This is a genomic window from Streptomyces sp. NPDC091371 (genome assembly GCF_040684275.1).
In the GTDB taxonomy this organism is placed as follows: domain Bacteria; phylum Actinomycetota; class Actinomycetes; order Streptomycetales; family Streptomycetaceae; genus Streptomyces.
The window spans coordinates 1-57,163 of sequence record NZ_JBFBFP010000020.1 but is presented as its reverse complement, the minus strand read 5'-3'; the positions used below and the strand labels follow the sequence as shown (position 1 = coordinate 57,163).

General features: G+C 70.9%; 47 protein-coding genes, 3 tRNA genes and 2 pseudogenes (1 of these 52 cut by a window edge). 22 read left to right on the top strand and 30 right to left on the bottom strand.

The features are described 5' to 3' along the window. Positions 1 to 1,350, top strand: partial view of a carboxyl transferase domain-containing protein gene (locus AB0O21_RS22190; RefSeq protein ID WP_365172963.1) — the 3' portion only. Its footprint begins 3 nt before the window's first position; 1,350 of the gene's 1,353 nt are visible here — the last part of the coding sequence; its start codon lies beyond the left edge, outside the window; its stop codon occupies positions 1,348 to 1,350. Here the strand turns inward: AB0O21_RS22190 and AB0O21_RS22185 are convergent. Together AB0O21_RS22185 and AB0O21_RS22180 are read right to left on the bottom strand one after the other, a co-directional pair. Then, positions 1,347 to 2,405 carry an esterase-like activity of phytase family protein gene (locus AB0O21_RS22185; protein WP_365172962.1) on the bottom strand — a complete coding sequence of 353 codons (1,059 nt, stop codon included), beginning with the start codon at positions 2,403 to 2,405 and terminating at the stop codon, positions 1,347 to 1,349. The genes AB0O21_RS22190 and AB0O21_RS22185 overlap by 4 nt on opposite strands. Positions 2,406 to 2,518: 113 nt before the next feature. After that, complete coding sequence (locus tag AB0O21_RS22180; protein ID WP_365172961.1) at positions 2,519 to 3,331, bottom strand: AraC family transcriptional regulator; 813 nt, start codon at positions 3,329 to 3,331, stop codon at positions 2,519 to 2,521. 49 nt (positions 3,332 to 3,380) lie between these two features. Between AB0O21_RS22180 and AB0O21_RS22175 the strand changes: the two genes are divergently transcribed. After that, a complete protein-coding gene (locus tag AB0O21_RS22175) occupies positions 3,381 to 3,743 on the top strand; it encodes a cupin domain-containing protein (protein WP_365172959.1) in 363 nt (120 codons plus the stop codon). 358 nt (positions 3,744 to 4,101) lie between these two features. Here the strand turns inward: AB0O21_RS22175 and AB0O21_RS22170 are convergent, their stop codons facing one another. Beyond that, on the bottom strand, positions 4,102 to 5,364 hold the full coding sequence (locus tag AB0O21_RS22170) for an MFS transporter (protein WP_365172958.1): 1,263 nt from the start codon (positions 5,362 to 5,364) through the stop codon (positions 4,102 to 4,104). A 212-nt stretch (positions 5,365 to 5,576) separates the two neighbouring features. On the opposite strand from AB0O21_RS22170, the gene AB0O21_RS22165 reads away from it, so the two are divergent. From AB0O21_RS22165 to AB0O21_RS22155, 3 genes are all read left to right on the top strand, one after another. Next, a complete protein-coding gene (locus AB0O21_RS22165; RefSeq protein ID WP_365172956.1) occupies positions 5,577 to 6,734 on the top strand; it encodes a glutamate--cysteine ligase in 1,158 nt (385 codons plus the stop codon). 183 nt (positions 6,735 to 6,917) lie between these two features. Next, on the top strand, positions 6,918 to 8,537 hold the full coding sequence (locus AB0O21_RS22160; protein ID WP_365172954.1) for an MFS transporter: 1,620 nt from the start codon (positions 6,918 to 6,920) through the stop codon (positions 8,535 to 8,537). Positions 8,538 to 8,587: 50 nt separating this feature from the next. After that, positions 8,588 to 9,556: a hypothetical protein gene (locus tag AB0O21_RS22155; protein WP_365172953.1), complete on the top strand. Its 969-nt coding sequence runs from the start codon at positions 8,588 to 8,590 to the stop codon at positions 9,554 to 9,556. A gap of 11 nt (positions 9,557 to 9,567) precedes the next feature. Here AB0O21_RS22155 and AB0O21_RS22150 read toward each other — a convergent pair whose 3' ends face one another. From AB0O21_RS22150 to AB0O21_RS22135, 4 genes are all read right to left on the bottom strand, one after another. After that, the gene (locus tag AB0O21_RS22150; RefSeq protein WP_365172951.1) at positions 9,568 to 10,257 is read right to left on the bottom strand and encodes a GAP family protein; all 690 of its coding nucleotides are present in this window, start codon (positions 10,255 to 10,257) and stop codon (positions 9,568 to 9,570) included. 57 nt (positions 10,258 to 10,314) lie between these two features. Next, positions 10,315 to 10,728: an SHOCT domain-containing protein gene (locus AB0O21_RS22145; protein ID WP_365172949.1), complete on the bottom strand. Its 414-nt coding sequence runs from the start codon at positions 10,726 to 10,728 to the stop codon at positions 10,315 to 10,317. Between the two features lie 46 nt (positions 10,729 to 10,774). Next, positions 10,775 to 11,611, bottom strand: a complete 837-nt coding sequence (locus AB0O21_RS22140; protein ID WP_365172948.1) for a class II glutamine amidotransferase — start codon at positions 11,609 to 11,611, stop codon at positions 10,775 to 10,777. A 710-nt stretch (positions 11,612 to 12,321) separates the two neighbouring features. Further along, positions 12,322 to 13,374, bottom strand: a complete 1,053-nt coding sequence (locus AB0O21_RS22135) for an aspartate-semialdehyde dehydrogenase (RefSeq protein ID WP_365172947.1) — start codon at positions 13,372 to 13,374, stop codon at positions 12,322 to 12,324. Between the two features lie 263 nt (positions 13,375 to 13,637). On the opposite strand from AB0O21_RS22135, the pseudogene AB0O21_RS22130 reads away from it, so the two are divergent. Then, positions 13,638 to 13,796: pseudogene (locus tag AB0O21_RS22130) on the top strand (IS110 family transposase); the annotation flags it as partial. A 61-nt stretch (positions 13,797 to 13,857) separates the two neighbouring features. On the opposite strand, the gene AB0O21_RS22125 reads toward AB0O21_RS22130, so the two are convergent. From AB0O21_RS22125 to AB0O21_RS22075, 11 genes are all read right to left on the bottom strand, one after another. Further along, positions 13,858 to 15,048 (bottom strand): ATP-grasp domain-containing protein, encoded by a 1,191-nt coding sequence (locus AB0O21_RS22125; protein ID WP_365172946.1) that lies wholly within the window; start codon positions 15,046 to 15,048, stop codon positions 13,858 to 13,860. Further along, positions 15,045 to 15,602 (bottom strand): flavin reductase family protein, encoded by a 558-nt coding sequence (locus AB0O21_RS22120; RefSeq protein ID WP_365172945.1) that lies wholly within the window; start codon positions 15,600 to 15,602, stop codon positions 15,045 to 15,047. The genes AB0O21_RS22125 and AB0O21_RS22120 overlap by 4 nt, the downstream gene beginning before the upstream one ends. Then, positions 15,553 to 16,815: a methylaspartate mutase gene (locus tag AB0O21_RS22115; protein ID WP_365172944.1), complete on the bottom strand. Its 1,263-nt coding sequence runs from the start codon at positions 16,813 to 16,815 to the stop codon at positions 15,553 to 15,555. Before AB0O21_RS22115 ends, AB0O21_RS22120 begins: the two co-directional genes overlap by 50 nt. Positions 16,816 to 16,828: 13 nt before the next feature. Then, positions 16,829 to 17,329, bottom strand: a complete 501-nt coding sequence (locus tag AB0O21_RS22110; protein WP_361752631.1) for a cobalamin-dependent protein — start codon at positions 17,327 to 17,329, stop codon at positions 16,829 to 16,831. Between the two features lie 64 nt (positions 17,330 to 17,393). After that, complete coding sequence (locus AB0O21_RS22105) at positions 17,394 to 18,644, bottom strand: MFS transporter (RefSeq protein WP_365172942.1); 1,251 nt, start codon at positions 18,642 to 18,644, stop codon at positions 17,394 to 17,396. An 11-nt stretch (positions 18,645 to 18,655) separates the two neighbouring features. Further along, on the bottom strand, positions 18,656 to 19,897 hold the full coding sequence (locus tag AB0O21_RS22100; RefSeq protein ID WP_365172941.1) for an ATP-grasp domain-containing protein: 1,242 nt from the start codon (positions 19,895 to 19,897) through the stop codon (positions 18,656 to 18,658). A 48-nt stretch (positions 19,898 to 19,945) separates the two neighbouring features. Next, the gene (locus tag AB0O21_RS22095; protein WP_365172939.1) at positions 19,946 to 21,016 is read right to left on the bottom strand and encodes an LLM class flavin-dependent oxidoreductase; all 1,071 of its coding nucleotides are present in this window, start codon (positions 21,014 to 21,016) and stop codon (positions 19,946 to 19,948) included. Between the two features lie 25 nt (positions 21,017 to 21,041). Beyond that, positions 21,042 to 22,202, bottom strand: a complete 1,161-nt coding sequence (locus AB0O21_RS22090) for a hypothetical protein (protein WP_365172938.1) — start codon at positions 22,200 to 22,202, stop codon at positions 21,042 to 21,044. Beyond that, a complete protein-coding gene (locus tag AB0O21_RS22085; protein ID WP_365172937.1) occupies positions 22,192 to 23,412 on the bottom strand; it encodes a hypothetical protein in 1,221 nt (406 codons plus the stop codon). Before AB0O21_RS22085 ends, AB0O21_RS22090 begins: the two co-directional genes overlap by 11 nt. Beyond that, positions 23,409 to 24,812 carry a diaminobutyrate--2-oxoglutarate transaminase family protein gene (locus tag AB0O21_RS22080; protein ID WP_365172935.1) on the bottom strand — a complete coding sequence of 468 codons (1,404 nt, stop codon included), beginning with the start codon at positions 24,810 to 24,812 and terminating at the stop codon, positions 23,409 to 23,411. Before AB0O21_RS22080 ends, AB0O21_RS22085 begins: the two co-directional genes overlap by 4 nt. Before the next feature lie 130 nt (positions 24,813 to 24,942). Next, a complete protein-coding gene (locus AB0O21_RS22075; RefSeq protein WP_365172934.1) occupies positions 24,943 to 26,103 on the bottom strand; it encodes an ATP-grasp domain-containing protein in 1,161 nt (386 codons plus the stop codon). A 749-nt stretch (positions 26,104 to 26,852) separates the two neighbouring features. Between AB0O21_RS22075 and AB0O21_RS22070 the strand changes: the two genes are divergently transcribed. Next, entirely contained in the window at positions 26,853 to 29,786 is a 2,934-nt protein-coding gene (locus AB0O21_RS22070) for a BTAD domain-containing putative transcriptional regulator (protein WP_365172933.1), read from the top strand. A gap of 17 nt (positions 29,787 to 29,803) precedes the next feature. On the opposite strand, the gene AB0O21_RS22065 is transcribed toward AB0O21_RS22070, so the two are convergent. From AB0O21_RS22065 to AB0O21_RS22050, 4 genes are all read right to left on the bottom strand, one after another. Further along, positions 29,804 to 29,956, bottom strand: coding sequence for a hypothetical protein (locus AB0O21_RS22065; RefSeq protein WP_361752619.1), 153 nt, complete (start codon positions 29,954 to 29,956; stop codon positions 29,804 to 29,806). A gap of 717 nt (positions 29,957 to 30,673) precedes the next feature. Continuing rightward, a tRNA-Ile gene (locus AB0O21_RS22060) sits at positions 30,674 to 30,750 on the bottom strand. 188 nt (positions 30,751 to 30,938) lie between these two features. Continuing rightward, positions 30,939 to 31,011 (bottom strand) — tRNA-Asn (locus AB0O21_RS22055). Between the two features lie 5 nt (positions 31,012 to 31,016). Further along, positions 31,017 to 31,089 (bottom strand) — tRNA-Asn (locus AB0O21_RS22050). Positions 31,090 to 31,234: 145 nt separating this feature from the next. Between AB0O21_RS22050 and AB0O21_RS22045 the strand changes: the two genes are divergently transcribed. The 4 genes from AB0O21_RS22045 to AB0O21_RS22030 all read left to right on the top strand — a co-directional run bounded on the left by AB0O21_RS22045 (position 31,235) and on the right by AB0O21_RS22030 (position 36,867). Next, positions 31,235 to 31,540, top strand: a complete 306-nt coding sequence (locus tag AB0O21_RS22045; protein ID WP_365172931.1) for a YtxH domain-containing protein — start codon at positions 31,235 to 31,237, stop codon at positions 31,538 to 31,540. Between the two features lie 96 nt (positions 31,541 to 31,636). After that, positions 31,637 to 33,085 carry an FGGY family carbohydrate kinase gene (locus AB0O21_RS22040; RefSeq protein ID WP_365172930.1) on the top strand — a complete coding sequence of 483 codons (1,449 nt, stop codon included), beginning with the start codon at positions 31,637 to 31,639 and terminating at the stop codon, positions 33,083 to 33,085. A 129-nt stretch (positions 33,086 to 33,214) separates the two neighbouring features. Next, entirely contained in the window at positions 33,215 to 34,948 is a 1,734-nt protein-coding gene (locus AB0O21_RS22035) for an ABC transporter ATP-binding protein (RefSeq protein ID WP_365172929.1), read from the top strand. After that, positions 34,945 to 36,867 (top strand): ABC transporter ATP-binding protein, encoded by a 1,923-nt coding sequence (locus tag AB0O21_RS22030; protein ID WP_365172928.1) that lies wholly within the window; start codon positions 34,945 to 34,947, stop codon positions 36,865 to 36,867. The genes AB0O21_RS22035 and AB0O21_RS22030 overlap by 4 nt, the downstream gene beginning before the upstream one ends. Before the next feature lie 48 nt (positions 36,868 to 36,915). On the opposite strand, the gene AB0O21_RS22025 is transcribed toward AB0O21_RS22030, so the two are convergent. Continuing rightward, positions 36,916 to 38,061: an RNA polymerase sigma factor gene (locus AB0O21_RS22025; protein WP_365172926.1), complete on the bottom strand. Its 1,146-nt coding sequence runs from the start codon at positions 38,059 to 38,061 to the stop codon at positions 36,916 to 36,918. A 113-nt stretch (positions 38,062 to 38,174) separates the two neighbouring features. On the opposite strand from AB0O21_RS22025, the gene AB0O21_RS22020 reads away from it, so the two are divergent. Beyond that, complete coding sequence (locus AB0O21_RS22020) at positions 38,175 to 38,759, top strand: hypothetical protein (RefSeq protein WP_365172924.1); 585 nt, start codon at positions 38,175 to 38,177, stop codon at positions 38,757 to 38,759. Beyond that, entirely contained in the window at positions 38,756 to 39,730 is a 975-nt protein-coding gene (locus AB0O21_RS22015; protein ID WP_365172923.1) for a nucleotidyl transferase AbiEii/AbiGii toxin family protein, read from the top strand. The genes AB0O21_RS22020 and AB0O21_RS22015 overlap by 4 nt, the downstream gene beginning before the upstream one ends. A 2-nt stretch (positions 39,731 to 39,732) precedes the next feature. On the opposite strand, the gene AB0O21_RS22010 is transcribed toward AB0O21_RS22015, so the two are convergent. The 3 genes from AB0O21_RS22010 to AB0O21_RS22000 form a co-directional block, all read right to left on the bottom strand. Next, a complete protein-coding gene (locus AB0O21_RS22010) occupies positions 39,733 to 41,808 on the bottom strand; it encodes a molybdopterin oxidoreductase family protein (protein WP_365172922.1) in 2,076 nt (691 codons plus the stop codon). Positions 41,809 to 42,100: 292 nt separating this feature from the next. Then, positions 42,101 to 42,922, bottom strand: a complete 822-nt coding sequence (locus AB0O21_RS22005) for a glucose 1-dehydrogenase (protein ID WP_365172921.1) — start codon at positions 42,920 to 42,922, stop codon at positions 42,101 to 42,103. A gap of 14 nt (positions 42,923 to 42,936) precedes the next feature. Further along, positions 42,937 to 43,551 (bottom strand): ElyC/SanA/YdcF family protein, encoded by a 615-nt coding sequence (locus AB0O21_RS22000; RefSeq protein WP_365173060.1) that lies wholly within the window; start codon positions 43,549 to 43,551, stop codon positions 42,937 to 42,939. A gap of 304 nt (positions 43,552 to 43,855) precedes the next feature. On the opposite strand from AB0O21_RS22000, the pseudogene AB0O21_RS21995 reads away from it, so the two are divergent. The 4 genes and pseudogenes from AB0O21_RS21995 to dnaG all read left to right on the top strand — a co-directional run bounded on the left by AB0O21_RS21995 (position 43,856) and on the right by dnaG (position 49,416). Then, a pseudogene (locus AB0O21_RS21995) lies at positions 43,856 to 44,727 on the top strand (sirohydrochlorin chelatase). Positions 44,728 to 44,763: 36 nt separating this feature from the next. Further along, on the top strand, positions 44,764 to 46,089 hold the full coding sequence (locus AB0O21_RS21990; protein WP_365172920.1) for a deoxyguanosinetriphosphate triphosphohydrolase: 1,326 nt from the start codon (positions 44,764 to 44,766) through the stop codon (positions 46,087 to 46,089). A 93-nt stretch (positions 46,090 to 46,182) separates the two neighbouring features. Further along, on the top strand, positions 46,183 to 47,448 hold the full coding sequence (locus tag AB0O21_RS21985) for an FAD-dependent oxidoreductase (protein ID WP_365172918.1): 1,266 nt from the start codon (positions 46,183 to 46,185) through the stop codon (positions 47,446 to 47,448). Between the two features lie 54 nt (positions 47,449 to 47,502). Further along, a complete protein-coding gene (dnaG, locus tag AB0O21_RS21980) occupies positions 47,503 to 49,416 on the top strand; it encodes a DNA primase (RefSeq protein ID WP_365172916.1) in 1,914 nt (637 codons plus the stop codon). Between the two features lie 337 nt (positions 49,417 to 49,753). Here dnaG and AB0O21_RS21975 read toward each other — a convergent pair whose 3' ends face one another. Then, a complete protein-coding gene (locus tag AB0O21_RS21975; RefSeq protein ID WP_365172914.1) occupies positions 49,754 to 50,176 on the bottom strand; it encodes a gamma-glutamylcyclotransferase family protein in 423 nt (140 codons plus the stop codon). A gap of 155 nt (positions 50,177 to 50,331) precedes the next feature. Between AB0O21_RS21975 and AB0O21_RS21970 the strand changes: the two genes are divergently transcribed. From AB0O21_RS21970 to AB0O21_RS21955, 4 genes are all read left to right on the top strand, one after another. Next, the gene (locus tag AB0O21_RS21970; RefSeq protein WP_365172913.1) at positions 50,332 to 51,006 is read left to right on the top strand and encodes a hypothetical protein; all 675 of its coding nucleotides are present in this window, start codon (positions 50,332 to 50,334) and stop codon (positions 51,004 to 51,006) included. Continuing rightward, positions 51,003 to 52,277 carry a HAMP domain-containing sensor histidine kinase gene (locus AB0O21_RS21965; RefSeq protein ID WP_365172911.1) on the top strand — a complete coding sequence of 425 codons (1,275 nt, stop codon included), beginning with the start codon at positions 51,003 to 51,005 and terminating at the stop codon, positions 52,275 to 52,277. The genes AB0O21_RS21970 and AB0O21_RS21965 overlap by 4 nt, the downstream gene beginning before the upstream one ends. Before the next feature lie 264 nt (positions 52,278 to 52,541). Continuing rightward, positions 52,542 to 53,084 (top strand): hypothetical protein, encoded by a 543-nt coding sequence (locus AB0O21_RS21960; RefSeq protein WP_365172910.1) that lies wholly within the window; start codon positions 52,542 to 52,544, stop codon positions 53,082 to 53,084. A gap of 130 nt (positions 53,085 to 53,214) precedes the next feature. Further along, positions 53,215 to 53,844, top strand: coding sequence for a class F sortase (locus tag AB0O21_RS21955; protein ID WP_365172909.1), 630 nt, complete (start codon positions 53,215 to 53,217; stop codon positions 53,842 to 53,844). A gap of 10 nt (positions 53,845 to 53,854) precedes the next feature. On the opposite strand, the gene AB0O21_RS21950 is transcribed toward AB0O21_RS21955, so the two are convergent. From AB0O21_RS21950 to AB0O21_RS21940, 3 genes are read right to left on the bottom strand one after another with little or no spacing between them, the layout of a single operon-like run. Beyond that, positions 53,855 to 54,631, bottom strand: coding sequence for a TSUP family transporter (locus tag AB0O21_RS21950; RefSeq protein WP_365172908.1), 777 nt, complete (start codon positions 54,629 to 54,631; stop codon positions 53,855 to 53,857). Between the two features lie 36 nt (positions 54,632 to 54,667). Beyond that, positions 54,668 to 54,916, bottom strand: coding sequence for a hypothetical protein (locus AB0O21_RS21945; RefSeq protein ID WP_365172906.1), 249 nt, complete (start codon positions 54,914 to 54,916; stop codon positions 54,668 to 54,670). A gap of 14 nt (positions 54,917 to 54,930) precedes the next feature. Then, on the bottom strand, positions 54,931 to 56,226 hold the full coding sequence (locus AB0O21_RS21940) for a ferredoxin reductase family protein (RefSeq protein WP_365172905.1): 1,296 nt from the start codon (positions 56,224 to 56,226) through the stop codon (positions 54,931 to 54,933). 157 nt (positions 56,227 to 56,383) lie between these two features. Here AB0O21_RS21940 and AB0O21_RS21935 point away from each other — a divergent pair. Continuing rightward, positions 56,384 to 57,163, top strand: a 780-nt coding sequence (locus AB0O21_RS21935) for an FAD-dependent oxidoreductase (RefSeq protein WP_365172903.1), incomplete at its 3' end; no start/stop codon positions are given.

Here is a 57,163-nt window from a genome sequence, read left to right as displayed (position 1 = left end):
ACGACGACCCGCCTCTCGGCCCGCGCGGCCATCGCCTCCGTGACCGACCCCGGCAGCTTCGCCGAACTCCCCGCGCCCCGGCGGGAGTCGCCGCCCGACGGCCCCCTCGGCTGGGACGGCTACGACGACTCCCGCGCCCGCGCCGCCGAGCGGACCGGCGAGCAGGAGTCCGTCGTCACCGGCACCGCCCGCATCGGCGGGCACGAAGCGGCCCTGATCTCCTTCGAGTTCGGCTTCCTCGGCGGGTCCCTCGGGCAGCGCACGGGAGACCGGCTCGAAGCCGCGTACGCGTACGCCCGCGAGCACCGCCTCCCCCTCGTCTCCCTCATCGCCACCGGCGGCTCCCGCATGCAGGAGGGCATGCTCGCGCTGACCCAGCTCCAGCGCGTGGCCCGCCAGTGCGTGCTGACCCGGGCCGCCGGGCTCCCCCAGCTCGCCGTCCTGCGCGACCCCACCACCGGCGGCGGCTGGGCCACCCTCGGGGCGGGGGCCGACGTGGTCCTCGCGCTCCCGGGGGCGCAGGTCGGCTTCGCGGGCTCCCGGGTGCGCCCGGCCGACGCCGATCCGGCGGCCTACACCGCCGAGGGGCAGTACGCCGCGGGCCACGTCGACGCCGTCGTGCCCGCCCCCGAGCTGCCCGCCGCCCTCGCCGACTGGCTCGGCGTGCTGACCGCGCCCCGCCCGGCCGGGCCCGTCGAGCCCCCGGCCGCGCTGGCCGGCGTAGAGCCGCCGCCCACCGGCTGGGAGGCCGTCCGGCAGGCCCGGCACCCCGACCGGCCGCGCGCCGAGGCGTACCTGGACGCGTACTTCACCCTCCGCCTGCCCCTCTCCGGGGACCGCGCCGGCGGCACCGACCCGGGGATGCTGTGCGGGTTCGGGCTGCGCGGGGGACGGGCCGTCGCGTACGCCGCCCAGTGCGGGACCGCGACCCGCCCGGCGGGCTACCGTACGGCCGCCCGCATCATCCGCCTCGCCGACCGGCTCGGCATCCCGGTGCTCACGCTGGTCGACACCCCCGGCGCGGCCAACGACGCCGCCGCCGAACACGCGGGCGCAGGCGCGGCCATCGCGGACACCTTCGCGGCGCTGGCCGGGGCCACCGTCCCCGTCACCACCCTCCTCATCGGCGAGGGCGGCTCGGGCGGCGCGCTCGCCCTGGCGGCGCCGGGCAACACCTGGGTCACCCCGGACAGCTACTTCTCGGTGATCGCCCCGGAACTGGCGGCGGCCATCCTCAAGCGCCCCCCGTCCGCCGCCCCCGCCACCGCCGACCAGCTCCGCATCCGCCCCCAGGACCTGGTGGCCCTGGGGGTGGCCCGGGGCGTGGTCGCCCCCGCATCACGCGCCTAGAAACGGCGCGGCAGCTTCACGTCCATCCGGTACAGCCGCGTGATCTGCTGCGCGAACTCGTTGTCGTCGCTGGCCAGCAGCAGCCGGACCCGGCCGAGGCCGTCGTAGTCGGTGACGACCATGGCCTCGACGTTGTCGACGAGGGGGTGGTTCTGCGGCAGCTTCGACGGGGCACCGAGCGTCGGGCAGTCGTTGAAGTCCCCGATGGGCGTCTTGCGGGCGAGCCGCAGCCCGGGGCCCTCGGTCAGCGCCTCCACCTTCGAGGTGTCGCTCGCGAACAGCGGGTCGGCGACGTACAGCCGCACCGTGATCGCGAACTCCCGCGTGAACCCGCGCTCCAGCACGATCAGCCGCCCGTCGCGGGTCGGCGCGAGCTCGACGAGGCCGTGCCCGGCGTCGACCGGGTAGGCGTACTGGCGGCCCAGCACGAACTCCCCGCCGCGCCGCTCCCAGGTCTGGATCCGCTGGAGGGTCCGGCCCTGCGCGTCCTTGCCGTCGCCGGCCAGTCCGCCCTCGACCCCCGCGACCAGCGTGTGCCCGCCGGGCAGCAGGGTCAGCGACTCGAAGGTCGTGTTGAAGGCGGCCCGGCCCTGCGGCGCGAGGCGGAAGGAGTCCGGGATCGGCAGGCTGCCCAGCACCTGCCCGTCCCGGCCGTACCGCCTGATGGCGGGCGCGGTCTCGTCCGTGATCAGGTACGACCCGTCCCGGTCGACGACGATCCCCTCGGAGTCGACCGCCTTCCCGGCGCCGTCCGTCAGCGGCAGCCGCGCGGTGGCCCGGGCCGTCGGGGTGTCCCCCTGCTCCACCTTCAGCGCGTACAGCGCCGACTTGTCGGAGACGGCGGCGACCGTGCCGTCCTTGTCGACGGCGAGCCCGGAGATCCCGCCGACGAGCTTCCCGTCGAGGGTGCTCTTGTCCAGCGCGTCGGAGAATCCGCGGACGGAGAGGCTCGGCGAGCACGCACCCTCGTCCGGGGCCGCGAGGGCCGGCGGCGCGAGCGTGGCGCAGAACGCGGCGGTGGCCGCCACGGCGGTGGCGAGCGTACGAAGGCGCATGAGGCCTTCCTCCTGATTCGACGACGACTCGGAACTTCCGAACTGTCATATGTCGAATCGAAAGAAACCGGAAGACCTGGCAACACGACGGCAACGAACCGGCCAACTCGCCTTCACAACAGACCGGATCGGGCGAACCGTGCCGGACTGATCCCCACGTGCCGCCCGAAGTGCCGGGTCAGGTGCGCCTGATCGTAGAACCCCGCCGCCGCGGCCGCCTCGGCCGGCCGCATCCCCGCCAGCAGCAGCCCCCGCGCCACCGCCACCCGCCGCCCCGTCAGGTACGCGTGCGGCGGCAGCCCGTACGCCGCCTTGAAGCTGCGGATCAGGTGCGTGGGATGGACCTCCCCCAGCTCCGCCGCGGCCTCCTCCAGGCCGACCCCCTCGACCACCCGGGCGTCGAGCAGCTCCCGCAGCCGCCCTGCGAGCCCCGCACCCTGCTCCCCGTCCTCCCGCACCTCGCGCCCGGCCAGCCACCGGTGCAGCCGCTCCCGTACGAAGGCCAGCCGCGACTGGGCCTCGAAGGGATCGGGGTCCGCGAGCGCCAGGTGCAGCCCGTGCACGCGCTCGCGCAGCGCCGGATCCGCCAGCAGCGGGGCGTCCACGGCGGCTCCGGTCAGCCGCTCCGGCAGCACCGAGGCGTCCAGGTACAGCACCCGCTTGCGGAAGCCCGCCTCGGTGACGGTCCGCCCGTCGTGCACCACCCCGGGCGGCAGCAGGATCACCTGGTCCGAGACCCCGACACCGTGCCGCTCCCGGTCGAGGGCGAAGTCGACGCGCCCGCCGTCCAGGATCATCAGCGTCCAGGTGTCGTGCACATGGGCGGGGTACGCGTGCTCGGTGAACCGGGCGTGGAAGACCTCGGCGATGCCGTTCACCGGCGGCTGCCATGCTGAAACGGTGCTGCGCGGACGCAAGGCGGTCATGTCAGGAACGTACAAGACCCCCGCCGCCCGGCCCCGGCAATCTGCGGACATGACCACAACGAAGATCGACATCGCCGAGAAGCTGGCCGGTTTCACCGAGCACTGGTCCCCGCGCCGCATCGCCCGGGTCAACGACTACGAGGTCAAGATCGCCAAGGTGCGGGGTGAGTTCGTCTGGCACTCCCACGAGGACACCGACGAACTCTTCCTCGTCGTCAGCGGCACCCTGACGCTCCGCCTCCGCGACGGGGACGTGGTCCTCGGCCCGGGCGAGATGCACGTCGTCCCGCGCGGGGTGGAGCACTGCCCGGCCGCCGACGAGGAGACCGCGATCCTCCTGTTCGAGCCGACCGGCACCACCAACACCGGCACGGCGGCCGGCCCCCGCACCCGCGAGCCGATCGACGCGTAGCCGCTCCGCCGGGGTCGGGTGTGCGGTGGGGCGTCCCCGCAGGGCTCCGAACTGGGCCACCCTCGGCCCACCGACCCCTGGAAACGTTCGGAGCCCGAGGAGACGCCCCGCCGCGCGCCCGGGCCCCTCCGGCCCGGGTGGGGCGGGCCGCTGCGGGGCCTTCCCCGGCCCCGCCCCTTCCCGGCGTACCGAATATGCGGCTCCGCCGCGTGGGGGGGGCTCCGCCCCAGACCTCAAACGCCGGACAGGCTGGGACATCCAGCCCCGCCGGCGTTTGAGGCGCGGGGGTCCGGGGGCGGAGCCCCCGCAGCGGCGCCGGGGCCGCCACCACGAAGCCCCGGCCCAGCGGTCCCAGCGACTACGCCTGCGGGGTCCGCGCGTCGTAGCGGGCGAAGCCGCGCCACCGCAGTGCGAGCAGCCCCAGCACCAGGACGCAGGCGAGCCCCCCGCCGGTGACCGCGACGGCGGGGGAGGTCAGGTCGGCGACGGACCCGGCGAGGAAGTCCCCGAGCCGGGGCCCGCCCGCGACGACCACGATGAACACGCCCTGGAGGCGGCCGCGCATCTCGTCCGGGGTCGCGGCCTGCATCATCGTGCTGCGGAACACCATCGAGATGGTGTCGGCGCAGCCGGCCAGGGCCAGGAAGAACAGCCCGAGCCACAGGTTCCGGGTCAGCCCGAAGACGGCGACGGCCAGCCCCCATCCGGCGACGGAGAGCAGGATCGCCAGCCCGTGCCGGCGTACGCTCCCCTGCCAGCCGGAGAACAGCCCGCCCAGCAGCGCCCCCACGGCGGGCGCGGCCACCAGCAGGCCGACCGTCTTGGCGTCGCCGCCGTACCAGAGCCCGGCGACGGCCGGGAACAGCGCCCGGGGGTGCGCCAGCACCATGGCGGCCATGTCGGAGAAGAAGGTCATCCGGATGTTGGGCCGGGTCCCGAGGAAGCGCAGGCCGTCGAGGACGGAGGCCCTGCCCCGCGCGCCCTCGGCACGGTCGGGCTTCATCGAGGGCAGCCGCCACATCGCGTAGAGCGCGGCGGTGAAGGTGACGGCGTCGATCAGGTACGCGGCCTGGTAGCCCCACCAGCCGACGATCAGCCCGCCCAGCATCGGGCCGATCATCGTCCCCGAGGTCATGGTCACGGAGTTCAGCGCGTTGGCGGCGGGCAGCTGGTCGGCCGGCAGCAGCCGCGGGATCATGGCGGACCGGGCCGGTCCCGCGAGCGCCCCGCACACCGCCTGGAGCGCGACGACGGCGTACAGGAACCAGACCCGGTGGTAGTCGAGCAGCGCGGCCGCGGCGAGCGCGACGGACAGCCCGGCGGAGCCGAGGGAGCTGTACAGGCCGAGCTTGCGCCGGTCCAGGGTGTCGGCGATGGCGCCGCCGTAGAGGCCGAAGGCGACGAGCGGGACGAGCGCGAAGAGGCCGACGAGCCCGACCGCGAAGTTGGAGCGCGTGATCTCGTAGACCTGGAGCGAGATCGCGAGGGCGGTCATCGCCTGCCCGAGCCACGAGATGGTTCCGCCGACCCACAGCCGCCGGTAGTGCACGGAGGTGCGGAGCGGGGTCAGGTCGGCGAGTATTCGCCGCCGGGGGCGGGTGGGCACGGTGGTATGGGGCACAGCGGATGATAACCACCGCCCGCCCGGCGCCCCCGGGGCCGTCCACCGCGCACACTCCGGCAACAGTCGCCCCACCCTCCTCCCGGGTCCCGGCGCGGGCGGAATCTTGCCGGTAACTCGCCACTATCACCGGACATTTGACCGAATCGCCGTGCGCTACTCACCTCGCGTTCAGCTCATGATGAAAAGACTCGTATGTCCAGGGAGGCGTAGTGATCGAACCTGGCAACAGCACCACGAGCACCGGCACCGCGCAGAACGCGGTGCGCACCACAGTCCCCCTCACCGTCGGGGTCGAGGAGGAGTTCCTCCTCGTCGACGCCCGTACCTTCCGGGTGGTCCCCGCCGCCCCGCTCGTCCTCGCCACCGCCGGCGGCCTGCCCGGCGAACTGCACGCGGAGGGCACCCGCTACCAGGTGGAGATCTCCACCCCGGTCGCCCGTTCGGCGGATGGGCTGCGCGCGGAACTCGCCGCGCTGCGGCGCACCCTCGGCCGTGCGGCCCGGGCCCACGGCTGCCGGCTGCTGGCCGCACCCTCGCCGGTCGTGGCCGTGGAGGGGCCGCTGCACCTGACCGACGACGAGCCGCGCCAGCGCGAGCAGGCCCGCCGCTTCGGCGCGCTCACCGACACCCTGGTCAGCTGCGGACGCCACATCCACATCGGCACCCTCGACGTGGACACGGCCGTCGCGGTGTCCAACCGGGTCAGACCCTGGCTGCCGACGCTGATCGCGCTGGCCGCCAACTCGCCGTTCTGGGGCGGCCGCGACACGGGGCACGCCAGCTGGCGGGCGATGGCCTGGTCGGGCTGGCCCTCGGCGGGACTGCCCCCGCACTTCACGTCCACGGCCCACTTCCGGCGCTCGGTGCAGACCCTGCTCGGCTCGGGGGCGGCCCTGGACACGAAGATGGTCTATTGGGACCTCCGCCCCTCGGGGAACTGGCCGACGCTCGAATTCCGGGCGCCCGACATGTCCCCGGACATCGACGGAGCCGTCCTGCAGGCCGAGCTGGCCCGCGCGCTGGTGGCGACGGCCCTGCGGGAGGTCGCCGAGCAGCGTCCCGATCCACCCGTACGGGACGACGTACTGCGCCTCGCGCGCTGGCGGGCGGCCCACGACGGCCTGGAGGGCTTCGGCCTGGACCCGTACACCGGCGCGGAGGTCCCGGCGGCCGACCTGGCGGAGGCCCTGCTCGACCTGGTCGCCCCGGAACTGGCCGCCGCCGGCGACCTGGACCACGCGGCCAAGACCCTGGCGTCCCTGCTGCGCGACGGCTCGGGCGCCCACCGCCAGCGCGCGGCATTCGCCCGCCGCCAGGATCTGGGCGACGTACTGCGCCATCTCACGGACGAAACGGAGAATTTCTAGCCAGGCGGCCACATCCCCGGAACACCGAAGCCGCAGGTGCGATGCCTTCCGCACCTGCGGCCCGCAGTGGGGCGGGGGGCGACCGCCACCCCGGAACAGTGCCGGCCCCGGCCCCGCGCCCATCCGGTCGACTGCGCGGCGGGTCTGCCCTCCGGGCCCGTGGGCCGCTGGGAGCATGCGTCCATGGCATCCCGGGCAGACACGGCCGAGAGTTCGGCGAAGGCGCGAGTCGTCCTGTTGACGCTCGCGTCCGGTCAGTTCCTGATGGCTCTCGACAGCTCCGTCATGAACGTCTCCATCGCCACGGTGGCCGAGGACGTGGGCACGACCGTCACGGGCATCCAGGGTGCGATCACCGCCTACACCCTCGTGATGGCGATGTTCATGATTCCCGGCGGCAAGGTCGGGGCACTGATCGGCCGCAAACGCTCGTTCATGATCGGCTGCTGCATCTACGGGGCCGGCTCCCTCACCACGGCGCTCGCACCGAACCTGACCGTGCTGCTGCTGGGCTGGTCGCTCCTGGAGGGAATCGGGGCGTCGCTCATCCTGCCCGCGATCGTGGCGCTGGTCGCCGGCAACTTCGCGGTCGAGCGCCGTCCCGCCGCCTACGGACTCGTCGTGGCGGCAGGGGCCGTGGCCATCGCGGTCGGGCCGCTCATCGGCGGTGTCGCGACGACGTACTTCTCCTGGCGCTGGGTCTTCGCCGGAGAGGTGCTCGTGGTGCTCGGCATCCTCGTGCTCGCGCGCCGCATCGCGGACGCCCCGCCCGGTGAACGCCGGAGCATCGACTACGTGGGCGCCGTCCTCTCCGCGCTCGGCCTCGGGGTCTTCGTCTACGGCGTTCTCCGGTCCGACGAGTGGGGGTGGTTCCTGCCGAAGCCCGACGCCCCGGCGTGGATCGGGGTCGCCCTGACGACCTGGCTGATGCTGGCGGGCCTGCTCCTCATGTGGTTCTTCCTCCGCTGGGAAGCCAGGGTCGTCGGGAGGGGCGGGGACCCCCTCGTCGATCCCTCCATGCTGCAGAACAAGCAGCTCTCCGGCGGCCTGACGATGTTCTTCTTCCAGTTCCTCGTGCAGATGGGCGTGTTCTTCGTCGTTCCGCTCTATCTGTCCGTCGCCCTGGGCCTGTCGGCGCTGCAGACCGGTGCCCGCCTCCTGCCGCTTTCGGTGAGCCTGCTGCTGGCCGCGACCCTGATCCCGCGACTCCTCCCGGACACCTCGCCGCGGCGCGTGGTGCGGTTCGGGATCTTCGCCCTGCTCGCGGGAGCGGTGGTCCTGCTGGCCGCGCTCGACCTGGACGCCGGGGCGGAGGTCGTCACCGTCCCGCTCCTGCTGATCGGGCTCGGCATGGGCGCGCTGGCATCCCAGCTCGGGTCGGTCACCGTGTCCGCGGTGCCGCAGGCGCAGAGCGCGGAAGTCGGCGGCGTACAGAACGCCGTCACCAACCTCGGCGCCTCCATCGGTACGGCCCTCGCCGGATCCATCATGATCGCCGCCCTCACCGCTTCCTTCCTGACGAACATCGCGGCGAATCCGGCGGTCCCGGACAGCGTGACGAGCCAGGCGACCGTCCAGCTCCAGAGCGGCGCACCGTTCCTGTCCGACGCCCAGCTCAGTACCGCCCTCGACGAAGCCGGCGTGAGCGCGGAGGTGTCCGAGGCGGCACTGGAGGCGAACGCCGACGCCAGGCTCGACGGCCTGCGCGCGGCACTGGCCATCCTGGCCTTCGCCGCGCTCGTCGCCCTCTTCTTCACCCAGCGGATTCCGTCGACCCAGCCACGCTCGACGCCGGATCCGTAACCGCTTCCCGCGCACATGCGGGGGCCGGTCCGGGCGCGCAGCATGGAGGCATGGCTGTCATCCTGCCATCCCGGACCCGCTCCGCGGCTGTCGCAGCCCTCCTGGCCGCTGCCCTGAGCACCGTGCCGGGCGGTCCCGCCCATGCCTTCACCGGCGCCAACCACGAGGACATCACCCGGGCCGCACTGCCCTGGGAGCCCGTCACCCTGACCGCGATGGCCGACGCCCATGACGGGGCGGTCAATGCCAACGACCACCGCCCCTACTTCGACGTCGGCCCCCTGCACTGCGACAACGCCGACTACCTCGGCCCCCGCCACGCCGCCGACTACCCGCGCACCCGGGACGAGGCCACGACCGAGCTCCTCGCCTGCATCCGTACCTCCGTCGCCCGGTTCCGCAACGCGGTCCAGGCCGCCGACGGCCTCGTCGACGCCGACGGCACGGTGCGCGCCGACCAGAGCGACCTTTCATCCCCCTGCACGTGGGACGAGCAGAAGGCCGGGCGGGCCAAATGCGCCGTCCTCGAACAGCTCGGCCGCGGCTGGCACCAGATCGAGGACTTCTACTCGCACTCGAACTGGGCCGACCGGGCCGCCCCCGGCCGTATCGGCCTCGACAACCCGCCCGGGCTGGAGCGTGCGGCACCCGCACCGTTCCTGGACATCCGCCGCTACAGCACCATGAAGGACGCCGACTGGACCCGGGAGGCGCGGGAGCGCATCCCGGCGGACCTCACCACCGGCTGCTACCCCGACTTCGATTCCACCGGCGTCAAACCGGACGACTGCGAGGGCCGCGTCCCGCACAACCGCGTCCTGAACAAGGACACCCCCGCATCCGAACGCTCAAGGACCGGCGACAACTTCCGCCGCGCGGCGGACGGGGCCACCACCGAGGTCACCCGCCAGTGGAACGACTTCAAGGCCGAGCTGCTCGCGGCGTACCCCGATCACCGGCGCGGCGCCCAGATGGTCTGCGCGCTCGTCCACGACGACCCGGCCGCCGCCTGCCCCTGACCGCCGGGGAGTCAGGCGGTGAGCTGGTAGAGGCTCCTGGCCACGGTCCACAGGCCGAGGATGAGGCACGTGACGACGATCGCCTGCTCCTTGTGACGGTCCAGCCATCCACGCAGGTCCGCCAGTGCCTGCTGGGCCCGCTGCGGCGCGAACACCATGCACAGCTCCATGGTCAGCAGGCTGGAAGTGGCCAGGACGCAGAAGGCCAGGAGCGCCAGGAACGACGCACCGTGGGAGAGGTCGGCCGACACCACCGTGGTGGCGGCGATGCCGACCATGCCCCAGGGCTGGAGGAGCACGGCGAGCCAGGCCGAAGACCACACCGTGACCTTGTCCATCCTGGAACTCTTCGGGCTCTTGGCCGCCACCGGCTCCTCATCCGCCGCATCCGCCGCGCCGCTGCGGGCACCGGCCGTACGCCGTCGGCGCCGCTTGCGCGCGCTGTACACGATGAGTCCGAGCCCGAGGGCCAGCTTGACCACGAGTACGGCGGTGGAGGGAGGGGAGCGCGGCGGGGGCGGCTGCCCGTCGGTGAGGAGCAGCACGGCAGCGATCACGGCCACCAGGCAGGCGAGCCAGGCGAGGATGAACGCCAGCCCGTTCCGTACTCCGCGGGCGGCCGACACGACCACGCCGAACGCCGCGATCGGCAACGGGTAGATCGTGATGACCAAGCCGATGAACAGCAGGTCAAGCACCATGGCAAGGCACCTTCAACCCCGTGCGACGGTTCCCGCTGCCACGCGTCCTCGCTCCGGCTATGCCGCGAGGACCTTGGCCTTGGCCTGCTCGAACTCGGCGGCCGTGAGGTCGCCGCGGTTCTTGAGCTCGGCGAGGCGGGCGAGCTCATCCGCCTGACCGGCGCCTGCGGCGGTCTCCTGTACGTAGGAGCGGAACTGCTGCTCGTTGCGCTGCATCTGTGCCAGCTCGCGTTCACCCATCCCGCGCCCGCGGGCGATCAGGTACACGAACACGCCGAGGAAGGGCAGGATGATGACGAAGACGGTCCACCCTGCCTTGCCCCAGCCGCCCAGGTCATCGTCGCGGAAGATGTCGCCGATGATCCGGAAGAGCAGCATGAACCAGAGCACCCACAGGAAGATCATCATCATCGTCCAGAACATGTTCAGCAGGGGGTAGTCCACTGCCAGGTTCAGCATCGACTCGTTCATGGCGCGCCTCCGTACACGACTGCGGACACAGACATCGATCGCGGCGTCAGGCCGCTTGAGGGGCGAAGGGGAGCAGCTCGTCCGCTCCCGGCTGTACGACGCCGTAGCTGCTCTCCGGCACCTCGTTCCAGGCACCGGGCAGGTCCCCGAGCGGCTCGGACACGATGAGGCGGGTCTCGTCGGACACGTCCTGCAAGAACGCCACGTCGGGGTGCAGCTTGCGCAGGGTCTCGACACGGCTGCTGTAGAACAGCGACCTGGATTCGCCTTTGCTGGAGTAGCGGAAGGCCCAGACGCGCTCCCCGTCGGTCACGGCGACCGTCATCTGGAGGGGGAACTCCACACCCCGTTCGCGACCGATGCGTTCCACGACGCCCGCCATCCGCGCCACGGCGCCCGGCGGGTCCTGTTCGAGGCCGAAGGTGATGGCGAGGTAGAACATCATCTCGGAGTCCGTCGTGCCCTCGATGTCGTTGAACAGCGCGGGGTCGACGAGCAGGGCGAGTTCCCGGCGCATGAGGTGGAAGCCGGCGATGGATCCGTTGTGCATCCACAGCCAGCGGCCGTGCCGGAAGGGGTGGCAGTTCGTCTGCTGCACCGCCGTTCCGGTCGACGCCCGGATGTGGGCGAAGAACAGCGGGGATTGGACGTGATCCGCGATCTCCCGCAGGTTGCGGTTGTTCCAGGCGGGCCCGACGTCCCGAAGGACCGCCGGTGTGGCCGCGCCGTTGCTCGTGTACCACCCGACGCCGAACCCGTCGCCGTTCGTCGTCTCCACACCCAGTCGGGAGTGCAGGCTCTGGTCGATCAGCGAGTGCGCCGGCGCGTACAGGATGGTGTCGAGCAGGAGAGGGGTCCCCGAGTAAGCGAGCCATCGACACATGGATGATCACCCGTTCCTCGTTGTCCAGCGAGGTCCGGACGCCCTCTCGCGTCAGGTTTCTCCTGCAACGCTCCCCCGGCCAGCGCCGAGGACGAAGCCGACCGGACCGACCGGCAGTCCCATGATCTGCCCATCCCCTGGTGATCGCCACGCGGGCAGGGGCGGGCCCGTGGCCTCGCCGGCCCCGTTGGACGACAGCCCCACGACACGCCAAAGCCGCAGGTGCAATCGTTTCTGCACCTGCGGCTCGCAGTGGGGCGGGTGGGACTCGAACGGCCAGGACCAGTCCGGTGGTGTGCTCCACGGCGGCAAGCAGGTGGATCTTGCGGCCGGTGGCTCTGGCGGCTCCGCGCAGACTCTTGCCGTCCACCGCCAGAGCACGCAGGTCAGCGGCCTCGCCCGTGCTCGGGCGGCGGTCCGCGAGCCAGTGGCCGACCGCGCGGTCCAGCGCGTCGCCGTCGATGCGGGCCAGCACTCGGCGCACCGTGGTCTCGGCCGGCAGGAGACGCCGGGGCAGCAGTGGATCAGGACGGACGCCGAGCTGTTCCAGCACGCGCGTCGGCGCATCGCTGATCCACTCGCTTCTTGGAAGCCCGTGCCTGTTGCGCTCCCGGCCCCCCTCAAGCTGGCAGACCGTCACGAACCGGACAGCACAAAACTACGCCGAAGCCCTGAGCCAGAACCTGCGCGGTGTGGCGCTCTACGCCCTACTACGCGTTGAACAAGTTCGCCGCGACCAGCTCGGCGACTTGGACAGCGTTGAGGGCCGCACCCTTTCGCAGGTTGTCGTTGCTGATGAAGAGTATGAGGCCACGCCCCTCCTCGACGCTCTGATCCTGGCGAATCCTGCCCACGAAACTAGCGTCCTGGCCGCACGCTTGGAGCGGGGTCGGAATGTCGGACAGCTGGACACCAGGGGCGTCCTTAAGCAACACGGATGCGCGTTCAGCGGAGATAGGGCGGGCAAACTCCGCATGCACCGCGAGGGAATGGCCGGTAAAGACCGGGACCCGGACACAGGTCCCGGCGACACGCAGCGACGGCAGGCCAAGAATCTTCCTGCTCTCATTGCGCAGCTTCTGCTCCTCGTCAGTCTCGGCGGATCCGTCGGTCACAATCGAACCGGCCATCGGCACAGCGTTGAAGGCGATGGTTCTGGCGAATTTCACCGGAGGTGGGAAGTCCACCGCCGCCCCGTCGATCGCCAAGCCGGCTGCTCGGTCGATCACTCCGCTCACCTGAGACCTGAGCTCTTCCACTCCAGCGACCCCGCCGCCGGACACCGCTTGGTAGGTGCTCACAGTGAGCCGCACCAGACCAGCTTCGTCATGCAACGGCTTGATCACTGGCATCGCGGCCATCGTCGTGCAGTTGGGATTGGCTATGATGCCGCGTCGCGCCTCAGACACAGCTTCCGGGTTGACCTCACTGACCACCAGTGGCACATCGGGATCCATCCGAAACGCCGAGGAGTTGTCGATGACGACGGCTCCGGCCGCCGCGAACCGGGGTGCTAGTTGCAGTGCTGTTGCTCCTCCGGCGGAGAAGATGGCGATGTCCAGGCCGGATGGGTCTGCCGTTTCGGCGTGTTCCACCACGATGCTGTCGTCGCCCCATGGAAGCCGTAGACCCGCCGATTTAGCAGAGGCGAAGAAGCGCAGCTGTCCGATCGGGAAATCACGCTGCCGAAGGATGCTGCGGATCACTACTCCAACTTGCCCGGTCGCGCCCACTACGCCGACTCGGAGACCTTGAGTGGCCATGACTGCCCTACTTTCTTGTCTTGGGTTCGAACTGGTCGCTCGTAAGATCAGCGGGACCCGGGGGCTCCGGGTATGGCTGTCATGGCGGCGCCGTGAGATGGCTGGAAAGGCTCGGCCGCCCGGAGTCCCGCGACGACTCGACCGCCAATTGGGAGGGGCTGCTGCTCAGCCACGACCAGCCGATGGTCTACATCACCGGCCTGACCGTGCACCGCGCGTCGGCCTCCTACCGGGGCGAAGGCAAGACGGACGCAAAGAGCTGCCCGGCCTCGAAGGCGTACTACCTACGCAAACGCGCCGAGGGGAAGGGCCACAAACAAGCGCTGCCGGCGCTTGCGCGTCGGCGGGTCAATGTCCTGTGGGCCGTGATTCGCGACGGAGCATGCCATCAAGCCGCACCGTCTGTTACAACTGCGGCTTGACATCAGCATGGGGAAGCCTTTCAGCCATACAGGGTTCCACGTTGTTTACAGCGCTGTTGGTCTACGTGGAATGCGGCGAAATGGTGGTGACGACCAGTGTCTGCTGGACGAACGTGATGGCACTCTCGAGCTCGGGGGCAGACGGAGCGGCCAGCACGATCTCGCCCGTCCGATGACCCGAACTCCGCACCGCCAGGACCGTGTCCCCGGGCTCGACCTCCACGCCCGCCTGGAGCACCGACGGGTGACTTCGCACCGCGTCCAGACCGGAGATGTCCTGCACTACACCCGGTTCCGAGATGGTGAAGATGCTGGCGGCATGCCGGAACGGGCCGACTGGCGGTTGGGGCAGCGGCATCCCCACCGCCATCCGGACCACCATCTCGTACCAGTCGATGCCGTACGTGGCACCAAGGAGGTCCATCAGATAGTCGCCCGGAGTTCGGACCGCAACCTCGATGGGAACCGGCCCAGCGGCGGAGAGGCGAAACTCCATGTGCACCAAGCCGGTCCGCATCCCCAACGCGCGCAGCACCCGGGCACCGGTATCGGCTACCTGCTTGGCACTCGGTTCCGGCAGGTGTACGCCGGTGCGATGACCCACCTCGACAAACTGGGGCGGCCCGGTGGTCTCCTTGGCGGTGATGTTGGAAAACCACACCTCGCCGTCGCGGACCAGTGCCTCCCAGCTGTACTCAGGGCCGTCGATCGCCTCCTCCACGATGACCCGCTCACCGGCGCGGGCCTCCGCCACGGCACGGAAGCTCTCGGCATCGGTCACCAGTTCCACACCGTCGCTGCCGGCGGAGGACAGCGGCTTGACGATCACCGGCCAGCGCTCGGCGGCCCAGTCCATCTCCTCGGCGAGGGAGTCGGTCACGGTGTACGCCGGCTGAGTGATCCCGGCTGCGGTGAACAGCGCCCTCTGCAGCGCCTTGTTCCGAGAAGCCGTCGCGGCGTGCAAGGACGGCCCAGGGAGACCGAACCGATCCTGGAGCATGGCCGCGACGATGACCTGGGGCTCGTTGAAGGCGATGACGCCGTCGAACGGGCCGTCTTCAAGGGCGAGGCAGGCGCCCTCCATCCAGTGCTCGTCGAGCTCGCCCCGGGCCTGCGCCACACTCGCCGTACCCGTCACCTGATCGGCACGGGAGGCCGCCTCGACGGCATGGACGCTCACCCCGAGTCGACCTGCGGCGGCGACGTACGGCCGACCCATCTGGCCGACCCCGATCAGCATGAGCTTCTTCACAGGGCTCCCTCCAATACGGGCAGCGACGCGTCATGGTGCGATGACCAGGCGCTGTATTCGCCGCGGCGGTACAACAGTGGGACGCGGGGAAAGACAGCGGTGCCTTCCACCCGGGCGGTGAAGAGCCAATGGTCGTCAGCACGGGTGGTGCTGACGATCCGGCACTCGGCGTAGCTCAGGGCGATATCTGTCAGGAGCGGTGCCCCTGCCGCGAGGGCGGAGGGCTCCCAATCCACGTGCGCGAACTTGTCGGTCGCCTTGCTCGCGAACAGCTCCGATGCCGCCTGGCCTTCCACTGAAAGGAAGTTCACCGCGAACGCCTGCGAGGCGACGATCGCCGGCAGCGTCCGCGAGCCCGCACCCACCGAAATCAGTAGCGATGGCGTCGCTGCCGACACCGCGCACACCGCATTGCTGGTGAAACCGAACGGGGTGCCGTCCGCACCCATCGCAGTCACGATTGCGACCGGGGTGGGAAAGGAACCGAAGAGTTCCCTGAAGCGGTCAGAACTTTCCATCATCGCCCTTCTCTCTGTTTGGCTGACCGTGGTCATAGCGATGGGCGACATGATTCAACATACGGTAGAGCTCGCTCGAATGGAGCTGCCCCATCGCATTCTGCCGCACCGATCCCCGGAATGGTAGATTCCCAATGTCGCCCCATTTGAGAGCACCCTGATCGTCCAGAACACACGTTGTTCTGTTCTGGTTATCGGCGTGCAGGCAAAAGGGAATGTCGAGCAATCCCAGCGCGAATGCGCGGGTGAGCGCCGCGCCAACATCGGGGTCCAGATTGAGGACTTCTTCAATCAGGCATCGGGCTTCTTCCATGATTTCATCGAAGTATTCCTTCTCCTGCGGGCCGGCAGCTACCCGCGGCCCACCGGCGGCAGCGGATGCCACCCGCAGCGCGTCCAGGTTTTCTGCCACGCTCGGTATTTGCCACGCCTCGGACACCGTTTTCACGATGAGGCGTTCACAGCGCGTGTCACGGGCTAGCCGCGCACTGCTGCGAATCAGTTCCGTGGCACCATCAGGAGTACTCGGAAACAGCCCCATGTAGGTGTAGAGGACGACATGCCACGTGACCGAAGGAAGATATTCCTGCGCCAATGCCCGCAGCACGCGCACAGCCGCTCTGTCCTGATCGTCGTGCGTCCCCTGGGCGTAGCTCAGCGACATGGACCGCACGCCGTGCTGTGCGAAGAACAGTCCTTCGAGCACCGTCATGGCGATCAGCAGCGACGGCGGGCACAACTGTCCCAGCAGGCACCCTCCGAAGCTCTCGATATGCCCGTGCTCCACCTCGCCGACGAGGTAGCGGCAACTCTCGGCCCACGCCGATACCGCCTGCTCAAGCGGGAGACGGCTGTACGGCAAGCAGTAGGAGACCGGCCCGCCTTCCGTCGTGTCCAGGCCGGCGTGCACCAGGCTCTCGATCACCCGCAACGGCAGGGCAGTGCCGTGCCGGACTTGAATGGGAAACCCGGGCCCGTACAATCCGGCGAGCATTTCCCGGGTTTTGTCCATCGGGTGGGAGACGATGGGGTACCCGTTGAGTTCCTCCCCCGCCTTCAGCCGCTCGATTGAGCTCACATGGTCGCCGACGCGGGTATAACTGTCGACGGTGATGGTCCCGACGACCGGGATATCGAGGTCATGTACGTCGCGCAGGCCCGCGCGCATCGCAGCGATGTTGCCGAACCCCATTCGGGGCTGCACCACCAGGGTTTCACGTCGGCGGGCGTCGGCAATGAACCGATCCATGTAGCCGGACATGCTACTGGGCCCCCGACAGGCTAGCGACGCGCCCGTCCCACGGTGCGACCACCGGCATGCTGGGCTGCCAGGCAGCGAACCCGTAACGGACGCCGAAAGCCAGGAATTCCTGGAAGCGATCGACGGCATTCTCACCCAGGAAGACGTCGGTGCAACCCTGGGAGAGCAATTCCCGGCGCACTCGATCATTGTCTGACGGTGCAGTGGTGAGTTTGCCGCCCGCGACACAAGGAACGTTGATGCCGGCTCGCTTGAGCTCCGTCAGCACGACGCTGGTGCCGTAGTAGCCATGACCGTTGACGCTGGAAACCACCAGCAGATCCGGCTGAAAGTCGTTGACCTCCTTGACGACCAGATCCGCGGGCGTGCAGCCGCCTAGATTGCGAACCTCTCCGCCATTCTCAGCGATGAACTTCTCCATATAGATGAGGTTCCAGAAATGGGAGTCGGATTCGACAGTGGTCAGCAGGCAGCGAAAGGCTCTGCCTTCCCCAATGCTCATGTTACGGACTTCCTCTTATGCGGAAAGTGCGAATTGATGGCTGCAGCCAGCGGCTGGACGTTGCCTAACTGTTCAATGCGCGGTGGAAGGCACGCATCGTCAGCGGGAGCAGGACGGCGGCAACTCCACTCAGCGCGATCGCGGAAATCGCGATAAGCCACTGCGGCCCGAGACTGGTGCCGAGGCCGGCCAGCAGCAGTCCACCGAGCGGTGCCGCCAGGAGATTGATCATGTAGAACGGCCCCATGACCTTGCCCAGATGCTCCGGCGCGATCACCCTGATCCGCTGGGTGCGGTTGTAGACGTTGAAGTAGGTCACCCCGACCATCGCCACGACGAAAGCCGGACCGTAGATCAGCAGCGACGGCGCGAAGCCGAGCACCACCAGACAGGCACACAGGATGGCGAGTCCGACCGCCCCGATCACCCTGACGTCGAAGAAGCGCAGCAGGAACGGGATGACCAGCAGGTTGGCCAACCCCACCACGCCGATACAGACATTCAGGAGAGCGAATGCCGATTCCGGGCCGTCGAACACATCGGTCACCAACGCCGCATTGGCGCTGAGCGCCGTGCCGAAGACCAGGTTGATCGAGAAGTTCAGACCGGCCAGCAGGACCAACGGCTTGCTCCTGGCCAGAAGCTTCCAGCCCAGGCTGAGCTCGGCCATGGTTTCCCTCGCGGTGCCGGGCTTCGCGGCCCTCGGTCCGCGGGTTATCGGCAGCCAGCAGCAGGCAGCGGCCATGAACACCGCTGCGGCAACGCCGAGGAGCATGGTCTTGTCAAGGAACATCGCACCCAGCAGCGCGAGCGCGGGGCCGACGGCCATCGCCGAAACCTCCATGCTCTGGACCAGCCCCTGCGTTTTCGGCAGGTCTTCGCCCGTGGCCACTTGTGGCACGACCTTCTCGATCGCCATGTGAACCGGCGCCAGGAGCAGGGCGAGGAGCGCTCCGCAGGACATCAGGATCGGCGTTTGCCAGTCCGACAGCAGCAGGCAGCCGGCCAGAGCGAGGACGAGAACGACCGACCGGCCGGCGGTGACGACAGAGAACAGCCGGGGACCCCCGTCCCGGTCGGCTATCAACCCCGCGAACGGATATGCCAACAACGCCGGAAGCCATTCAATGGCATAGGCGAGGCCCAGGAGAGAAACATCGTTTGTCTTCTGGAAGATGAGCAGGGGAAGGGCGAAGAGCACGACCTGTTCTGCCACAGCACCCAGCAAGACCCCGGTCAGGAAGAGGGGGCGTTGCCGGTTGGCGCGCTTCGACACCGGCGGAATCGGCGTGACGGTCTTTACTGACGACGACATCTCTCTCCCCTTCACACCGGAAGCAAACTGGTCTCAATGCGGAAGTTTTCAATGATGTGCTGAATATCCGCTTCGACTTGTGCTTCGTCCCCGACGAGGATGTACCGCCCGCTGTGGATGGCGTCATAACTGCCGTCCGGGTCCAGCACCTCCCCCGGGCTGGGCACGAGTTCGCGCCAGACCGTCGGGACCGAGGACCGCATCGAGGTGCGGTGGAGCACCTTGGCAGGAAGCTGGTCGGGCTTGGGAATGATCAGCCAGCCACCGGACGGGTCCGACGTCTTGGCCGGGAGGGAAACGGGCTCTCCGCAGATCGCCTGCAGCCAGACCCAGCTCAGGTTGACGCCGAAGATCCGGTTGATGAGATGCGGCACCTCGGCACCGCCGACACGCCCGGCGATCTCCAGGAAGACGATCTCTTCGTCCTGGGTCACGAAGAGTTCCAGGTGAATCGCCATCGACCTCATGTTGAGCGCGGCGACACAGACCCGGGCGAACTCTTCGACTCTCGCCCTCAGCGCCGATTCCTGCACGACCACCGAACCGAGGGGTTCTCCCGACGTCTCGAACGCAAGGCAGTCGTTGATGTACCGGGACACCACCTGGAAGGGCACCCGCGACTCGTGGTCGGCGAATCCGTCCACGTGGTAGACGGTCCCATCGATCAGTTCTTCGATCTGGTAGTCGGCACTGTCGATGCTCGCCAGCCACGACCGGAGCGACGCTTCGTCCGCCACGCGGTGTACGCCCTTGCTGGCCGCCCCGGCGACCGGCTTGAGGATCAGGGGATAGCCGATGTCCCGGGCGCTCCGCGTGGTCGTCTCCACATCCGCGCAAGGGGCGAACCGAGGCACCCGTACACCCGCGTCGGCGAGGAGCTGCTTCATGGTCAGCTTGTTTCGATAGGTATCGACCTCCGCCGGGCGCGGACCGGGGATCTCCAGTTCCTCGCGGACCTGGGCAGCCACATCCAGCAGGTACTCCGAGAACGCCACCAGCTGATCGACAGGTCCGACGCGGTCGGCTATTCCCCGTACGGCGGCACACACCGCGTCGAGATCTGTCAGATCCTCGAGAATGACGAAATCCGCGATGTGCGAACGATCGGCAAGGACTCCGGTAGCCCCTTCTGCGTCGACCACATAGCTGATCTGGTGCCGGTCGTGGTCGAGATCCTCGAATCGCTCAAGTTCGTTGTCCCAGCGCCGTTCGTCGGAGAACCTGGGCCAGCGGTTGAGAATCACGATGTGCATGGGGATCCGTCTTTCAGTGAGTTGAGTTCAGCGGGCTTGAGCGAGCAGTCATGACTGCGGCTGCGCGTCACGCTCCAGCTCACGGATGAGGGGCACCACGTGGGTGAAGAAGGTCCTCATTTCCGGCCGGGTCGGCCAGCCGGAGAAGATGAACTCGCTGATGCCGGCGAGCTTGTACTGGAAGAGGTAGTCGGCCACCTCCTGGTAGCTACCGACCAGGCACAGCGCCGGGCCTCCGCGGTAGGGGACGGCGCCGGTGTAGATGTAGGGCGAGAGCCACTTTCCGGAAGCCTGATCGGCGAGCCGGAAGGAGGACTTCACCGCTTCGGAGTCCACGTTCTTGACGAATTCGCGGATCCACGCCTCGTGTTCGGCGTCGGGATCGCCCATCAGCTCGGCGAGTTCGGCCAGCGCCTCCTCGCGAGTCTCCCGGGCGAGCACATGCATCCGGGTGCCGACCCGGCAGCCCCCCTCGATCAACGGCAGGCTTGCCTGCCGCATCCCTTCCGGGGTGTCGCCGTAACGCATCCAGCAATCGCCATAGCTGAGGGCGGTCTGCTGCGCCACCTCCGAGGCACCGCTGATGTAGATCTCCGGACGCTTGCCGCCCTTGTAGCCGAGATGCAGTTCCGCGTCCTTGATCGAGTAGTGCTGCCCGTCAAAGGTCTGCGGGACCTCGCCCTCCCAGAATTCCCGGAGGATGTGCAGGAACTCACCCGACCTGGCGTACCGCTGGTCGTGGGCCAGGAAATCACCGTAGCCGGCCTGCTCGGCCACCGAGATCCCGGCGACCACATTGAGGGAGAGGCGGTCGTCGGACATCCAGGAAAGGGTGTTGACGATCTGCGTGAAGAGCGTCGGCGAAAGGAGCCCCGGGCGGTACGCGAGCATGAACTTGACCCGCTCGGTCTGCTGGGTGAGGGCCGCGATGATCGGCACGGGATCCGGCAGGTAGTGCCCGATCCCGAACAGGAGGCTGTCAACGCCGAGTTCCTCGGCCTCCTTGACGAAGTCGGTGATCTCGCCCATGTCCAGGGCGCCCAGCTTGTACTTTTCCGTGGGCTTGGCCTGGCCGCCCCCGTCCGTCGGTACGTCCCAATGAATGCGCAGCGGTTCCACTGTTGTTCTCCTCATTCCGGAAGGTTTACGAGTTGGTTCCGGCGGAACCGATGAGCAGCCCGCTGTTGGCCGAGCGGGTCTTCGGTGCGAGGCGCGCCGGAGCTGTGGAACCGGGCTGCTGATCCAGCAGCGCGTGTTCGCGCCGGACTTGGGCGTCCACCTCGTCCAGGGGGACCAACCACCGCCGGGCGGTGCCGTCCGGTTCGACGACCGACATCAACCCGGTTCCGTGCACGGCCTCGGCCGTTACCCCGGCGCCGGCCAGGGCTTCGGCCACACCACGCTGGTCACCTGTGAACGCCAGGACGGGCTCGTCGGAGGGCACTGCCACGGAGACGAGTCCCGTCTCCCGCATCAGCGTGGCGACCTGGTCGGGATCGACACCGGTTGCGAGCCGGAAGACCTGGGCCTTCCGGTCACCGACCACCGTGGTCGTGCCCGTCCCCGGACCCACGACGGTTCCTCGGTCGTCGCCCAGGGACCGGCACGCGATGGCGACGCCGTACCGCCTGGCCGCCGCCACCGACCCGCCGAACAGGACCTTGGCCCCGCTGTCCGACATCGCTTCGCACTGCGCATAGGACAGCTCCGGCATCAGCCGAGCCGCGGGTTCGGTGTAGGGGTCGGTGGTGTACACACCGGGGACATCGGAGTAGATCTCACACTCGGTGACGCCGAGTGCCCCGGCGATGGCGACCGCGGTGAGGTCCGAGCTGTTGCGGCCGAGCATGGTGATGCGGCCATCGGGCCGTACCGCCTGGCCGCCGGCCAGCACGACGACCTGATGCTCGGTCAGCGCCTTGAGCACGGGCGCGGGGTCGATCGTGACGATCTTCGATCGGGTGGCGGTGTCATCACCGACGATGCCCAGCTGGTGCGCCCAGAGATCGATCGCCGTACTCCCCTGTGCGTGCAGGGCGGCCCGGAGCAGAGTGGCGCTCAGCATTTCGGCGGTGGCCAGCGCCTGGTCCTGCACCTCCGGCTTCAGGTCCGGATCAACCGCCAACGCCGCCTCAAGCAGACGTCCGGTGGAGCCGGACATCCCGCTCACTACGGCGATCACCCCGGTGTCGCCATCGTTGGTCATCTCGATCAGATGAGCAGCGACCCGGGCGTAGTCCGCCAGCTCCAGGAAGGACGATCCACCGAACTTGACGACACGCAGGTGCTCGGAGTTACGCGGCATCGTTCACCATCCTCGACGACGAGACCGCTGCCTGCGTGCCCTCGGACGTGCGCCTCTTCTCGCCGCCGAGCCCCCATTCGGTGGGCTTCTCCTGGCTCAGAATCGTGAACACCCGGCCGATGGCATCGCCCATGCCCCAGACGTCGGTGTACGCGGGCCACTTGGGGTGTCCAGCGTCGATGTCGTGCTGACGGGCGTAGGCCGCGCGTACCCACTCTCGGGTCGAGGGCCGCCGGTGGTGGAAGTCATGCTGAGCGAGATCGCCGGGTACGACGAGGAGCCGAGCCGGGATGTGGTAGCCGACGAGGCGGGCGCTCCATCGGAACCAGGCGCGGAACGCGGCGTACCGGCCAAGGCCCGTCGGCGGCAGCGGATCACCGCAGAACCGTCCCCAGGAATGCGACACATGGAAGGCCCGGCCGCTCAGGCTGCCGTCCTTGGCCTTGAACCAGGCGTGCTCGCTGAGGAACTCCAGCAGCGCGACGATCTGGTAGAGCGGGATCATCGGTACGAGCACGGCGACGGTGAACTCCCACCACACGCCTTGCCAGGTCACCAGGCCGAAAACGCCGGCCAGGTAGGCGAACCCCATGACTCGTCGGTACGGCGCACAGCGGACGAGGTTCTGGGCCAGCCGGGTGTACAGGAACTCGGCATGAAACCGCGGGGACACGATCATCAGGGCCAGCCGGCGCCTCAAGGCCTGGGTGGACATCCCGGGCCGGAAACCGAGCATGAGCAGGTGCTGGATGGTGGGATCGGCGAGGGTCGCGAAGGTTTCCTTGCGATGGTGGAGATTGACGTGGTCCTCGTAGTACTGATCCGCGTCGTCGGTGCAGACGAGCGTGGACAGCACTTGGTGGATCAGTCGGTCCTGCCGTATCCGACCGGTGAAACGGGTGTGGATGGCGTGGTGCGCAATCACCGTCGAGCACACTCTCGCCGCGGACGCGGTGAGGGCCCAGGACAAGGGCAGCAGGACGAGCGTCCAGAGCGGACCCCGTGCGACGATCCACCAGGCACTGCCGATACCGGCCGCGAGTGCGACGAGGTCGCAGAGCAGGTAGGTGACAGGGTTCAGGCGAACCAGTGGCTGCTGGCCGGGAAGCGCCTTACCGGTGATCCACGTCCAACCGTGTTGCGTCCACCGGGGGAAGCGCTGATAGGAAGCTCTGATCTCTTCCGAACGTACTGAGGATGTTTCCGTCATGCGCGGATCCCTTCCTGCTCGTGACTACCGTCTTGGCGGCTGACGTGGGCATCGAGCGCTTCGGCGCTCACTTCGGCGAAGGCCGCGCCCAGGATGTCCAGGGCCTCCTGAGCTTCCTCGCGGCTGAGGTTCAGGGGCGGCAGGAACCGGGCGACACAGTCGTCCCGTCCTGCGAGCTCAAAGAGCAGCCCCCGGCGGAGCGCGGCCTTCCGGACCCGGCCGGCGACTTCGCTCGCGGTCCAGCTGCCGACCGGGTTCAGCTCGACACCGAGCATCAGCCCGCGCCCCCGGACCTCGCCGATCATGGGGCCGATGGCGGGGTTCAGCTGCAGCGCATCCAGTCCCGAACGGAGGAACTCCCCGATCTCGCGCACATGCGCCAGCACCCCATCGCGCTCGACGATCCGCATGAAGGCGGCACCCGCGGCGAAGGCGAGCTGGTTACCGCGGAAGGTTCCGGTGTGCGCGCCGGGCGCCCAGCCGTCCAGCCGCTCGTCGTAGATGATCACCGAAGCCGGGTGGCCGCCGCCCAGGGCCTTGGACGAGACGATGACGTCGGGCTCGATCCCGTACTGCTCGAAGGCGTACCACGTACCTGTCCGCCCGCAGCCGGTCTGCACTTCGTCGACCACCAGCGGGATGTTCCGCTCGCGCGTGATCCGGCGAAGCTCAGTGACGAACTCGGCCCGGGCCGGGACCACCCCGCCTTCGCCCTGGACCATCTCGAGCACCACAGCGGCCGGGAGGCGTACACCGCCGTTCGGATCAGCCAGCAGATTCTCGAGGTAGCGCACGCAGTTGACCTGGCAGCTGTCCGGGTTCAGAGACAGCGGGCACTTGAAGCAGTACGAGTACGGGAAGAACGTCGTACCGGGCATCAGATTGTGCAGGTGTTCCTTTGAGCCACGCAGCCCGGTGATCGCGAGCGTGCTCTGCGTGCTGCCGTGAAAGCCGCCGTGGAACGAGACCACATCTGCCCGCCCGGTCGCGGTCTTGCAGAGCTTCAGCGCGGCATCGATTCCGTCCGCACCGGTCGGCCCGCAGAAGTGAATCTTCATTCGGTCCCGCATTGCCTCGGGCAGCATCCCAAGGAGCCGGGTGGAGAACTCCGACTTCGCCTCGGTGGGGAAGTCGAGCATGTGGGAAGCGACATTCAGCTGAGCCTGTGCGGCGGCGATCAGCTCGGGATTGCTGTGGCCGAGAGCAAGCACGCCGGCCCCGGACAGAAAGTCGAGAAACTGGTTTCCGTCGACGTCGTGCAGATAGGAACCCTCTCCGCCGGCGACCGCGATCGGCGTGTGCCGCGGATAGGTACGGGCCGAGGACTCATCCCGCTCCTGCTGCTCCAGCAACCGCCGCGAAGCGGGCCCCGGAAGACTGGTGACAACGGACGCACTCACGACGAATTCCTTTCGCCCCACTCAGGAGCTTGGTTTGACTGCTTGATGCCCTGGTCGAGAGGGACGACGAATGCGAGGTGGAGCGGGTCGCGCACAATCCCGATGAGCCGTGCCGCTCTGCTTTCCGCAATCACGGTTCAACGCTGAAGAGGTTCTGGCTGTGTGCCGCCGCCAGCTCCGCCACCCGCGCCTGGAATTCCTGGGAGTCACCAGGACCGCGCCCGTGCTCGAAGCACTCGATGACGCCCTCGCGCCCCAGGTAGGAGGTCGGCGGGCGGGAGTGGTCGCCGGGCTTCGCCGTCACATAGAGCGCGCGCTCGACCGGATCAAACCCCTGCGGCTGGTGTACACCGGTGATCGTGCCGCCGGCGGCCTTGAGGAAGCCGGTCGCCGCGATCCCCTGTGGCGTGTCGGGGATCGGCGGCAGCTGTTCGATCGTCCGGCGGTACGCCGCGATGTGCAGGTCGTACGGGCTGAAGCCGTAGACCCGATCGATAAGGTCCATGATGCCGTCGCCGCCAGGACGGGCCCCGACCTCGACCACGCTCAACTCGTCCCCGTTGACCAGGATCTCGACGTGGGCGATGCCGCGGTCGATGTGGAGCGCCTCGCATGCCTTGAGCGCGATCTCGCGCAGTGCTGCGTTGTCGCTCTCCCGGCTCGGCACCAGCTGGCCGGTCTCGGCGAAGTACGGGGGTGCGCTCTTGCTCTTGTCGGTGACGGCCAGCACCGCGCGGCTGCCCTCGTAGTTGATGACCTCGACGGAGACCTCGTGCGTCGAGACGAAGAACTCCTCCACCTGGAAGCGTCCGTCGGTGAGATCGAAGGTCCCGGCGACCTCCATGAGCGAGGAACGGCAGTGCTCATAGGCGTCGTCGAGTTCGTCAGCCGAGTTGACCCTGATGATCCCGACGCTCCCGGCGAAGTCCCTCGGCTTCAGCACCAGGGGGAACTCCAGCTCCGCGGCTATTGCTCGCAGCTCCTCAGCGGTGGAGAACAACCGGTGCCGGGCGCAGGGAACACCGGCTTCTTCAAACGCCACCTTCATCGTGTGCTTGTCCCGCGAGCGCCGGAGCGCTTCGTCGGAGAGCGCCGGCAGCCCGTAGTGGTGGGCAATCGCCACCGAGGCGTGCAGGTTCATCTCGTAGATGGGGACCACCGCGTCCGGCTGCAGGCCGGTCTGCCGCTCGAATTCCTCCACTGCCTTCAGCGCGGGCTTGGCCTTGTAGCTACTGGCCGGGAGGATGTGGTCGAAATACCGGTTCGCGCCGGAAACGGGATTCTCCGTCATACCGATCACCGGGCCGGGATAGGTACGCAGGGCGGAAACGATGGCTCGCTCACGCAACATCAGATCGGCACCGAGCAGCAGAAGGTACCGGTCCCCGTTAGCGTGGGCACGCTTCAAACTGAACATGGACTTCCTTATCGCGTCGTCACCTTGATGTAGCGAGGTTCTCCGTAGTGGTTCCCGAACCGTTCCCCCTCCGGTACTCAGGGCTTCGGCGTAGTCGCGTGACGTCCGTTTTGTGATCACGCGAGGCCGAGGAGGACGAGGGGCCGGGTGGTGTCGCGGGCATTGCTGCGACGGGCGGCGATGTTGGTGACGCCGGCGAGTTTCAGGGCGCCGATGGCCCGGATTGCGCCAGGTCGCCATCGCGCGCGGTGCGTTGCCGGTCCGCAGCTGGGAGGCGTCCTTGGCGAAGGTGGTGTCCCTGACGTGGTGCAGGGCTTCGATGTGCCAGTGGCCGCGGATCAGCTTCGCGAGGTGGACCTCGGTGGCCTGTTCGGCGGTCAGGCTCGTGACGGCGTAGACGGTCTTTAGGTGCTGTTGACCGGCGCGGCAGATAGCCTATGATCCCCAAACCAAGCCTTTGACCTTGGGTATTCTGCATGGGCGATAGAGGATCGATGACAGTCGCAGGCTCGGGAAAGGATGGGTTTCCGTCCGCACAGGAACCCCGGTTCCATGTACTCGGCTCGCTTGAGGTATGGGCCGGCGGCATACGAGTGCGTCTCGGCGGAACCATCCAAGAGCGAGTGCTGGCCACCCTGCTCCTCGAACCCGGGCGGGTAGTACCGATTGCCAGACTGGTTGAGGCCGTCTGGGAGGAGGACCCTCCTGCGACTGCGTCGCACCAGGTGCGCAAGGCCGTCGCCGATCTCCGCCGACGCCTGCCGTCCGGTAGAGAGATGATCAGCACGGACGGCCCGGGCTACCGGGTGACCACGTCGGTCAGCCAACTTGATCTTCTCGATTTCAACGCACGGATCCAGACAGCGGCACAAGCCGTGGGCGTCGGGAGGCTAACCGATGCCTGCGCAGAGCTGCAGGGCGCTCTCGATCTGTGGCGGGGACCCGTCCTCGCGGGTGAGGGCGGCCCGGTGATCGGCCGCGCGGCAACTGCGCTGGAGGAGCGCCGTCTCGCCGCAGCCGAACAGCTCCACGAACTGCGCCTCGAGCTCGGCGCAAGCAGCGAGCTCGTCGCGAGTCTGCGGGCACTCGTCGACGCACACCCCTTGCGTGAGACGCTGCGCGGCCAACTCATGCTTGCCCTGTACCGCTCGGGACGACAGGCGGACGCCCTGGAGGAGTACGGGAAGGTACGCGAGTTGCTCGCCGACGAGCTCGGCATCGATCCGGGGGCTCGACTGGTCAAGCTGTACGAGGGGATCCTGCGGGAGAGTCCGGAGATGACAGCCACGCAGGGTGGGCCGCCCGCCACTGCCTCCGGAATGTCGGCTGAGCAACGCGGTCCAGTTTCCACACTGCCGTATGCACTGCCGGATTTCACGGGCCGGGACAAGGAGCTGGCAATCCTGCTCAGCCGGGTCCGGGCCGAGAGAATGCCAGATGAGCACAGCGCCCGGGTCGCAGCCATCGACGGGATGGGCGGCGCGGGCAAGACCTCATTGGCTGTACGCGCCGCTCACCAGCTGACCGAGGAGTTCCCCGACGGGCAGCTCTATGTGGACCTGCGCGGGTTCACCCCCGGTGAGCAGCTCCCCATCTCGGCATCGACAGCACTGGACATCCTGCTGCGAGCGATCGGTACGCCGAGCGAGCACATTCCCGAGGACCTGCCCGGCCGCACCGCCACATGGGGGTCTGCACTGGCGGGGCGCCGGATGCTCCTCCTACTCGACAACGCCTCCGACGCCGCTCAAATCCAGCCGCTGTTGGCGGCTCCCCCCGGCTGCCTTGTGCTCATCACCAGCCGGGTGCGGTTGCTCGACCTCGACGGCATCGAGTGGATCACCCTGGGGCTGATGCCACCCGAGGACAGTGCCACGCTGGTGGCACGGACACTGGGCCCGGCCCGTGTGAAAGCCGAACCAAAGGCGGCCGCCGAGCTCGCCGAGCTGTGCGGCCATCTCCCCCTGGCGCTGCGTATCGCCACCGCTCGGCTGCGCAACCGGCCCCGGTGGACCGTGCGGCATCTCGTCGAGCGGCTGCAGGACGAGAGCCGCCGGATGGACGAGCTGAGCTCAGGCGAACGCAGCGTCGCGGTGACACTTCAGTTGTCATATCTGGCCATGGACAACAGGCACCGCGCCGCGTTCCGCGCCCTCGGGTTGCACCCTGGTGATGGCATCGACGTCCACTCGGCGGCCGCGCTGCTCGACACCGATGTCCGGGATGCCGAGGACATTCTGGAGCTTCTGCTCGACGTACATCTGCTCCAACAGCCCGGATTGGGCGAGTACACCTTCCACGACCTCGTGCGCAGCTTCGCCCAGAGCCAGCACGGACCGATGACGGAACAGACCGACGCGGACGCCGTCGAGCGGTTGCTCAGCTACTACCTGACAGCCACCAACGTAGCCTGCGACGTACTGTTCCCAGGCCGTACCGCCCGCTCAACCGGGATCCCCCGGTATCAGGGAGAGCTCCCGGAACTGGCGGAAGAGAAGATCGTCAGCCTCTGGTTCCGTCGCGAACATCAGCGACTGATGGCGGTCGTGGACCTGGCCGATCGGCTCGGCTACGACCGGCACACCGGCTGGCTGGTCCGCGACCTGGTCTTCCATCTGAATGCGGGTGGTTATTTCGAAGAGTTCCGAGCACTCGGCCGCCTCGCGGTCGAAGCCGCGCGCCGGCTCGACGATCCGGTCCTGTTGAGTATCAGCCTGTCCAGTCTTGGCGCCGCTTGCTGGAAGCTCGGCTACTTCGAGGAGGGCATCAGCGTCGCCCGCGAGGGACGCGAGATCGCGGTACGCCTCGGCGACCGTGACGCCGAGGCGAACAGTGAGTCCACTCTCGGGCTGCTCATGTCGATGCTGGGGCGGTACAACGAGGCCCTTCCCCTGTTGGAGCACGCGGTCGAACTGGCCAGGGAACTTGGCACTGCCCGCGCTGAAGCGGAGACTCAGACGAATCTCAGCTCGCTGTACGCACGATGGGGCCGCTATCCGGAGGCTGCAGCGTCCGCCCTCCGGGCCCTTGAGCTGGAGCGGGACACCGCGAACCCGGTCAACGAGACCATGGCCCTGGCCGATCTGGCTTTCGCCCAGCTGGGCATGGGTCAGTACGTAGATGCCGAGGCGAGTCTGAGACAGGCCCGCGAGTTGTGTGACGAGAGCGCGCCGCAGGGCGATGTCGCCCTGGTGCTGGCTCTGTCCGCCGAGGCAGCGCACCGTCTCGGCGACAGTGATGCGGCGTCTGAGCTCGCGGAACGTGCCCAGATCCTCGCACGGTCCGGTGGTACGCCGGTCCGCCAGGCGAAGGCCGAGAACATCCTCGGTCGGCTGCATACCGCACAAGGGCAGTACACATCGGCGACGGAGTTGCACGCCCACGCGCTTGAGGTCGCCTCGGCAATCCAATTCCGCTCTGAGCAGGCGTCCGCGTACCTGGGTCTGGCCCAAGCGGCCGAGGGACTTGGCGACGGCGCGACGGCTGGGAAGAACCAGCTGGCAGCAGCCGAGTTGTTCGACCTCATGGAGATTCCGGAGGCCGGCCGCAGTCATTGAGGAAGGTGGCGCGGACCTCACGGCTTGGTGGTTGCCGGCCCCTTGTTGTCCGCGAGGATCTGCTGCTCGGCTGACTGGCCGGTTGCGGCGGCCTGCACGGTCGCACTGAGCCCGAGCGCCAGGACGGCAGCCGCAATGATTCCAGTCAGTCTGATCAACTTGGTGTGCATGGTCCGTCCCCCTGTGGATGTTCGCGCGGATAAGGCGCCGTGTGGCGTTGTATCCGTGTTCGACATCCGTGAAGGTATCGCAGGCCGATCCCGGAACGTTCCCGCCTGCATACCTTGGAGGGAAGCACCTGGTTGAGGTTCCCCGGGATGCGGAGGGGCCGCTCACGAGTGAGATCGTGAGCGGTGCTTGGTGTGTGCGCCGGGATTCGAGTCACGAAGTGCGGGATCGGCGTCCACGGCTGACTGGAGGATGCTGTAGAGCAGGCCGTGGAGGTTGGCGATCGTCTTCGCTGCGTACGGGCGGCGCTTCGCCTCCGGGGGGTGCAGAGGCCCTGGTCAGCCGTTCCGGAGGTCCAAGATCCACTGGCAGTGTGGGCGTAGGCCGGGAACATCTCCGCATCTGGGACCGGCGGCTCACTGGGCTCGATGAAGCCCTGACCCTTCACCCATCCCGGCGGCCATTGCTGTCCGTGACCGTTACCCAGATCACAGAAACGTTCCACCTGCTTCTCGGCATCGAAGCCCTCACGACACCAGTCGCCTGTCCGGGGAGCCGCCTGCCCGCCACACTACGGTGCAGGTGAGGTCTCCGGACTGTCGTTCGTAGGTCTTGATTGAAGCCGTGAGTGGGATCGTACGGCGTGGCGAATGTGTGGCGAAACCAGTGACACCGCTAGCGTGAAACCAGCGTTTCCACTGGTCACGACGTTTCTGCCGTGGTGGGGCGGGTGGGACTCGAACCCACGGCCGACGGATTATGAGTCCGCTGCTCTAACCGGCTGAGCTACCGCCCCTTCACGGCGTGGCGCGTACACGTGTGCGCGCCGTCTGCCGCAGCATAGCCGCTCATACGATCTCCTGCTTCGGATGCCTCGCATGATCGGCTTCGCCTGTTCAGAGAGACCGCCCTGAGGGCTGCCCGGTTCCCGGACGGGGCAAAAAAGAAGAGGACCCGCTGGGGGCCCTCTTCCCTTCTTGCTTGCTCCCCCGGCTGGACTCGAACCAGCAACCCTCCGGTTAACAGCCGAATGCTCTGCCAATTGAGCTACAGGGGACCGCGCTCCCCCGACTGGACTCGAACCAGTAACCTGCCGGTTAACAGCCGGCTGCTCTGCCAATTGAGCTACAGGGGATTGCTGCGGTGCATCGAACGGCCCACCTCCGGCCTTGCCGGGGGGCGAGCGCCCGTTGCGAGTCATAGATTAGCGCAAGCAGGGGGGTGCTCCGCCAATCGGTATCGACAGCAGGCCGGGCACCACACGACGAAGGGTGGCAGGCATGCGGTACAAGGTCACGTTCGTGGTCGGACTGGCCCTCGGTTACGTGCTCGGGACCCGGGCCGGGCGGGAGCGGTACGAGCAGCTGAAGAAGTCCGCGCGGGAGCTCGCGCAGAACCCGGCGGTGCGCAATGCCGCGGAGACCGTGGGGCACACCGGGCGCGTCTACGCGGGGAAGGCCTACGCCGTGGTGAGCGAGAAGGTCGGCGACGCCGTGCCGGACGCCCTGGCCGGGCGGGTGCGCGGGCTGCGCGACCGGCGGGCCGGTGGCGGCTTCGAGGACGACTGGGGCACCAGCAACACCTGAGGTGCCCGCGGTACGCCGTGAGGTTCCCGGGACCCGTGAGGTTCCGGGGACTCCGGAGAGGTCAGGACCGGTCCCGCGTGCGGCAGAATTCTCCGCATGGGGATAGTCGCCGGGCTGGACAGCTCTTCCGCCTTCACACGCATCGTCGTCTGTGACACCGACACCGGTGCCGTACTGCGCCAGGGCTACGCGCCCCATCCACAGCCCACGGGCGAACCCGACGCCCAGAACCCCCACGAGACCGACCCCCAGGCCTGGCTGCTCTCCCTCGGCGAGGCCGCCGGCGGCGGGCTCCTCGAGGGGGTCCAGGCCATCGGGGTCTCCGCCCAGCAGCACGGCCTGCTGCCGCTCGACTCGCAGGGCGGCCTCGTCCGTCCCGCCCTGGTCGGCAACGACAAGCGCGGCCAGGTCGCGGCCGCCGACCTCACCGAGGCGCTCGGCGGCCGGCAGGCCTGGGCCGAGGCCGTCGGCTCGGTCCCGCACGCGGCGCAGCCCCTCGCGAAGCTGGCCTGGCTGGCCCGCACCGAGCCCGAGGCCGCCCGCCGGGTGGCGGTGCTGATGTCCCCGCACGACTGGCTGGTGTGGCAGCTGCTGGGCCGGCCCGCCCGCCGGACCACCGACCGGGGCGGCGCCTCCGGCACCGGCTACTGGTCCGCGGCCGCCGGATCCTGGCGGCCCGACCTGGTCGAGCTCGCGCTCGGCCACCGGGCGCTGCTGCCCGAGGTGCTCGGCCCCGCCGAGGCGGCCGGAACCACGCCCGAGGGGCTCCTGATCTCCGCCGGCACCGGCGAGACCATGGCCGCCGCGCTCGGGCTGGGCCTCGGCCCCGGCGACGCGGTGGTCTCGCTCGGCGCCTCCGGGTCGGTGATGGCCGTGCACCACGAGGCCCTGTCGGAGCCGGGCGGGCTGATCACCTCGCTCGCCGACGCCTCCGGCATGCACCTGCCCGTGGTGAACACCTCCAACGCCGTACGGGCCCTGCGCGGCACCGCCGAGCTGCTGGGCACCGACCTGGAGGGGCTGAGCGAGCTCGCGCTGAAGTCCACGCCGGGCGCGCACGGACTCGTACTGCTGCCCTACCTGGAGGGTGAGCGCACGCCGAACCTGCCGCACACCGCCGGGACCCTGTCCGGGCTGCGGCGGGACTCCATGAAGCCGGAGCACCTGGCCCGGGCCGCCTTCGAGGGCATGCTGTGCGGGCTGGTGGACGCGCTGGACGTGCTGCGTTCACGCGGGGCCGAGATCCGCCGGGTGTTCCTGCTGGGCGCGGCGGCCGAGCTGCCCGCCGTACAGGCCGCGGCGCCGGGGCTGTTCGGGACGCAGATCGTCGTACCGGCTCCGGCGGACTACGCGGCGCTCGGCGCGGCGCGGCAGGCGGCGTGGGCGCTCGGTGTGGCGCAGGGCACGCTCGCCCCGCACACCCCGCCGGTCTGGCCGGCCGCGGCGGCGCAGGTGTTCGAGCCGGGCGAGGACCTCCCGGCCGGGCAGGCCGTGCGCCAGCAGTACGTGGCGACGCGGGACCAGATCCACCCCGGGGCGTTCTAGGGGTCTGCGCCTGCGGGCGCAGGGCGACCTACGCCTTTTGACCGGACTTTGCGAAATCCGTTGGGGATCGGTCAGCCGGTTGGCCCAAGATGGGGTGAACCCCTCGATCTTGCCGACCGGAGCCTGCGCGTGCTCATACGACTTCTGCGGACGCACCTGCGTCCGTACAAGAAACCCATCGGCGCGCTGGTCCTGCTGCAGCTGCTGCAGACCAGCGCGAGCCTCTACCTGCCCACCCTCAACGCGGACATCATTGACAACGGTGTCGTCAACGGGGACACCGGCTACATCCTGCGCTTCGGCGCACTGATGCTCGGCGTCTCGCTCATCCAGCTCGTCTGCAACGCCGGGGCCGTCTACTACGGCGCCCGGACCGCGGCCGCCGTCGGCCGCGACATCCGTGCGGGCGTCTTCGACCGGGTGCAGAGCTTCTCCGCCCGGGAGCTCGGCCAGTTCGGCGCCCCGTCGCTGATCACCCGTACGACGAACGACGTCCAGCAGATCCAGATGCTGGTGCTGATGACCTTCACGCTGATGGTCTCGGCGCCGATCATGTGCGTCGGCGGCATCTTCATGGCGCTCTCGCTCGACGTGCAGCTGTCGGGCGTGCTGCTCGCGGTGGTCCCCGTGCTCGGCATCTCGGTCGGCGCGATCGTCTTCAAGACGCGGCCGCTGTTCCGCAAGATGCAGGACCGGCTCGACACCGTGAACCGGGTGCTGCGCGAGCAGATCACCGGCAACCGGGTGATCCGCGCCTTCGTCCGCGACGACTACGAGAAGGACCGCTTCCGGGACGCCAACGCGGACCTCACCGGTGTCTCGCTGGCCGCCGGCAAGCTGCTGGCCTACATGTTCCCCACCGTGATCCTGGTCGTGAACATCTCCAGCGTCGCCGTCATCTGGTTCGGCGCCATGCGCGTCGACACCGGCGACATGGAGATCGGCCAGCTGACGGCCTTCCTCGCCTACCTGATGCAGATCGTCATGGCCGTGATGATGGCCACCTTCATGTTCATGATGGTGCCGCGCGCCGAGGTCTGCGCCGAGCGCGTCCAGGAGGTCCTGGACACCCACTCCAGCGTGGTCCCGCCCACCGACCCGGTGCGCGAGCTGTCCCGGCACGGGCTGCTGGAGCTGCGCGGCGCCGACTTCCGCTACCCGGGCGCCGAGGCCCCGGTGCTGCGCGGGGTGAACCTGGTGGCCCGCCCGGGGGAGACCACCGCGGTGATCGGCTCCACCGGCAGCGGCAAGTCCACCCTGCTGGGCCTGGTCCCGCGGTTGTTCGACGCGACCGGCGGCGAGGTGCTCGTCGACGGCGAGGACGTGCGCCGGCTCGACCCGGAGCTGCTGGCCAGGACGGTCGGCATGGTCCCGCAGAAGCCGTACCTGTTCTCCGGAACAGTCGCTTCCAACCTGCGCTACGGACGCCCGGACGCGACCGACGAAGACCTGTGGCGGGCCCTGGAAGTGGCCCAGGCCAAGGAGTTCGTCTCCGCGCTGGAGGGCGGGCTCGAAGCCCCCGTCACCCAGGGCGGTACGAACGTCTCCGGCGGCCAGCGCCAGCGCCTGGCCATCGCCCGCACCCTGGTGCAGCGCCCGGAGATCTACCTCTTCGACGACTCCTTCTCGGCCCTGGACTACGCGACGGACGCGGCGCTGCGCGCGGCGCTCGCCCGCGAGACCGAGGACGCGACCGTGGTCATCGTCGCCCAGCGGGTCTCCACGATCCGCGACGCCGACCGGATCATCGTGCTGGACGAGGGCGAGGTCGTGGGCGAGGGACGCCACCACGAGCTGATGGCCGGCAATGAGACCTACCGGGAGATCGTGCTCTCCCAGCTGACGGAGGCGGAGGCCGCATGAGCGGGCCCGGAGGACGGATGATGATGGGGCCGGCCCAGCGGTCCCTGGACTTCAAGGGATCGGGCAAGCGACTTCTGGGCCAGCTCGCCCAGGACCGGGCCAAGCTGTGGGGCATGGTCGCGGCCGTCGTCGGCAGCGTCGGCTGCGCGGTCGTCGGCCCGAAGATCCTCGGCGAGGCCACCGACCTGGTGTTCGCGGGGATCGTCGGCCGCCAGATGCCGGAGGGCATCACCAAGCAGCAGGCGCTGGACGGGATGCGCGCCAAGGGCGAGGGCGGGATGGCGGACATGCTGTCCGGCACCGACTTCACCCCGGGCCGGGGCATCGACTTCGGCGCGGTCGGGGTCGTGGCGGTCTGGGCGCTGGTGGTCTTCACGCTGGCCGGTCTGCTGATGCTGGTGGCGACGCGGCTGTCGAACCACGTCATGAACGGCACCGTGTACCGGATGCGCGAGGAGCTCCAGGCGAAGCTGTCGCGGCTGCCGCTCTCGTACTTCGACCAGCAGAAGCGCGGCGAGGTGCTCAGCCGGGCCACGAACGACATCGACAACATCGGGCAGACGCTCCAGCAGACGATGGGTCAGCTGCTGAACTCGCTGCTGACCATCGTCGGCGTGCTCGCGATGATGTTCTGGATCTCACCGCTGCTGGCGCTGGTCGCGCTGGTGACCGTGCCGGTCTCGGTCGTCGTCGCGGCGAAGATCGGCAAGAAGTCGCAGCCGCAGTTCGTGGCGCAGTGGAAGACGACCGGTGCGCTGAACGCCCACATCGAGGAGATGTACTCGGGGCACAACCTGGTCAAGGTCTTCGGCCGGCAGAAGGAGTCCGCAGCGGTCTTCGCCGAGCAGAACGAGGCGCTGTACCGGGCCTCGTTCAAGGCGCAGCTGGTCAGCGGGCTGATGCAGCCGGTGATGTTCTTCATATCGAACATCAACTACGTGCTGGTCGCGGTCGTCGGCGGTCTGCGGGTGGCCTCGGGCACCCTGTCGATCGGTGACGTGCAGGCCTTCATCCAGTACTCGCGGCAGTTCTCGATGCCGCTGTCGCAGGTCGCGTCGATGGCGAACCTGGTGCAGTCCGGCGTCGCCTCGGCGGAGCGGGTCTACGAGCTGCTGGACGCCGAGGAGCAGGAGCCGGACGCCGAGGTTCCGGAGCGGCCGGAGGAGCTGCGCGGGCAGGTCACCCTCGACAAGGTGGCCTTCCGCTACGAGCCGGACAAGCCGCTGATCGAGAACCTGTCGCTGACGGTCGAGCCGGGTCACACGGTCGCGATCGTCGGCCCGACGGGCGCCGGCAAGACCACGCTCGTCAACCTGCTGATGCGGTTCTACGAGGTCACGGGCGGGGAGATCGCCCTGGACGGCGTGGACATCGCGAAGATGACCCGCGAGGAGCTGCGCGGCTCCATCGGGATGGTGCTCCAGGACACGTGGCTGTTCGGCGGCACGATCGCGGAGAACATCGCCTACGGGGCCTCGCGCGAGGTGACGCGCGCCGAGATCGAGGAGGCCGCGCGGGCGGCCCACGCGGACCGGTTCATCCGCACCCTGCCGGACGGCTACGACACCGTGCTGGACGACGAGGGCGCGGGCGTCAGCGCGGGCGAGAAGCAGCTGATCACCATAGCCCGGGCGTTCCTGTCGGACCCGGTGATCCTGGTCCTCGACGAGGCGACGAGCTCGGTCGACACCCGTACCGAGGTGCTGATCCAGAAGGCGATGGCGCGCCTCGCGCACGGCCGTACCTCCTTCGTGATCGCGCACCGGCTGTCCACGATCCGCGACGCGGACGTGATCCTGGTGATGGAGAGCGGCTCGATCGTCGAACAGGGCACGCACGAGGAGCTGCTGGCCTCGGGCGGCGCGTACGCGCGGCTGTACGAGGCGCAGTTCGCGCAGGCGGTGGCCGAGGTCGACTGACCTCGCCGGAGCGGGCGGGGGCGTCCCTCGGGGCGCCCCCTCACCGTTTCAGTCCAGGTAGCCGCGCAGCTGATCGGCGAAGGCGTGGTCCCGCAGCTTGTTGAGGGTCTTGGACTCGATCTGGCGGATCCGCTCGCGGGTCACGCCGAAGATCCGGCCGATCTCCTCCAGGGTGCGCGGGCGGCCGTCGGCCAGCCCGTAGCGGAGCTGGACCACCTTGCGCTCCCGCTCCCCCAGCGTCGAGAGGACCGCTTCCAGGTGCTCGCGCAGCAGGAAGAACGCGGCGGACTCCACGGGCGAGGCGGCGTCGCCGTCCTCGATGAGGTCGCCGAGCGCGACGTCGTCCTCCTCGCCGACCGGCGCGTGCAGCGAGACCGGCTCCTGGGCGAGGCGGAGCACCTCCATGACCCGCTCGGGGGTCAACTCCAGGTGCACGGCGACCTCTTCGGCCGTGGGCTCGTACCCCCGCTCCTGGAGCATGCGGCGCTGCACCCGGACGACGCGGTTGATGAGCTCCACGACGTGGACGGGCACGCGGATGGTGCGGGCCTGGTCGGCGAGGGCCCGGGACATCGCCTGCCGGATCCACCAGGTGGCGTACGTGGAGAACTTGTACCCGCGGGCGTAGTCGAACTTCTCGACGGCCCGGATGAGCCCGAGGTTCCCCTCCTGCACGAGGTCGAGCATGGTGAGCCCGCGGCCCACGTACCGCTTCGCGACGGAGACCACGAGGCGCAGGTTCGACTCGATGAGCCGGCGCTTGGCCATCCGGCCCATGACGACGAGCTTGTCGAGGTCGACGGCGAGCTGGGAGTCCAGGTCGGGGGTGCTGCCGAGCTTCTCCTCGGCGAACAGGCCGGCTTCTACGCGCCTCGCGAGGTCGACCTCCTCGGCGGCGGTGAGCAGCGGGATCCTGCCTATCTCGCGCAGGTACTGGCGGAACAGGTCGGCGGACGGCCCCGCTCCGCCTCCGCCGTCCGCGCTGCTGCGCCTGCGCTGCGCCGGTACGGGCTGCTCGATCAGCTCCAGTACCTCGGGCCCGGGTTCGGCATCGGAATCGGGCTCGGGCTCTTCGTCCACGGCTTCGACCTCCGAGGACTCGCTCTCGTTCACGGTCAGGGTCCGGGTCTGCACGGGGGCGACCTCCAGGGCTCCGAGGACGGGGGCACCGCACCTCAGTGTGGGGTACGACACATCGCGGCCACGAGGGGCGTGCGAGCACTTTCTGAGTCCGGCGCGTGACCGATGGTTACCCCCCTGCGGGAATCCCGATGCGGACCGGACGCATGTCCGAGAAGATCGGCTCCATGTCTTCGTACGAAACCCACGTCACGGTGCGCTGCCCGGACGCGGAGTCGCTGGCCCGGCTCGACGCGTGGGCCGGGGCGCGGGAGTTGAAGGTGACGCACATCGTGCTGGCCCGTGGCCGGATGGTGTCGCAGCCGATGCTGACCCTGCGGGACCGGACGGGGCACGAGCGGCTGGTGCCGGAGCTGCGGGCGGCGGGCTTCGACCCGGTCCGCGTCAAGGTGGAGACGGTCCCCTGGACCACGGACCGCCCGGGCCCGGGCGGCGGCTACTTCGAGCACCACCTGAAGCTGCGGCTGCCGGCCGCCTACGACCACGCGGCGCTGGAGTCCCTGGTGGTCCCGCACGGGGCCCACCTGTCGTGGAACGCCCGCCGGGTCCTGGCCGGAGGCGCGGCGCACGAGCGGTTCGTGACCCAGCGGTGGCGGGGGACGGCGGCGGGGGCGGGGGCGGCGTGCGATGCGCTGATCGCTGCGCTCGGCTCGGCGGGGTTCGAAGTCCGCTCGGAGGAGCGGGAGTTCGTGCTGTACGACAGTGACCTGTCGGTGGACGACGGGTGGATCGAGGAGGGGACGCCCCGATGAGTTCGTGGTCGGAGTTCGGGCTGCGGAGCACGCACCTGCCGCAGGAGCCGCTGGACGAGACGACACGGGCCGCGCGGCACCTGCCGCTGACGCTGCGGCCGGTGGCCGGTGCCGACGTGCGCCAGCGGGCGGTCTTCGACCCGTCGCTGCGCCACCACTTCCAGGCCTACCGGGCCGGCGACCCGGTCTTCGACGACCCGGATCGGACGGTCGCCTGGGCCCGGGCGCGGCGGGCCGCGATGGACGCCGTGCTGGTGGCCCTCGCCGGATCCCCGTGGGTGGACTCCCTCGTGCTGCGCGGGAGCGTGCTGCTCGCGGACCGGTTCGGGGAGGCGTCGCGGGAGCCGGGTGACCTGGACTTCGTCGTGGTGCCGTCGACGTGGGCGATGGAGGGCGCGCGGACGCGGGCCATGCTGGACGGGATCGCCGCGGCGGCCGACGGGCAGGCCGGGATCAAGGCGTCGGGGGCGGTGTGCGAGGACATCTGGACGTACGACCGGGTGCCGGGACGCCGAATGGTCCTGCCGTGGTCCGTTCCGGGCCTGCCGGCCGGGCAGGTGCAGATGGACTTCGTCTTCAACGAGAAGCTCGCCGAGCCGCCGGAGCCGGTCGAGCTCTCCTGCGGGGCGACGGTGCTGGCGGCCACACCCGCGCTGTCCCTGGCGTGGAAGGTGCTGTGGCTGGTCAGCGACCGTCATCCCCAGGGCAAGGACCTGTACGACGCGGTGCTGCTGGCCGAGCGGTACGCGCTGCCGAACGCCCTGGTGCAGGAGGTGTTCCGGGAGGCGGGGGAATGGCCGTACCCGAACAACGAACTGACGCTGGCGCACATCGCGCACCTCGCCCCGGACGGCTACGTCGGCGCCGAGTGGGAGCACTTCGAGGCGGAGTACCCGCACCTGGCCGGGCCGGGTGAGGAGGCGTTCATCGCGCGCCTGGTCGAGGCCCTGCGGCCGACCTTCGCCGAGTAGCCCTAGGCCGGCTCGACGCGGACCGCGCACACCTTGAACTCCGGCATCCGGGACGTGGGGTCCAGCGCCGGGTTGGTGAGGGTGTTGGCGCGGCCCTCGCCCGGCCAGTGGAACGGCATGAAGACCGTGTCCGCGCGGATGGCGTCGGTGATCCGGGCCGGGGCCACCGCGCGGCCGCGGCGGGAGACGACCGCCAGCGGGGCGCCCTCGACGGCGCCGAGGCGGGCGGCGAGGCGGGGGTGGAGCTCCACGAAGGGGCCGGGGGCGGCCGCGTTGAGCTCGTCCACCCGGCGGGTCTGGGCCCCCGACTGGTACTGGGCGACCACGCGGCCGGTGGTCAGGAGCAGCGGGTAGTCGGCGTCGGGGACTTCCGCGGCCTCGCGGTGGGAGACGGGGACGAATCGGGCCCGGCCGTCGTCGGTGGCGAAGCGGTCCAGGAAGAGGCGGGGCGCGCCCGCAGTGCCCTCCGGGCAGGGCCAGAAGACGCCCTGCTCGGCTTCGATGCGGGCGTAGCTGATGCCCGAGTAGTCCGCCGGGCCGCCGGCCGAGGCGCGGCGCAGTTCGTCGAAGACCTCCTCGGGGGCGGTCGGGAAGCCCTTGTCCACGCCCAGCCGGGCGGCGAGCTCGTGCAGCACGTACAGGTCGGTGCGGACTCCCGGCGGCGGGGTCAGGGCGCGGCGCCGGAGCAGGACGCGGCCCTCCAGGTTCGTGGTGGTGCCTGTCTCCTCCGCCCACTGGGTGACCGGGAGGACCACGTCCGCGAGGGCGGCCGTCTCGGAGAGGACCACGTCGGCGACCGCGAGGAAGTCGAGGGAGCGGATGCGGTCCTCGATGTGGGCGGCGCGGGGGGCCGACACCACGGGGTTGGAGCCCATGAGGAGGAGCGCCTTCACGTCCGTGCCGAGGGCGTCGAGGAGTTCGTAGGCGCTGCGGCCCGGGCCGGGGAGGTCTGCGGGGTCGATGCCCCACACCCCGGCGACGTGCTCGCGGGCCGCCGGGTCGGTGAGCTTGCGGTAGCCGGGGAGCTGGTCGGCCTTCTGGCCGTGCTCGCGGCCGCCCTGGCCGTTGCCCTGGCCGGTGAGGCAGCCGTAGCCGGAGAGCGGGCGGCCGGCCCGGCCGGTGGCCAGGCACAGGTTGATCCACGCGCCGACGGTGTCGGTGCCCTTCGACTGCTGCTCGGGGCCGCGGGCGGTCAGCACCATGGCGGATTCCGGGGCGCAGAACATCGCCACCGCCTCGCGGAGCCTGGGCACCGGCACGCCCGTGATGCGTTCGACCAGCTCGGGCCAGTGCGCCATCGCGGCCGCCCGGGCCTCCTCCCAGCCGCTGGTCCGCTCGGCGATGAACTCCTCGTCCGTGCGCCCCTCCGCCACCACGAGGTGCAGCAGGCCCAGGGCGAGGGCGAGGTCGGTACCGGGGCGGGGGGCCAGGTGCAGGTCGGCCTGCTCGGCGGTGCGCGTACGGCGGGGGTCGATGACGATCAGCGTGCCGCCGTTGGCCTTGAGTTCGGTGAGGTAGCGCAGGGCGGGCGGCATGGTCTCGGCCAGGTTGGAGCCGACGAGGATCACGCAGCCGGTGCGGGGGATGTCCTCCAGCGGGAAGGGCAGCCCCCGGTCGAGCCCGAAGGCGCGCTGGTGCGCGGCGGCCGCCGAGGACATGCAGAAGCGGCCGTTGTAGTCGATCTGCGAGGTGCGCAGGGCCACGCGGGCGAACTTGCCGAGCGCGTACGCCTTCTCGTTGGTGAGCCCGCCGCCGCCGAAGACCCCGACGGCGTCCGGCCCGTACGCCCGGCCCGTGCGGGTGAGGCCCTCGGCGACGCGGTCGAGGGCCTCCCCCCAGGTGGCCGGCTCCAGCCGCCCTGCGTGGGTGCGGACGAGCGGCTGGGTCAGGCGCACCCGGGAGGAGAGCACGGCGGGGGCGGTACGGCCCTTGCCGCAGAGCGCGCCCCGGTTGACCGGAAAGTCCGCCCGCTCCTCGACCACCACACCAGCCCCGCCCGGCCCAGGGCGGAGGTTCATGCCGCACTGCAGCGCGCAGTACGGACAGTGCGTGGCGGTGACGGAGTCCGAGGTGTGCATACGGCCCAGCGTGAGTCGCCGGTGTTACGAGCACCGCCGCCCCGCGTTACGAGTCCGGGTGCGACGCCTCAGCGCCGGCCACCGGCTCCGGTGAGGCCCGAAGCCGAGGCCGCCGGCCCCGCGGGGGTCGGGTGTGCGGTGGGGCGTCCCGGCAGGCCCCGGCGGCACCTCGCGTGCGGGCCGCTGCGCGGGGCCTTCCCCCACCCCGCCCCTTCCCGGCGTACCGAATATGCGACTCCGCCGCGTGGGGGGCTCCGCCCCCAGACCCCCGGTCCTCAAACGCCGGCGAGGCTCACTGGCCGGTCAGGTACTTCACGGTCAGGCCGGCCGTCCAGCCGCCGTCCACCGCGAGCTCCGCGCCCGTCATGTACCCGGCCGCGTCCGAGAGGAGGAAGGCGATCGCGGCGGCGATCTCCTCGGGGACGCCGACCCGGCCCAGCGGGGCGCCCGGGTAGTTGCCCTCGCCGGCCTGGATGCCGATCGGCGCCGTCATCGGGGTCAGCGTCATACCGGGGTGCACGGAGTTGACGCGGATCTTCGCCTCTGCGAGCTCGACCGCGCCGATCTTCGACAGGCCGCGCACACCCCACTTGGAGGCCCCGTACCCGGCGGTGAGCGCGAGACCGGTCAGTCCGGCGGCGGAGGATATGTTGACGATGGAGCCGCCCCCGCCCGCACGCAGCAGCGGGATCGCGGCCTTGATGCCGATGAACACGCCGACCAGGTTGATCTCGATGACCTGGCGGAAGTGCTCGACGCTCTCGTGCTCCAGGAACTGGCCGCTGGATATCCCGGCGTTGTTGACGAGCCCGTCGATCCGGCCGAACTCGGCGACCGCGTACTCCAGCGCCGCCGCCCAGTCCGCCTCGCTCGTCACGTCGTGCCGGATGAAGCGCGCCGCGTCGCCGAGCTTGGCGGCCGTCTCGGCGCCCTCCGCCTCCAGGACGTCGGTGATCAGCACCCGGCCGCCGCCGTCCACGACGGCCTGCGCCGCCGCGGCGCCGAGGCCACGGGCTCCACCGGTGATGACGACGACCTTGCCGCTCAGATCCACAACAGCCACGGTTCCACACCTCTGCTCGTACAGACAGATCGGTATATGACTAATCGGCATAGCCGACATCGCCGTCAGTCTGCCAGAGCGGCCAGGGCCCGCGACACCCCCGGCTCCTTCGGCCCCAGGAACCGCGGCTCGGGCTTGAAGACCGCGTCCAGCGCCGCCTTGCCGGCCGCGAACACCTCGCGGGTCCCGCCGTAGTACCAGGTGGCGTCGTGCTCGTCGTCGACCCCGACCCCGTACGACTCGACACCCGCGGCCTGACACAGGGCCACGGCCCTGCGTATGTGGAAGCCCTGGCTGATCAGCACGGCCCGGTCGACCCCGAAGATCCGCTTGGCCCGCACGCACGAGTCCCAGGTGTCGAAGCCCGCGAAATCGCTGACGATCCGGTCGCCCGGCACCCCCTGCCCGGTGAGGTACGTGCGCATCGCGTTCGGCTCGTCGTACTCGGTGCGGCTGTTGTCCCCGGTGACCAGGACGACCTTGACCTTGCCGGACCGGTACAACTCGGCGGCGGCGTCGAGCCGGTTGGCCAGATAGGGCGTCGGTCTGCCGTTCCACAGGCCGGCCCCGAAGACCACGGCCACCTCACCGGCCGGCGCCTGCGCCGTCGTCCCCAGCCGGTCGGCGGCCGCCGCGTGCGTCCACGCCGACGGCAGCAGCGCCAGTACGCACCCCGCCATCACCACCCGCACGGCCCGCCGCCGCGCCCGCACCCCCCGCAGCACCCTCGGCACCCTCGGCACCCTCGGCCGCCGGCCCGCCACCGCCGTAGCCCAGCTCTTGATCCCCATGACCACTCCCCCGCACATCCCACGTCTCACCACGCACGCCTCACGCGCCGTTCGCACAGATTGACGATCACCCCCCGGCCGCCAGTTCCGCCGACGCCGCCTTTCACTCGTACGAATGACCGGGTGAGCAGGCGGAAAACACCCGTCACCCCGGCGCAACGCATCGGCAACCTGCGGCGCGCAGGATCGGTCCATGACGGAGCCGGTGCACCCTCCCGCCATCCCGCCCCTCCCCTTCGGCAGCACGGCCGAGCTGCTGACCCGGATAACCGACCAGCTCGGCACGCAGCTCAGCGGGCTGCGGCCGCCCCGCGCCCGCCCCCACGGAGACCGCCCATGCAGCAGCCCACCCTCGTCGCCGTGGCCCACGGCAGCCGTGACCCGCGCGCCCTGCACACCGCCCTCGCCCTCCTCGACCGGGTCCGCGAGCTCCGGCCCCGCCTCGACGTCCGGCTCGGGCACATCGAGCTGAGCCGGCCGCTGCTCGACGACACCCTGAGCGAGGCGTCCGGCGCGGCGGTGCTCGTACCGCTGCTGCTGGGCCGCGGCTACCACGTGAAGCGGGACCTGCCCGCGGCCGTCGCCCGCGCCACGCACCTGCGCACCCGCGTCGCCGCACCCCTCGGCCCGCACCCGCTGCTCGTGGAGGCCCTGTACGAACGCCTCGTGGAGGCCGGCTGGACCCCGGCCGCCGGCGCGGCCGTCGTGCTCGCCGCGGCCGGCTCCCGCGACCCCGACTCGGCCGCCGACACCCGCCGCACCGCCGCCCTGCTGTCCGAACGCCTCGGCGGCGCGCCGGTGGTACCCGCCTACGCCTCGGCCGCCGCGCCCACCGTGCCCGACGCGGTCCGGGCCCTGGCGGCCCGTGGCCACCACCGAGTCGCCGTTGCCTCGTACTTCGCCGCGCCCGGCCGGTTCGCCGCCCAGTGCGCATCGGCCGCCCCCGACCTGGCCGCCGCCCCCCTCGGCGACCACCCGGCCCTCGCCCGGCTGCTGCTCCACCGCTACGACGAGGCCCTCGCCCAGCCCGCGAGCCCCCTTCGGCCGGAACTCGTCTCCGCCTGATCCCGGTTTGTCGGAGGTTCCGGTTACCGTCAATTCATGGAAGGCACCGCGCACGCCCCCGCAGACGACCTCGACGACCTCTACGACGCCTCCGCCACCGAACGCTGGGCCGCCGAGCCCGACAAGCGGCCCGGCCGGACCGCCTTCCAGCGCGACCGGGCGCGCGTCCTGCACTCCGCCGCGCTGCGCCGGCTCGCCGGAAAGACCCAGGTGGTCACCCCCGGCAGCCGTTCGTACGACTGGGACGCCAGTCCCCGTACCCGCCTGACGCACTCGCTGGAGTGCGCCCAGGTCGGCCGGGAGCTGGGCGCCGCGCTCGGCTGCGATCCCGATCTGGTCGAGGCCGCCTGCCTCTCCCACGACATGGGGCACCCGCCGTTCGGCCACAACGGCGAGGAGGCGCTGAACGAATTCGCCAAGGACTGCGGCGGTTTCGAGGGCAACGCCCAGTCGCTGCGGCTGCTGACCAGACTGGAGCCGAAGCGGTTCGTGCCCGACCCGCGAAGCGGGGAGCTGGTGAGCGTCGGCCTCAACCTCACCCGGGCCTGCCTGGACGCCGCCACCAAGTACCCGTGGGCCCGCGGCGGGCACCCCACCGACCCCGACTCGGTGAAGTTCGGCGCGTACGAGGACGACCTGCCGGTCTTCGAGTGGCTGCGCCGCGGCGCTCCCGCGGACCGCAAGTGCTTCGAGGCGCAGGTCATGGACTGGGCGGACGATGTCGCGTACTCCGTCCACGACTTCGAGGACGGCCTGCACGCCGGCCACCTCGACCCCAACCTGCTCTTCGCCGAGCCCGAGCGCGCCGCGATCTGGCGGGTGGCCATCGGCCGCTACGTCCCCGCCGACACGGCGCCCGAGGAGCTGCGCGAGGCCCTCGACCGGCTGATGGAGCAGGAGTGGTGGCCGCACGGGTACGACGGTTCGGCCGTGGCCCAGGCCCGGCTGAAGGACGCCACGAGCCAGCTGATCGGGCGGTTCTGCCTGGCGGCCGAGGGGGCGACGCGGGAGGCGTACGGCAGCGGCCGGCTGACCCGGTACGGCGCGGAGCTGGTGGTGCCCCGGGCCGCGCGCAACGAGTGCGCGGTGCTGAAGGCGGTCGCCGACCTGTACGTGATGCAGCGCGACGAGCAGGAGCGGATCCGCGCCGACCAGCGCATCGTCCTGGCCGAACTCGCGGAGGCGCTCCAGGCCCGCGCGCCCGAGGGGCTGGACCCCCAGTTCCGGGCGATCTTCGACGCGGCGCCGGACGAGAAGGCCAGGAAGCGGGCGGTCATCGACCAGATCGCGTGTCTCACCGACGCATCCGCCCGTTCGCTGCACGCCCGTCTCACCCAGCGCACGCGACGCGCCGAAGGGTGAGTTGATCGGGCCACTCCCCCTTCACGCGGCAGGCTCAGTGCGGGACGCTCGCATGTGGTCGCATGTGGCGGTGAGGTTATGAGGAGGCATCAGGTGGTCGACGCACACCGGACATTCGTCATCGTCGGCGCTGGGCTCGCCGGAGCGAAAGCAGCCGAGACGCTGAGGTCCGAGGGGTTCACGGGGCGGGTGATCCTGATCGGCGACGAGCGCGACCATCCCTACGAGCGTCCCCCGCTGTCCAAGGGCTACCTGACGGGCAAGGAGGAGCGCGAGAGCGTCTTCGTCCACGAGCCGTCCTGGTACGCGGCCTCCGACATCGAGCTGCACCTCGGCCAGCCCGCCGTCCACCTCGACCGCGAGGCCAGGAAGGTGGTCCTCGGCGACGGCACGGCACTGCACTACGACAAGCTGCTGCTGGCCACCGGGGCCGAGCCGCGCCGCCTCGACATCCCGGGCACGGGCCTGGCCGGGGTGCACCACCTGCGCCGGCTCGCCCACGCGGAACGGCTGAAGGGCGTACTGGCCACCCTCGGCCGGGACAACGGCCACCTGCTGATCGCGGGCGCCGGCTGGATCGGTCTGGAGGTCGCCGCAGCGGCCCGCGGGTACGGCGCCGAGGTGACCGTGATCGAGCCGGAGGCGACCCCGCTGTACGCGGTGCTCGGCCCGGAGATCGGCCGGCTCTTCGGGGACCTGCACACCGACCACGGGGTGCGCTTCCACTTCGGGGCCCGGCTCACCGAGATCGTCGGCCACGACGGCATGGTGCTGGCGGCCCGTACGGACGACGGGGAGGAGCACCCGGCGCACGCGGTGCTCGCCGCGATCGGGGCGGCGCCGCGGACCGCGCTCGCCGAGACCTCCGGGCTGGCCCTGGTCGACCGGGAGCACGGCGGCGGGATCGCCGTGGACGCCTCGCTGCGCACCTCGGACCCGGACGTCTACGCGGTCGGGGACGTGGCGGCCGCGCACCATCCGGTGCTCGGGACCCGGCTGCGGGTGGAGCACTGGGCGAACGCCCTCAACGGCGGTCCGGCGGCCGCGCGGGCGATGCTGGGCCAGGACGTCGAGTACGACCGGGTGCCGTACTTCTTCTCCGACCAGTACGACGTGGGTCTGGAGTACTCGGGCTACGCGCCGCCCGGCGGCTACGACCAGGTGCTGATCCGGGGCGACGCGGGCAAGCGCGAGTTCATCGCCTTCTGGCTCTCGGACGGGCGGGTGCTGGCCGGGATGAACGTGAATGTGTGGGATGTCACCGAGCACATCCAGGCCCTGATCAGGTCAAAGGCCCGGGTGGACCGCGAGGCCCTCGCGGACCCGTCCGTTCCGCTTGAGTCGCTGATCCCGGCCTAGACGACCCCGAGGGGGCCTGACGGGTTTGTCGGTGTCCGGCCGTAGACTTCACGGGTGGCAGGACGGATCAATGACGACGACGTGAAGGCGGTACGGGACGCGGTCCCGATCGACGCCGTGGTCTCCGACTACCTCCAGCTGCGCAACGCGGGCGGCGGCAACCTCAAGGGCCTCTGCCCCTTCCACGACGAGAAGTCCCCGTCCTTCCAGGTCAGCCCCAGCAAGGGCCTCTACCACTGCTTCGGCTGCCAGGCCGGCGGGGACACCCTCGACTTCATCATGAAGATCGACCACCTCTCCTTCTCGGAGGCGGTCGAGCGGCTCGCCGGCCAGGCGGGCATCACCCTGCGCTACGAGGAGGGCGGTTACACCGCCGGCACCAGCGGCCGCGGCGAGCGCATCCGGCTCGTCGAGGCGCACAAGGCCGCCGCGCAGTTCTACGTGGACCAGCTGGGCAGCCCCGAGGCGGAGATCGGCCGCCGCTTCCTGGCGGAGCGCGGCTTCGACCAGGCCGCGGCCGCGCACTTCAGCGTGGGCTACAGCCCGGCCGGCTGGGACCACCTGACCCGCTTCCTGCGCGGCAAGGGCTTCACCGACAAGGAGCTGATCACCTCCGGGCTCGCCCAGGACAGCCGCAGCGGCAAGCCCATCGACCGCTTCCGCGGCCGGCTGATGTGGCCGATCCGCGACATCAGCGGCGAGGTGGTCGGCTTCGGCGCGCGGAAGCTGCGCGACGACGACAACGGCCCCAAGTACCTGAACACCCCCGAGACGGCGATCTACAAGAAGTCCCAGGTCCTCTACGGCATCGACCTCGCCAAGAAGGAGATCGCGAAGGGCTCGCGGGCCGTGGTGGTCGAGGGCTACACGGACGTGATGGCCTGCCACCTGGCCGGCGTCACGACCGCGATCGCGACGTGCGGCACGGCCTTCGGCGGGGACCACATCAAGATCCTGCGCCGCCTGCTGATGGACAACGCGACCGCCGAGGTGATCTTCACCTTCGACGGCGACGCGGCCGGCCAGAAGGCCGCGCTGCGGGCCTTCGAGGACGACCAGAAGTTCGCCGCGGAGACCTCGATCGCGATCACGCCGGGTGGTATGGACCCCTGCGACCTGCGGCTCGCGCAGGGGGACGCGGCGGTGGCCTCGCTGGTGGAATCCCGTACTCCGCTGTTCGAGTTCGCGCTGCGGCACATCGTCGCCCGGCACAACCTGGAGAACCCGGCGGGGCGCGCGGCCGCCCTGGACGAGGCGGCTCCGGTCGTCGCCAACATCAAGAACATCGCGATCCAGCACGAGTCGGCGGTCCAGCTGGCGGGCATGCTGGGCATCCGCGACGAGCAGTTCGTGGTCAAGCGGGTCGCGCAGCTGGCGCGGTGGGCGCGGGAGCGCGGCGGCCAGCCCCAGCAGGGCGGCGGCCGGAACCGCGGCCCGGCGTACGAGACCGCCGCGGCGCCCGCTCCCGCCCAGCCGGCGGCCGGGGGCCCCGCGCTGAACCTGCGCAGCCCGGCCCACCGCACCGAGCGCGAGCTGCTGAAGCTGGCGCTGCAGCGCCCGGCCCTGGTCTCCCCGGCCTTCGACGCCTACGGGATCGACGAGTTCACCGCCCCGCCCTACGCGGCCGTGCGCCAGGCCATCCAGGACGCGGGCGGCGCCTCGCTGGGCGCCGATGACTACCTGGCCCGGGTCCGTGAGGCCGCGCCGAACGACACCGTGCGCGCGCTGGTCACCGAGCTCGCGGTCGAGGCCATCCACGCGAAGACGGTGGACGAGATGTACGCGGGGGTCCAACTGGTCCAGGTACGGCTGCGCGCCGTGGACCGCCGGGTGCACGAGATCCAGGGCACGCTGTCCCGGCTGGGCGCGCAGGCGCCGCCGGAGCAACTGGCCGCCGTACAGGAGGAGCTGTGGGTGCTCCAGCAGTACGGGCAGCGCCTGCGCAACCGGGGAGCCGAGGGGCTGTAGCCCCGGTCATTACAGCCCGCCCGACGCTTGAGCCCCGGGGTCCGGGGCGGACCCCCAGGTCTTTCCGGCCGGTCCGCACCCTCCAGCCCGTCCGGCGTTTGAGGACCGGGGCCGGGCAGAGCCCGGTTGAGGGAAGGGGCGGGGTGGGGGAAGGCCCCGCGCAGCGGCCCGAGTGGCAGGGGCCGCCGAGGTCGGGCGCGCGCCGGGGTACCTCCTCGGGCTCCGAACGTTTCCAGGGGTCGAAGGGCCGAGGGTGGCCCAGTTCGGAGCCCTGCGGGGGCACCCCGCCGCGCACCCAACCACGGCGGGGGTGGTGTGGGCCGCGGGCGGAGACCCCCTAGCGGCGCAGCCAGTCGCCGCTCGGTATCTCGGTGCCCGAGTCCGCTAGGCGGAGGGCCAGCAAGGGGGCCGCCAGGTAGACCCAGGCGCGGACCGGGGTGCCGTCGGGGCGCACGGCCTCGCAGTCGATGCGGTCGTACACGTTCCCCGGGCGGCCCGGGCCCCGGTACTCCTCCAGCAGGTCCAGCGCGGCCAGCAGTTGCCCGTACGCGTCCGGTGTGGCGGTGATCAGCTCCCCGGTGATCTCCGAGCCGGGGCGGTGGACGGCGTACGGGTAGCCGGGGCCGTCGTAGAGCGCCGCGTCCGGGAGGCTGGCGGGCTCCTCCGAGACGGTGCGTCCGCGCAGGAACAGGTCGTGGTTGACCTCCCCCGGCCGCAGGGTCCCGTAGACGAAGAACGGGAGCTGGACGACCGATGTCACGGGGCCCTCCTTCGGGTATGGCGCGGCCGGGCCGAAAGTCCCGAGTTTCCCGGGTCACTCCACCGTACGCACCGCTGTTACACAACCTCCCGGTGCCCGTGACCCCCGCCGTCTAGCGTCGGCTCGTCCCTTCCCCTCCCACGGTTCTGCCCCTCATGACACCTTCGCCCCGAAGCCTCCTCGCCACCGTGCTGTGCGCCTGCGCGCTCGCCGCCGGCGGCTGCGCCGCGCCCGGCGGGCTCGGTGCGGCTTCGCCCGCGCCGCCCGTGTCGATGCAGCCGCGCCCCGAACCGCTCTGGCCGGCCTGGACCGCCGCCCCCGGCGCGTCGGTGGGCAGGCGGGAGCCGCCGCCGAGGCCGCTCAAGAACGCCCCCGTGCTGGGCCCGTCCGGGCTGCGCGGGGTGGAGCCCGGGGAGGTCGCCCGCGCCGACCCCCGCATGAAGCCGTACGTCGGCTCGGGCACCTCCCTCCGGGCGCCGGGCCGGGCCGGGCTGCGCCCGCCGGTCTACAAGGACCTGACCGGCGACGGGAATCCCGATCTCGTCGTCGCCGCCGACATGGCCACCGGCCGTTCGGCGCTGAGCGTCTACGCGGTGGCGGACGGAAAGATCGTGTCCGTGCTCTTCACCATCGGCCGGCAGCTGACGGCCGAGGCCATCGGCTCCGACCTGCTCGTCCGGACCGCCGCCGACGACGGCTCCGAGCAGGCCGTCCGCTACCACTGGGACGGCGACCGGATGACGGTGGTCAACGACGAACGGACCTTCCGCACGCCCGACTCCGAGTGCGCCCCCGGATCTCCGGCACCAGACGGACGGAGCGCCCGGTGAGGGGCGCCCTGGTCCGCTGCCGGCGGCTGGTGCGGGCGCTCGGCCTGCGCTGGAAGATCTCCGTGCTGCTCGCCGTCGGCTGCTCCCTCGTCGCGGTCGCCATCGGGCTGCTCATCCACGAGGCGCGGACCCGCCAGATCGGCGACGCGGCGCGGGCGAGCGCCACCGCCCAGCTGATCAGCGTACGGAAGCTGTACGAGCTCACCGGCCGGCTCGACTTCGACAAGGGCGGCGACGGCGACGGCCGGATCGACTCGCCGAACCTGCCGCATCCGCTGCGGGCCGCGGCCCTCGCCGGGGAGCGCAGCACCTACCTCGACCTGTCCGGCCCGGAACCGGCCGTGTGGGCCGCCCGGCCGATCGGCGGGGAACACGTGCTCTCCGTACGGCAGTCGCTGGCGGACGAGCGCGCCGAGCTCGCCGACCTGGACGCGCAGCTCGTGGCGTACGGGGCCCTGATCGTGGCTCTCGCGGCGACCGGCGGGGCGCTGCTCGCCAGCCGTCTGAGCCGGGAGCTGCGGACGGCGGCGGAGACGGCCCGCCGGATCAGCGCGGGTGAGCTGGACGCGCGGATCGGGCCGCCGGGGCTGCCGGGGAGCCGCGACGAGGTCGCGGAGCTGTCCTCGGCGGTCGACACGATGGCGGCCAGCCTCCAGCAGCGGCTGGAGGCCGAGCAGCGGTTCACCGCGGACGTGGCGCACGAGTTGCGGACCCCGCTGACGGGCTTGCACACGGCGGCCGAGCTGCTGCCCGCGGGGCGGCCGACGGAGCTGGTCCGGGACCGGGTTTCGGCGTTGCGGACGCTGACCGAGGACCTGCTGGAGGTGGCCCGGCTCGACGCGAACCGGGAGGAGCCGCAGCTGGAGGCGCACCGGCTGGGCCCGCTGGTGGAGTCGGTCACGCGGCGCTCGGGGGTGCCCGCGCTGGTCGTCGGCGCGGCGGAGGAGGCGTACGTGCGCACCGACGTGCGGCGCCTGGAGCGCATCCTGACGAACCTGCTGGCCAACGCCCGGCGGCACGGCGGGGGTCCGGTGACGGTGACGGTGTCGGGGACGACGGTGACGGTCCGGGACCGGGGGCCCGGTTTCCCGGAGCGGGTGCTGCGCGAGGGCCCGCAGCGGTTCCTGACGGGCGCGGCCGAACGCGGCCAGGGCACGGGGCTGGGCCTGACCATCGCGCTCGGCCAGGCGCAGGTGATCGGCGCCCGGGTGACCCTCGCGAACGGGGAGCCCTCGGGCGCCGTGGCCGCGGTGATGCTGCCGGCGGCCTGAGCGGCGGGCACCGTGCCGCAGGGGTGTCCGGGTCCGGCGCTCCCGTGTTTCCCCCGGTCCTCGGCGGGGATGCGGGGCCGGCGGATTCCCCTGCCCTCACCCGGACGGGGTGGGGACACACGGATGGCCGCGCCGACCCCTCTGACGTGCGCGAACGCGGGGCCGCAGGGCGAGCCGGGCACTATCTGACGAGACATCAGCAGGCGCTGAGCGGGAGGGCCGGGTTACCTCGGAAACACGACCCCGTGTCTCCAGGAGAACCCCATGCGCCGACGTACCGCACACGCGCTGACCGCGACCGCGCTGACCGCCGCCGCGTTCACCGGCCCGGTGGCGGGTGCGGTCGCGGCCGCGGACCTCGGCCTCGTGGGCTTCGCGCCCGGGGACTTCGCCCCGCTGGAGGTGTGGCCCAAGTCCGCCGCCGGCGGCGCCACGGTCACCGTGAACACCACCGCCTGCGGTCCCGGCAGCCATGCCGAGGGCGATGCGACGACGGTCGGCGGCGGCCGCTTCAAGCTGGTCCCCACCACCCACAAGGAGGTGGTCGTGGGGCAGTTCCAGGTCGCCCGCGGCACCCGCCCGGGGACCTACGACATCGGAGTGACCTGCGCGAACGGCAAGTTCGCCACGGGCGACCTGGCCGTCACCGAACGCGGCCCCCAGGGCCACGTCCACACCGGGGTGGGCGGTGGCACGACCACCACCACCGACCCCGCCAAGATCGCGGCGGGAGCGGCAGTGCTGGCCGCTACCGCCGTCGGCGGTACCTGGCTCCTGCGTCGCCGGGCGAGCGGCACGCGGAGCTGACGGACGCCCACCGCGGCTCCGGCCGCGGTCCGACCGGTACCGTCCCCCGTCGCCCGCCCCGCGAGGTCCCCCCCGTTCGCGGTGCGGGCGACGGCCAGTCACCCGACACGGACGCCTAGGGGGAACACGGATGGGTGGGGCCCACAGGGGTCTGCGGGGCCGCGGCGGCCTCGTCGCGATCGCCGCGTTCGTCGGTATCTGGCTCGTGACCAGCGGCTCGCGCGAGCCGGTCGGACCCCCGCTGCCCTCCCCCGCCGAGGCCCTGACCGCCGCCGGCACCGCGGGCCCGGGCATCGCGCCGCTCCCCGGCTCCCCGCCCCGGCGGATCCGGATCCCCTCCATCCGGGTCGACGCCCCGCTGACCGGGCTCGGCCTGGAGCCGGGCGGCAGCCTCGAAGTGCCCCCGCCCGCCCGGCGCGACCTGGCCGGCTGGTACCGCGAGGGCACCACCCCGGGCGCCGCCGGCACCGCGCTCGTCGCGGGGCACGTGGACGACTCCGCGGGCCCCGGGGTCTTCTACCACCTGGGGGCGCTGCGCCGCGGGGCGTCCATCGAGATCGCGCGCGCGGACGGCCGTACGGCGGTGTTCACGGTCCACGCGGTCGAGGTCTACGACGCCGGGGCCTTCCCCGACGGCCGCGTGTACGGGCCTTCGCCGCGCGCCGAGCTACGGGTGATCACCTGTGGCGGCGGCTTCTCGCCGCGCACGGGGTACCGCGGCAACGTGGTCGTCTTCGCCCACCTGACCGGGACCTACTGACCCGCCCCGGTCAGCCCCACTGCTCGAAGCCGAGCTTGACCACCAGCGCGCCCACCACCGTCAGCAGCACTCCGCGGACGAAGCCGCTGCCCTTCTTGAGTGCCATGCGGGCGCCGATCATTCCGCCGGCCAGGTTGAACACCGCCATCAGTGCGGCCAGCTGCCAGAGCACCATGCCCTGGTAGGCGAACATCGCGAGCGCCCCGGCGTTGGTGCAGCAGTTGACGATCTTGGCGGTGGCCGAGGCGGTGACCAGGTCGAGGTGGAGCAGCGCCGTCAGCGCGAGCACCAGGAAGGTGCCGGTGCCGGGGCCGATGAGGCCGTCGTAGAAGCCGATGCCGAGGCCGGCGAGCCCGATGGCGAGCAGCACCCGCTGCCGGCTGACGGGCGAGGTGGAGGGAGCCGTTCCGAAGGCGGGCCTGAAGAGCACGAAGGCGGCGACGACCACGAGCACCACCATGATCAGCGGGCGGAGCGCCTCCTTGCTGATGCCCCCGGCGAGCGCGGCCCCGCCCATCGAGCCCACCAGCGCGGCCAGGCCGATACGGACGGCGAGCTTCACGTCCACCGGGGCCTTGCGGACGTACGTGACGGCCGCGCCCGCGGTGCCGACGATGGCCACGGCCTTGTTCGTGCCGAGGACGGTGGCGGGGTGGGCGTTCGGCAGGCCGAGGAGCAGGGCGGGCAGGAGCAGCAGGCCGCCGCCGCCCACCACCGCGTCGATCCAGCCGGCCGCCGCGGCGGCCACGCACAGCACGATGATCATGGTTGTTGATATGTCAGGCACGACCCGACCTTATGAAGCTGTCAGGTGCAGGTGCCATCAATCCGTGAAAACTTGCGCAAAGGTTGAGCTTCGCCCCTCCGCGGCCGCCCGGTCCGGGGCCACCGGAGCCGCCGGGTCCAGCGCCGCCGTCAGCAGGCTCGCGGCCAGCACACTGGCCAGCCCCAGCCCGACGGCCAGGCGCCGCTCGGGCCGTACGGAGACCAGGACGGACGGCCTGCGGGGCTTGCGGTGCCGGGCGGCAGGGGCGACGGGTACGGACAGGGTGACGTGGAGCGGGTGGCGCACGGCGCGGCGACCTCTCAGAAGCTGAAGCACTCGGAATGGATACGACCGGTCGGCACCCCGGCCCGCAGCAGCGCGGCCCTGGTCGCGCCGGCCATCCCCGGCGGCCCGCACAGGTACACGTCGTGCTCGGCGAGCTCCGGCACCAGCGCGGCCAGCGCCTGCGGGGCCAGCGGGTCGTAGGCGGCGCCGGACGGCCCGAGCAGGTAGTGCAGCCCGGCCTGCCGCTCGGCGGCGATGGCCTCCAGCTCGGAGCGCAGTACGAGGTGCTCCTCGGCCCCCGCCCGGTAGAGGAGGGTGATGTCCCCGGGGCCGCCGGGCAGGGTCTCGAACAGGGCCCGCATCGGGGTGATGCCGACCCCGCCCGCGATGAGCAGCACCTTGGGCCGGGTCCGCCGGGCGGCGGTGAGCGCGCCGAACGGCCCGGTGGCCAGGACCCGCGTGCCGGGGCGCAGTCGGCGGATCCGCCGGGAGTGGCCGCCGAGCCCCTTGACGGTGATCCGCAGGGTGTCCCCGTGCACCGGCGCGGACAGCGAGAACGGCAGGGCCGTGTGCCACAGCCGCCGCTCCAGGAACCGCCAGCGCAGGAACTGCCCCGGCTCCGCGCGCAGTTCCGCCAGGTGCTCCCCCCGGATCACGACGGAGACCACCCCGGGCCCCTCGGCCCGTACCTCCGCGACCCGCAGCGCGTGCCGCAGGGCCTGGCGACCGGGGACCACCGCCCGGTACCAGACCAGCAGGACGGCGACCACGGTGTGGGCGAGCGCCCAGAACCAGGCGACCGGGGCCAGGTCCGGCCCGGCGATCTGGTGCGCGAAGCCGAGTGCGGCGGCGAGGTACACGAGCAGGTGCACGCCCCGCCAGGTTTCGTGCGACACCCGGCGGCGTACCGGCCGGGCGGAGGTCACGCCGACCGCGGCCAGGAGGACGGTCCCGGCCGCGGCGGCGGCGAGCGCGGGGTAGTCGAGCAGCTCCCGGACGGCGGAGACCACGTCGACTTCCTCGTGCACGGCGTATCCGAGCAGGGCGAACAGCCCGTGCCCGAAGCAGAGCAGCAGTACGTACCGGCCGCCGAGCGCGTGCCAGCGGGCGAGCCGGTCTGCGCCGACCCCGTGCTCGACGGCGGGCACCCGGGCCATCAGGAACAGCAGCACGAGCACCCCGTAGCCGGCGAGCAGCCCGGTCAGGTGCGCGGCGGTCGCAAACAGCGCGTCGGGCCGGGCCGAAGGCCGCACCTGCACCGCCCAGAGCAGGGCCACCACCCCCGCCCCGCCGAGCATCCCGCCCCTGACCCGCGCCACCGCATCTCGCATACGAAGCACGCTAAGGGCCCCGGAGGCGGCGCGGTTGATCCTTAAGGCGGCGTTGAGGGAGGCCTCACCGACCCTTAACCCCCGCGCTGAGGTCGGCGTTCCGTCCGGGTAACAGGGGCGATCCGGCGGGGAAACAGCGGCCGCGCACGCTCATGGCATGACCTCGGAACAGCGTGTGGTGGTGATCGGCGGCGGCCTCGCGGGCCTGCGACTCGCCGCGCGGCTGAACGGTGCGGCGGCGGTGACCGTCCTCGGCGAGGAGAGCCGCGTCCCCTACAACCGGGTGCTGCTCGCCGAGGTCCTCGCGGGCCGGTACGCGCCGGAGGTGACCGCCCTCCCGGCGGTCGGACCGGTGCTGCGGCGCGGGGTCCGCGCGGTCCGCGTCGACCGGGCCGACCGGACCGTCCACTGCGACGACGGCGCGGCGCTGCCGTACGACACCCTCGTACTGGCGACCGGCTCGAACGCCGTGCTCCCGCCGCTGCGGGGGCTGTTCGAGCCGGAGGGCCGGGACCTCCCGGAGGGGGTGCACGCGTTCCGCACGATGGACGACTGCCTGGCCCTCTCGGCGGCCGTGCGCCCCGGGGTGCGGGCGGTGGTGATCGGCGGGGGCCTCCTCGGCGTCTCGGCGGCCCGTGCGCTGGCCGCGCGGGGCGCGCAGGTGGTGCTGGCGCAGCAGGGCGAGCGCCTGATGGAACGCCAGCTGGACGCCGATGCCGCTGCGCTGCTGCACGCCCACCTGAGCGCGCTCGGCGTGGAGATCCACACGGAATGCCGGGTCCGCGGCCTGACGACGTCTGCGGGTCCGCTCCCGGGGCTCCGGCCCGGACCCCGGGGGGGCGGCCACCCCCGCGCCGGCACCCCCCGCCCCCCCGCCGCGGGGGGGGCGGGGGGGGGGGCGGCCCGCGGCGGCGCGGGGGGGCGGCGGCGCGCCGCG

What these genes read in the sequence shown, in the direction of transcription:
- AB0O21_RS22155 (WP_365172953.1), top strand. Translation starts at nt 8,588, where the DNA reads ATGGCTGTCATCCTGCCATCCCGGACCCGCTCCGCGGCTGTCGCAGCC.
- AB0O21_RS22140 (WP_365172948.1), bottom strand. Translation starts at nt 11,611, where the DNA reads ATGTGTCGATGGCTCGCTTACTCGGGGACCCCTCTCCTGCTCGACACC.
- AB0O21_RS22045 (WP_365172931.1), top strand. Translation starts at nt 31,235, where the DNA reads ATGCGGTACAAGGTCACGTTCGTGGTCGGACTGGCCCTCGGTTACGTG.
- AB0O21_RS21955 (WP_365172909.1), top strand. Translation starts at nt 53,215, where the DNA reads ATGGGTGGGGCCCACAGGGGTCTGCGGGGCCGCGGCGGCCTCGTCGCG.
- AB0O21_RS21970 (WP_365172913.1), top strand. Translation starts at nt 50,332, where the DNA reads ATGACACCTTCGCCCCGAAGCCTCCTCGCCACCGTGCTGTGCGCCTGC.
- AB0O21_RS22000 (WP_365173060.1), bottom strand. Translation starts at nt 43,551, where the DNA reads ATGGCGGGGTGCGTACTGGCGCTGCTGCCGTCGGCGTGGACGCACGCG.
- AB0O21_RS22075 (WP_365172934.1), bottom strand. Translation starts at nt 26,103, where the DNA reads ATGACGGAGAATCCCGTTTCCGGCGCGAACCGGTATTTCGACCACATC.
- AB0O21_RS22135 (WP_365172947.1), bottom strand. Translation starts at nt 13,374, where the DNA reads ATGGCCACTCAAGGTCTCCGAGTCGGCGTAGTGGGCGCGACCGGGCAA.
- AB0O21_RS22115 (WP_365172944.1), bottom strand. Translation starts at nt 16,815, where the DNA reads ATGGATCGGTTCATTGCCGACGCCCGCCGACGTGAAACCCTGGTGGTG.
- AB0O21_RS22100 (WP_365172941.1), bottom strand. Translation starts at nt 19,897, where the DNA reads ATGCACATCGTGATTCTCAACCGCTGGCCCAGGTTCTCCGACGAACGG.
- AB0O21_RS22180 (WP_365172961.1), bottom strand. Translation starts at nt 3,331, where the DNA reads ATGACCGCCTTGCGTCCGCGCAGCACCGTTTCAGCATGGCAGCCGCCG.
- AB0O21_RS22185 (WP_365172962.1), bottom strand. Translation starts at nt 2,405, where the DNA reads ATGCGCCTTCGTACGCTCGCCACCGCCGTGGCGGCCACCGCCGCGTTC.
- AB0O21_RS22020 (WP_365172924.1), top strand. Translation starts at nt 38,175, where the DNA reads ATGTCTTCGTACGAAACCCACGTCACGGTGCGCTGCCCGGACGCGGAG.
- AB0O21_RS21990 (WP_365172920.1), top strand. Translation starts at nt 44,764, where the DNA reads ATGGAAGGCACCGCGCACGCCCCCGCAGACGACCTCGACGACCTCTAC.
- AB0O21_RS22145 (WP_365172949.1), bottom strand. Translation starts at nt 10,728, where the DNA reads ATGAACGAGTCGATGCTGAACCTGGCAGTGGACTACCCCCTGCTGAAC.
- AB0O21_RS22120 (WP_365172945.1), bottom strand. Translation starts at nt 15,602, where the DNA reads ATGACCACGGTCAGCCAAACAGAGAGAAGGGCGATGATGGAAAGTTCT.
- AB0O21_RS22175 (WP_365172959.1), top strand. Translation starts at nt 3,381, where the DNA reads ATGACCACAACGAAGATCGACATCGCCGAGAAGCTGGCCGGTTTCACC.
- AB0O21_RS22160 (WP_365172954.1), top strand. Translation starts at nt 6,918, where the DNA reads ATGGCATCCCGGGCAGACACGGCCGAGAGTTCGGCGAAGGCGCGAGTC.
- AB0O21_RS22010 (WP_365172922.1), bottom strand. Translation starts at nt 41,808, where the DNA reads ATGCACACCTCGGACTCCGTCACCGCCACGCACTGTCCGTACTGCGCG.
- AB0O21_RS22150 (WP_365172951.1), bottom strand. Translation starts at nt 10,257, where the DNA reads ATGGTGCTTGACCTGCTGTTCATCGGCTTGGTCATCACGATCTACCCG.
- AB0O21_RS21940 (WP_365172905.1), bottom strand. Translation starts at nt 56,226, where the DNA reads ATGCGAGATGCGGTGGCGCGGGTCAGGGGCGGGATGCTCGGCGGGGCG.
- AB0O21_RS22005 (WP_365172921.1), bottom strand. Translation starts at nt 42,922, where the DNA reads ATGCCGATTAGTCATATACCGATCTGTCTGTACGAGCAGAGGTGTGGA.
- AB0O21_RS22090 (WP_365172938.1), bottom strand. Translation starts at nt 22,202, where the DNA reads ATGCCGCGTAACTCCGAGCACCTGCGTGTCGTCAAGTTCGGTGGATCG.
- AB0O21_RS22015 (WP_365172923.1), top strand. Translation starts at nt 38,756, where the DNA reads ATGAGTTCGTGGTCGGAGTTCGGGCTGCGGAGCACGCACCTGCCGCAG.
- AB0O21_RS22110 (WP_361752631.1), bottom strand. Translation starts at nt 17,329, where the DNA reads ATGAGCATTGGGGAAGGCAGAGCCTTTCGCTGCCTGCTGACCACTGTC.
- AB0O21_RS22105 (WP_365172942.1), bottom strand. Translation starts at nt 18,644, where the DNA reads ATGTCGTCGTCAGTAAAGACCGTCACGCCGATTCCGCCGGTGTCGAAG.
- AB0O21_RS21960 (WP_365172910.1), top strand. Translation starts at nt 52,542, where the DNA reads ATGCGCCGACGTACCGCACACGCGCTGACCGCGACCGCGCTGACCGCC.
- AB0O21_RS22065 (WP_361752619.1), bottom strand. Translation starts at nt 29,956, where the DNA reads ATGCACACCAAGTTGATCAGACTGACTGGAATCATTGCGGCTGCCGTC.
- AB0O21_RS22085 (WP_365172937.1), bottom strand. Translation starts at nt 23,412, where the DNA reads ATGACGGAAACATCCTCAGTACGTTCGGAAGAGATCAGAGCTTCCTAT.
- AB0O21_RS22030 (WP_365172928.1), top strand. Translation starts at nt 34,945, where the DNA reads ATGAGCGGGCCCGGAGGACGGATGATGATGGGGCCGGCCCAGCGGTCC.
- AB0O21_RS22040 (WP_365172930.1), top strand. Translation starts at nt 31,637, where the DNA reads ATGGGGATAGTCGCCGGGCTGGACAGCTCTTCCGCCTTCACACGCATC.